The sequence below is a fragment of the Streptomyces sp. NPDC012510 genome, from assembly GCF_042955065.1.
Classification (GTDB): domain Bacteria; phylum Actinomycetota; class Actinomycetes; order Streptomycetales; family Streptomycetaceae; genus Streptomyces.
The window spans coordinates 230,687-288,357 of sequence record NZ_JBIBEN010000013.1 but is presented as its reverse complement, the minus strand read 5'-3'; the positions used below and the strand labels follow the sequence as shown (position 1 = coordinate 288,357).

At 70.6% G+C, this 57,671-nt stretch carries 39 protein-coding genes (1 of these 39 cut by a window edge); 22 read left to right on the top strand and 17 right to left on the bottom strand.

What is annotated here, in order from left to right:
• From ACFY9I_RS25000 to ACFY9I_RS24955, 10 genes are all read left to right on the top strand, one after another.
• Positions 1–3,626, top strand: partial view of a HAMP domain-containing protein gene (locus ACFY9I_RS25000; protein WP_391005184.1) — the 3' portion only. Its footprint begins 1,771 nt before the window's first position; 3,626 of the gene's 5,397 nt are visible here — the last part of the coding sequence; its start codon lies off the left edge, out of view; it ends in the stop codon at positions 3,624–3,626.
• Between the two features lie 297 nt (positions 3,627–3,923).
• Positions 3,924–4,607: a response regulator gene (locus tag ACFY9I_RS24995; RefSeq protein WP_391005182.1), complete on the top strand. Its 684-nt coding sequence runs from the start codon at positions 3,924–3,926 to the stop codon at positions 4,605–4,607.
• 186 nt (positions 4,608–4,793) lie between these two features.
• Positions 4,794–7,526, top strand: a complete 2,733-nt coding sequence (locus ACFY9I_RS24990) for a DNA translocase FtsK (protein WP_391005180.1) — start codon at positions 4,794–4,796, stop codon at positions 7,524–7,526.
• Between the two features lie 324 nt (positions 7,527–7,850).
• Complete coding sequence (locus tag ACFY9I_RS24985; RefSeq protein WP_391005178.1) at positions 7,851–8,717, top strand: RodZ domain-containing protein; 867 nt, start codon at positions 7,851–7,853, stop codon at positions 8,715–8,717.
• Positions 8,718–8,838: 121 nt separating this feature from the next.
• Entirely contained in the window at positions 8,839–10,320 is a 1,482-nt protein-coding gene (rimO, locus tag ACFY9I_RS24980; RefSeq protein ID WP_391005176.1) for a 30S ribosomal protein S12 methylthiotransferase RimO, read from the top strand.
• Complete coding sequence (gene pgsA, locus ACFY9I_RS24975; protein WP_391005174.1) at positions 10,317–11,048, top strand: CDP-diacylglycerol--glycerol-3-phosphate 3-phosphatidyltransferase; 732 nt, start codon at positions 10,317–10,319, stop codon at positions 11,046–11,048. The genes rimO and pgsA overlap by 4 nt, the downstream gene beginning before the upstream one ends.
• The gene (locus ACFY9I_RS24970) at positions 11,045–11,590 is read left to right on the top strand and encodes a nicotinamide-nucleotide amidohydrolase family protein (protein ID WP_391005172.1); all 546 of its coding nucleotides are present in this window, start codon (positions 11,045–11,047) and stop codon (positions 11,588–11,590) included. The genes pgsA and ACFY9I_RS24970 overlap by 4 nt, the downstream gene beginning before the upstream one ends.
• A gap of 109 nt (positions 11,591–11,699) precedes the next feature.
• Positions 11,700–12,077: a helix-turn-helix domain-containing protein gene (locus tag ACFY9I_RS24965; RefSeq protein ID WP_005481441.1), complete on the top strand. Its 378-nt coding sequence runs from the start codon at positions 11,700–11,702 to the stop codon at positions 12,075–12,077.
• A gap of 284 nt (positions 12,078–12,361) precedes the next feature.
• A complete protein-coding gene (locus ACFY9I_RS24960) occupies positions 12,362–12,832 on the top strand; it encodes a ferritin-like domain-containing protein (RefSeq protein WP_391005197.1) in 471 nt (156 codons plus the stop codon).
• 243 nt (positions 12,833–13,075) lie between these two features.
• Positions 13,076–13,369, top strand: a complete 294-nt coding sequence (locus ACFY9I_RS24955) for a hypothetical protein (RefSeq protein WP_391005170.1) — start codon at positions 13,076–13,078, stop codon at positions 13,367–13,369.
• On the opposite strand, the gene ACFY9I_RS24950 is transcribed toward ACFY9I_RS24955, so the two are convergent.
• The 3 genes from ACFY9I_RS24950 to ACFY9I_RS24940 form a co-directional block, all read right to left on the bottom strand.
• A complete protein-coding gene (locus ACFY9I_RS24950) occupies positions 13,317–14,081 on the bottom strand; it encodes an SDR family oxidoreductase (RefSeq protein ID WP_391005168.1) in 765 nt (254 codons plus the stop codon). The genes ACFY9I_RS24955 and ACFY9I_RS24950 overlap by 53 nt on opposite strands.
• Positions 14,082–14,113: 32 nt before the next feature.
• The gene (locus ACFY9I_RS24945) at positions 14,114–14,968 is read right to left on the bottom strand and encodes a DNA-formamidopyrimidine glycosylase family protein (protein ID WP_391005166.1); all 855 of its coding nucleotides are present in this window, start codon (positions 14,966–14,968) and stop codon (positions 14,114–14,116) included.
• 142 nt (positions 14,969–15,110) lie between these two features.
• Positions 15,111–19,862, bottom strand: coding sequence for an ATP-dependent helicase (locus ACFY9I_RS24940; RefSeq protein ID WP_391005164.1), 4,752 nt, complete (start codon positions 19,860–19,862; stop codon positions 15,111–15,113).
• 131 nt (positions 19,863–19,993) lie between these two features.
• Between ACFY9I_RS24940 and ACFY9I_RS24935 the strand changes: the two genes are divergently transcribed.
• The 3 genes from ACFY9I_RS24935 to ACFY9I_RS24925 are packed head-to-tail and all read left to right on the top strand — an operon-like array spanning position 19,994 to position 22,111.
• On the top strand, positions 19,994–20,896 hold the full coding sequence (locus ACFY9I_RS24935) for an AraC family ligand binding domain-containing protein (RefSeq protein WP_391005162.1): 903 nt from the start codon (positions 19,994–19,996) through the stop codon (positions 20,894–20,896).
• Positions 20,886–21,806 carry an AzlC family ABC transporter permease gene (locus tag ACFY9I_RS24930; protein WP_391005160.1) on the top strand — a complete coding sequence of 307 codons (921 nt, stop codon included), beginning with the start codon at positions 20,886–20,888 and terminating at the stop codon, positions 21,804–21,806. The genes ACFY9I_RS24935 and ACFY9I_RS24930 overlap by 11 nt, the downstream gene beginning before the upstream one ends.
• Entirely contained in the window at positions 21,803–22,111 is a 309-nt protein-coding gene (locus ACFY9I_RS24925) for an AzlD domain-containing protein (protein WP_391005158.1), read from the top strand. The genes ACFY9I_RS24930 and ACFY9I_RS24925 overlap by 4 nt, the downstream gene beginning before the upstream one ends.
• A gap of 63 nt (positions 22,112–22,174) precedes the next feature.
• Here ACFY9I_RS24925 and ACFY9I_RS24920 read toward each other — a convergent pair whose 3' ends face one another.
• On the bottom strand, positions 22,175–23,119 hold the full coding sequence (locus ACFY9I_RS24920) for a hypothetical protein (RefSeq protein WP_391005156.1): 945 nt from the start codon (positions 23,117–23,119) through the stop codon (positions 22,175–22,177).
• A gap of 78 nt (positions 23,120–23,197) precedes the next feature.
• Here ACFY9I_RS24920 and ACFY9I_RS24915 point away from each other — a divergent pair, with 78 nt between their 5' ends.
• The 4 genes from ACFY9I_RS24915 to recX all read left to right on the top strand — a co-directional run bounded on the left by ACFY9I_RS24915 (position 23,198) and on the right by recX (position 27,592).
• Positions 23,198–23,392: a DUF3046 domain-containing protein gene (locus ACFY9I_RS24915; RefSeq protein ID WP_391005154.1), complete on the top strand. Its 195-nt coding sequence runs from the start codon at positions 23,198–23,200 to the stop codon at positions 23,390–23,392.
• Between the two features lie 94 nt (positions 23,393–23,486).
• Entirely contained in the window at positions 23,487–24,956 is a 1,470-nt protein-coding gene (locus tag ACFY9I_RS24910) for an AI-2E family transporter (RefSeq protein ID WP_391005152.1), read from the top strand.
• A 458-nt stretch (positions 24,957–25,414) separates the two neighbouring features.
• Positions 25,415–26,545, top strand: coding sequence for a recombinase RecA (recA, locus tag ACFY9I_RS24905; RefSeq protein WP_391005150.1), 1,131 nt, complete (start codon positions 25,415–25,417; stop codon positions 26,543–26,545).
• Positions 26,546–26,548: 3 nt separating this feature from the next.
• Complete coding sequence (gene recX / locus ACFY9I_RS24900) at positions 26,549–27,592, top strand: recombination regulator RecX (RefSeq protein WP_391005148.1); 1,044 nt, start codon at positions 26,549–26,551, stop codon at positions 27,590–27,592.
• A gap of 34 nt (positions 27,593–27,626) precedes the next feature.
• Here the strand turns inward: recX and ACFY9I_RS24895 are convergent, their stop codons facing one another.
• The 7 genes from ACFY9I_RS24895 to ACFY9I_RS24865 all read right to left on the bottom strand — a co-directional run bounded on the left by ACFY9I_RS24895 (position 27,627) and on the right by ACFY9I_RS24865 (position 33,761).
• A complete protein-coding gene (locus ACFY9I_RS24895; RefSeq protein WP_391005146.1) occupies positions 27,627–28,166 on the bottom strand; it encodes a cysteine dioxygenase in 540 nt (179 codons plus the stop codon).
• Positions 28,167–28,247: 81 nt separating this feature from the next.
• On the bottom strand, positions 28,248–28,334 hold the full coding sequence (locus ACFY9I_RS24890; protein WP_316731559.1) for a putative leader peptide: 87 nt from the start codon (positions 28,332–28,334) through the stop codon (positions 28,248–28,250).
• A 93-nt stretch (positions 28,335–28,427) separates the two neighbouring features.
• Entirely contained in the window at positions 28,428–30,119 is a 1,692-nt protein-coding gene (locus ACFY9I_RS24885) for an FAD-dependent monooxygenase (protein ID WP_391005144.1), read from the bottom strand.
• 198 nt (positions 30,120–30,317) lie between these two features.
• Positions 30,318–31,256, bottom strand: a complete 939-nt coding sequence (locus ACFY9I_RS24880) for an ABC transporter permease subunit (RefSeq protein ID WP_391005142.1) — start codon at positions 31,254–31,256, stop codon at positions 30,318–30,320.
• Positions 31,253–31,930 (bottom strand): ABC transporter permease subunit, encoded by a 678-nt coding sequence (locus ACFY9I_RS24875; RefSeq protein WP_391005140.1) that lies wholly within the window; start codon positions 31,928–31,930, stop codon positions 31,253–31,255. Before ACFY9I_RS24875 ends, ACFY9I_RS24880 begins: the two co-directional genes overlap by 4 nt.
• Before the next feature lie 120 nt (positions 31,931–32,050).
• A complete protein-coding gene (locus tag ACFY9I_RS24870) occupies positions 32,051–32,902 on the bottom strand; it encodes a transporter substrate-binding domain-containing protein (protein WP_391005138.1) in 852 nt (283 codons plus the stop codon).
• Between the two features lie 82 nt (positions 32,903–32,984).
• Complete coding sequence (locus tag ACFY9I_RS24865) at positions 32,985–33,761, bottom strand: ATP-binding cassette domain-containing protein (protein WP_391005136.1); 777 nt, start codon at positions 33,759–33,761, stop codon at positions 32,985–32,987.
• A 361-nt stretch (positions 33,762–34,122) separates the two neighbouring features.
• Between ACFY9I_RS24865 and ACFY9I_RS24860 the strand changes: the two genes are divergently transcribed.
• Complete coding sequence (locus ACFY9I_RS24860) at positions 34,123–34,809, top strand: response regulator (RefSeq protein WP_391005134.1); 687 nt, start codon at positions 34,123–34,125, stop codon at positions 34,807–34,809.
• Between the two features lie 9 nt (positions 34,810–34,818).
• Positions 34,819–36,234: an ATP-binding protein gene (locus ACFY9I_RS24855; protein WP_391005132.1), complete on the top strand. Its 1,416-nt coding sequence runs from the start codon at positions 34,819–34,821 to the stop codon at positions 36,232–36,234.
• Between the two features lie 207 nt (positions 36,235–36,441).
• Here the strand turns inward: ACFY9I_RS24855 and ACFY9I_RS24850 are convergent, their stop codons facing one another.
• Positions 36,442–37,440, bottom strand: a complete 999-nt coding sequence (locus ACFY9I_RS24850) for a TAXI family TRAP transporter solute-binding subunit (protein ID WP_391005130.1) — start codon at positions 37,438–37,440, stop codon at positions 36,442–36,444.
• A 192-nt stretch (positions 37,441–37,632) separates the two neighbouring features.
• Complete coding sequence (locus ACFY9I_RS24845) at positions 37,633–38,772, bottom strand: N-acetylmuramoyl-L-alanine amidase (protein ID WP_391005128.1); 1,140 nt, start codon at positions 38,770–38,772, stop codon at positions 37,633–37,635.
• A 222-nt stretch (positions 38,773–38,994) separates the two neighbouring features.
• On the opposite strand from ACFY9I_RS24845, the gene ACFY9I_RS24840 reads away from it, so the two are divergent.
• Complete coding sequence (locus ACFY9I_RS24840; protein WP_391005126.1) at positions 38,995–39,390, top strand: MazG nucleotide pyrophosphohydrolase domain-containing protein; 396 nt, start codon at positions 38,995–38,997, stop codon at positions 39,388–39,390.
• Positions 39,391–39,414: 24 nt separating this feature from the next.
• Here ACFY9I_RS24840 and ACFY9I_RS24835 read toward each other — a convergent pair whose 3' ends face one another.
• The 4 genes from ACFY9I_RS24835 to ACFY9I_RS24820 all read right to left on the bottom strand — a co-directional run bounded on the left by ACFY9I_RS24835 (position 39,415) and on the right by ACFY9I_RS24820 (position 54,401).
• Positions 39,415–40,314 carry a hypothetical protein gene (locus ACFY9I_RS24835; RefSeq protein ID WP_391005124.1) on the bottom strand — a complete coding sequence of 300 codons (900 nt, stop codon included), beginning with the start codon at positions 40,312–40,314 and terminating at the stop codon, positions 39,415–39,417.
• 81 nt (positions 40,315–40,395) lie between these two features.
• Entirely contained in the window at positions 40,396–43,080 is a 2,685-nt protein-coding gene (locus ACFY9I_RS24830) for a right-handed parallel beta-helix repeat-containing protein (protein WP_391005122.1), read from the bottom strand.
• Complete coding sequence (locus ACFY9I_RS24825) at positions 43,077–45,020, bottom strand: hypothetical protein (RefSeq protein WP_391005120.1); 1,944 nt, start codon at positions 45,018–45,020, stop codon at positions 43,077–43,079. The genes ACFY9I_RS24830 and ACFY9I_RS24825 overlap by 4 nt, the downstream gene beginning before the upstream one ends.
• A gap of 36 nt (positions 45,021–45,056) precedes the next feature.
• Positions 45,057–54,401 (bottom strand): actin cross-linking domain-containing toxin, encoded by a 9,345-nt coding sequence (locus ACFY9I_RS24820; protein WP_391005118.1) that lies wholly within the window; start codon positions 54,399–54,401, stop codon positions 45,057–45,059.
• Between the two features lie 253 nt (positions 54,402–54,654).
• Between ACFY9I_RS24820 and ACFY9I_RS24815 the strand changes: the two genes are divergently transcribed.
• Together ACFY9I_RS24815 and ACFY9I_RS24810 are read left to right on the top strand one after the other, a co-directional pair.
• Positions 54,655–56,907 (top strand): hypothetical protein, encoded by a 2,253-nt coding sequence (locus tag ACFY9I_RS24815; protein ID WP_391005116.1) that lies wholly within the window; start codon positions 54,655–54,657, stop codon positions 56,905–56,907.
• A 120-nt stretch (positions 56,908–57,027) separates the two neighbouring features.
• The gene (locus tag ACFY9I_RS24810; RefSeq protein ID WP_391005114.1) at positions 57,028–57,327 is read left to right on the top strand and encodes a hypothetical protein; all 300 of its coding nucleotides are present in this window, start codon (positions 57,028–57,030) and stop codon (positions 57,325–57,327) included.
• Positions 57,328–57,671: the final 344 nt, after the last annotated feature.

Sequence of the window (57,671 nt, the reverse complement as noted above, 5' to 3'; positions counted from 1 at the left end):
CTCGCGGTGAGATCCTGGAGCTGAAGAACACCATCAACACGATGGTCGACCAGCTCTCCTCCTTCGCCGACCAGGTGACCCGGGTCGCCCGGGACGTAGGTACGGAGGGCCGTCTCGGCGGTCAGGCGCAGGTGCCCGGCGTGGCCGGTGTGTGGCGCGACCTCACCGAGTCCGTGAACGGCATGGCCGGCAACCTCACCGGCCAGGTGCGGAACATCGCGCAGGTCGCCACGGCGGTGGCCCGCGGTGACCTTTCCCAGAAGATCACCGTGGACGCTCGGGGTGAGATCCTCGAGCTGAAGAACACGCTGAACACGATGGTGGACCAGCTGTCGTCGTTCGCGGAGGAGGTCACCAGGGTCGCCCGTGAGGTGGGCACGGAGGGCCAGCTCGGTGGTCAGGCCGAGGTGCAGGGCGTCTCCGGCACCTGGAAGGACCTCACCCAGTCGGTGAACTTCATGGCGAACAACCTGACCATCCAGGTGCGCCAGATCGCCGAGGTCACGACCGCCGTCGCCAAGGGCGACCTGTCGAAGAAGATCACCGTCGACGCGAAGGGCGAGATCCTCGAACTCGTCACCACCGTCAACACGATGGTCGACCAACTGTCGTCCTTCGCCGAGCAGGTGACCCGGGTGGCTCGCGAGGTGGGCACCGAGGGCATCCTCGGCGGCCAGGCGCACGTGCCGGGCGTCACCGGCATCTGGAAGGACCTCAGCGGCAATGTGAACCTGATGGCCAAGAACCTGACCATGCAGGTGCGGAACATCTCCCAGGTCGCCGCGGCCGTCGCCAACGGCGACCTGACCCGTACGGTGACCATCGAGGCGGCCGGTGAGGTGGCGCAGCTCGCCGACACCTTCAACAGCATGGTGAAGACGCTGAGTTCGTTCGCCGACCAGGTCACCAAGGTGGCCCGTGAGGTGGGCACGGACGGCATCCTCGGCGGTCAGGCGCACGTCCCGGGTGTGGCGGGTACCTGGAAGGACCTCACCGAGTCGGTGAACTCGATGGCGTCCAACCTCACCGGACAGGTCCGCAACATCGCGATGGTCACGACCGCCATCGCCAAGGGCGATCTGACCAAGAAGATCGACATCGACGCGCGCGGCGAGATCCTGGAGCTGAAGACCACCATCAACACGATGGTCGACCAGCTGTCGTCGTTCGCGGAGGAGGTCACCCGGGTGGCCCGCGAGGTGGGTACCGAGGGGCAGTTGGGTGGTCTGGCACGCGTCCGGGACGTCGACGGCACCTGGCGGGACCTCACCGAGTCGGTGAACGAGATGGCCGGGAACCTGACCCGGCAGGTGCGCGCCATCGCGCGCGTGGCCACCGCGGTGACCCGGGGCGACCTGAACCTCAAGATCGACGTCGACGCGTCCGGCGAGATCAAGGAGCTGCAGGACTACATCAACAAGATGATCGCCAACCTGCGTGACACCACGATCGCCAACCAGGAGCAGGACTGGCTCAAGGGCAACCTCGCCCGGATCTCCGCCCTGATGCAGGGCCGCCGGGACCTCGACGACGTGGCCTCGCTGATCATGAGCGAGCTGACGCCGGTGGTGTCCGCGCAGCACGGCGCGTTCTTCCTCGCGCTGCCGTTCCTCGACGGCAAGGACCTGGCCCCGGACAACGACGATCAGTACGAGCTGCGCATGCTCGGCTCGTACGGCTATTCGATGGGCTCCATGCCGGCGTCGTTCCGGCCCGGGGAGGCGCTGGTCGGGACGGCGGCCAAGGAGAAGCGCACGATCCTGGTGGAGAACGCGCCGAGCGGTTACCTGAAGATCTCCTCCGGGCTCGGCGAGGCGCCGCCGGCGCAGGTCATCGTGTTGCCGGTGCTCTTCGAGGGGACCGTGCTGGGGGTGATCGAGCTGGCGTCGTTCACGCCGTTCACCCAGATCCAGAAGGACTTCCTGAGCCAGATCGCGGAGATGATCGCGACGAGCGTCAACACCATCTCCGTCAACACCAAGACCGAGGTGCTGCTGAAGCAGTCGCAGGAGCTGACCGAGCAACTGCGCGAGCGGTCCGACGAGTTGGAGAACCGGCAGAAGGCCCTCCAGGCGTCCAACGCCGAACTGGAGGAGAAGGCCGAGCTGCTGGCCCGGCAGAACCGCGACATCGAGGTGAAGAACACCGAGATCGAGGAGGCGCGGCAGGTCCTGGAGGAGCGCGCGGAGCAGCTCGCCGTCTCCATGCGCTACAAGAGCGAGTTCCTCGCGAACATGTCGCACGAGCTGCGCACCCCGCTCAACTCGCTGCTGATCCTCGCCAAGCTGCTCGCCGACAACGCCGAGTCGAACCTGACACCCAAGCAGGTCGAGTTCGCGGAGACGATCCACGGGGCGGGCTCCGACCTGCTCCAGCTCATCAACGACATCCTTGACCTGTCGAAGGTCGAGGCGGGCAAGATGGACGTCTCACCGACCCGGATCGCCCTCGTCCAGCTCGTCGACTACGTGGAGGCCACCTTCCGGCCCCTGACCGCGGAGAAGGGCCTCGACTTCTCCGTACGGGTCTCGCCGGAGCTGCCCGCCACGCTGCACACGGACGAACAGCGGCTGTTGCAGGTGCTGCGGAACCTATTGTCCAACGCGGTGAAGTTCACCGACTCGGGGGCCGTGGAGCTGGTCATCCGGCCGGCGGGCGCGGATGTGCCGGTGGCCATCCGGGAGCAGTTGCTGGAGGCGGGCTCGCTGCGGGACGCCGACGCGGACATGATCGCGTTCTCGGTGACGGACACGGGCATCGGCATCGCGGCCAGCAAGATGCGGGTGATCTTCGAGGCGTTCAAGCAGGCGGACGGCACCACCAGCCGCAAGTACGGCGGTACGGGCCTGGGGTTGTCCATCTCGCGGGAGATCGCCCGTCTGCTGGGCGGCGAGATCCACGCCCAGAGCGAGCCCGGACGCGGCTCCACCTTCACCCTGTATTTGCCGCTGCACCCGAGTGAACTGCCGCCGCAGGGCTATGCGCACAACACGCCGCCCGCGCTGGAGGCAGGCGAGCTGCTGGCCTCCGAGGACGAGCTGGCCGGGCCCACCGAGACGCCGGCCGAGGTGAAGTCGTACCGCGAGACCCAGAACGGGGCCGCCGCGCTCTTCAGGCGCCGCCGCAGGAGCGTGTCGTCCGGTGCCCCGTCAGCCCTGCCCGGCCATGGCAACGGGCAGGCGCAGGAGCACTGGGAGCAGCAGGCCGCCGCCCAGGAGGCGGCCTCTCAGCCGCGCCGGACGGTCCGCTTCGACGGCGAGAAGGTGCTCATCGTCGACGACGACATCCGTAACGTCTTCGCCCTCACCAGTGTCCTGGAGCAGCACGGCCTGTCCGTGTTGTACGCCGAGAACGGCCGTGAAGGCATCGAGGTGCTGGAACAGCACGACGATGTGACGGTCGTTCTGATGGACATCATGATGCCGGAGATGGACGGGTACGCCACGACCACGGCGATCCGCCGTATGCCCCAGTTCGCCGGACTGCCGATCATCGCGCTGACGGCGAAGGCGATGAAGGGTGACCGGGAGAAGGCGATCGACTCGGGAGCCTCCGACTATGTGACCAAGCCGGTCGATCCCGATCATTTGTTGTCGGTGATGGAGCAGTGGATGCGGAGTGAGTGACAGGAAGTGCGGCTGGCGGTCACAACGCGTTGGGGGACGCACGGAGTTGTTGACTGAGTGTGGCCGCGGCCGTGTAGAAACGCGGGATTCGGGGAACCTTCTGGTCTCCCGCCGCGTTTCTGCTTCGAGCACAGTGACATCACGGTGACAGGGTGTGGCGACGGGCGGGGTGCGGCTACGATGACCGGCACAAGGACGGGTGGCGCAAGGGAGTCGTCCCCTGGGGTGACGCCGACTGGCGTCACGTCGAGTCCTGCGGACAGGGGAGGCCCCAAGCCGGGGCGAGGAGGGCGGGCCATGGTGCAGAAGGCCAAGATCCTCCTGGTCGATGACCGGCCGGAGAATCTGTTGGCGCTGGAGGCCATCCTCTCCGCGCTCGATCAGACGCTGGTGCGGGCATCGTCCGGGGAGGAAGCGCTCAAGGCGCTGTTGACGGACGACTTCGCGGTCATTCTGCTGGACGTCCAGATGCCGGGAATGGACGGTTTCGAAACGGCCGCGCACATCAAGCGGCGCGAACGGACCCGGGACATCCCGATCATTTTCCTCACCGCCATCAACCACGGCCCGCACCACACGTTCCGTGGGTACGCGGCCGGTGCGGTGGACTACATCTCGAAGCCGTTCGACCCATGGGTGCTGCGGGCCAAGGTCTCCGTCTTCGTCGAGCTGTACATGAAGAACTGCCAGCTCAGGGAGCAGGCAGCGTTGCTGCGGCTCCAGTTGGAGGGCGGCGGCAAGGGTGCGGCGGGTGGTTCCAAGGAGCCCTCCGGCGGCATTCTCGCCGAGCTGTCCGCGCGGCTCGCGGCCGTCGAGGAGCAGGCGGAGGCGCTGTCCAAACAGCTCGACGACGACTCGGCGGACGCCGCCGCGGTGGCCACAGCGGCCCATCTCGAACGCAAACTCACGGGCCTGCGCAGGGCGCTGGACGCCTTGGAACCGGGTACGGGCGGCCCCACTCCGATGCCGTCGCAGAACTGAACGTGGTGCCCTGCGCGGGCCCGGGTCACACCAGTGGCCAGGGTTCGCGCAGTGCTGCGGCCGAGAGCCGTCCATGCTGAAGGCCCGTCAGGAGCAGTCAGTTCCAAGGCCGTGGAAATGCGACACGAACGGGTGAAGCAGTAGGCACACGTGTCGGCTGTGGTCTCCACCGGTAACCTCACACTCATGGCCTCACGTCAGTCCGCAGCGAAGAAGCCGCCCGCGAAGAAGGCGGCCGCTCCGACGAAGGCTCCGGCGAAGAAGGCCCCCGCGAAGAAAGCCGCCGCCAAGAAGGCGCCCGCCAAGAAGGCGGCGGCGAAGAAGACGGCCCCTCCGAAGCCGGCGCCCAGTCCGACCGGGGGCGTGTACAGGCTCGTACGCGCCGTCTGGCTCGGTGCCGCGCACGCCGTCGGCGCCGTATTTCGCGGCATAGGGCAGGGCGCGAAGAATCTCGACCCGGCGCACCGCAAGGACGGCGTCGCGCTGCTGCTGCTCGCTCTTGCCCTGATCGTGGCCGCGGGCACCTGGTCCAATCTGCGTGGCCCGGTCGGCGATCTCGTCGAGATGCTCGTGACCGGTGCCTTCGGCAGGCTCGACCTGCTCGTGCCGATACTGCTCGCGGTCATCGCCGTGCGGTTCATCCGGCACCCCGAGAAGCCCGACGCCAACGGCCGCATCGTCATCGGTCTGTCCGCGCTCGTCATCGGTGTGCTCGGTCAGGTCCACATCGCCTGCGGGTCGCCCGCCCGCAGTGTCGGCATGCAGCCGATAAGGGACGCCGGGGGGCTCATCGGCTGGGGGACGGCCACCCCGCTGACGTACACCATGGGCGAGGCGCTCGCCGTGGCGATGCTCGTGCTCCTCACCGTCTTCGGGCTGCTCGTCGTCACCGCGACGCCGGTCAACGCCATTCCGCAGCGCCTGCGGCTGCTCGGGCGGAAGCTGGGCATCCTCGCGGACGACGAGTACGGCGAGCACGGCGAGGACGACGCACGCTACGAGGAGCAGTGGCGTGACAGCCTGCCCGCGCGCTCCCGGCGACGCGGCTCCGCTCCCGAGCCGTACGATCCCGACGGCGCCGAGCAGGAGGCCCTCACCAGGCGCCGCCCGAGGCGCTCCGCCGTGCGGCAGCCCGACCCGGACCGGCCGATGGACGCCGTGGACGTCGCCGCGGCCGCCGCGGCAGCGCTCGACGGGGCCGTCCTGCACGGAATGCCGCCCTCGCCGGTGGTCGCCGACCTCACCCAGGGCGTCACCGTGGGGGACCGGGAGGAGACCACTCCGGTCCCGGCCGCGCGCAGCAAGCCGGTCCAGCAGGAGCCCCCGGCCGCCAAGCCGCCCAAGGGCGCCCGGCAGGACGCCCTGGTGCCGGACCTGACGAAGAAGGCGCCGGACGAGCCCCGCGAACTGCCGGCGCGTGCCGAACAGCTCCAGCTCTCCGGCGACATCACTTACGCGCTGCCCTCGCTCGACCTCCTGGAGCGGGGTGGCCCGGGCAAGACGCGCAGTGCCGCCAACGATGCCATAGTGGCCTCCCTGTCGAACGTGTTCTCCGAGTTCAAGGTCGACGCCTCCGTCACCGGCTTCACCCGCGGGCCGACGGTCACCCGCTACGAGGTCGAGCTGGGCCCGGCGGTCAAGGTCGAGCGGATCACCGCGCTGACGAAGAACATCGCGTACGCCGTCGCCAGCCCGGACGTGCGGATCATCAGCCCGATCCCCGGCAAGTCGGCGGTCGGCATCGAGATCCCCAACACCGACCGGGAGATGGTCAACCTCGGTGACGTACTGCGCCTCGCCGACGCGGCCGAGGACGACCATCCGATGCTGGTCGCGCTCGGCAAGGACGTCGAGGGCGGTTATGTGATGGCCAACCTGGCGAAGATGCCGCATGTGCTCGTCGCGGGTGCGACCGGCTCGGGTAAATCGTCGTGCATCAACTGCCTGATCACCTCGATCATGGTCCGCGCGACCCCCGAGGACGTCCGCATGGTCCTCGTCGACCCCAAGCGCGTCGAACTGACCGCGTACGAGGGCATCCCGCACCTGATCACGCCGATCATCACCAATCCCAAGCGGGCCGCCGAGGCGCTCCAATGGGTCGTGCGCGAGATGGACCTGCGCTACGACGACCTGGCCGCGTTCGGCTACCGGCACATCGACGACTTCAACGAGGCCATCAGGAACGGCAAGGTCAAGCTCCCCGAGGGCAGTGAGCGCGAGCTCCAGCCGTACCCGTATCTGCTGGTCATCGTGGACGAGCTGGCCGACCTGATGATGGTGGCGCCGAGGGACGTCGAGGACGCCATCGTCCGCATCACCCAGCTCGCGCGCGCGGCCGGCATCCATCTGGTGCTCGCCACCCAGCGGCCGTCCGTGGACGTCGTCACCGGTCTGATCAAGGCGAACGTGCCCTCGCGGCTGGCCTTCGCGACCTCCTCGCTCGCCGACTCGCGTGTCATCCTCGACCAGCCCGGCGCCGAGAAGCTGATCGGCAAGGGTGACGGGCTGTTCCTGCCGATGGGGGCGAACAAGCCGACCCGTATGCAGGGCGCGTTCGTGACCGAGGACGAGGTCGCGGCGATCGTCCAGCACTGCAAGGACCAGATGGCGCCCGTCTTCCGGGACGACGTCACCGTGGGCAGCAAGCAGAAGAAGGAGATCGACGAGGAGATCGGCGACGACCTCGACCTGCTCTGCCAGGCGGCCGAACTGGTCGTCTCCACCCAGTTCGGCTCGACCTCCATGCTCCAGCGCAAGCTGCGCGTCGGTTTCGCCAAGGCGGGGCGGCTGATGGACCTCATGGAGTCCCGGAACATCGTGGGGCCGAGCGAGGGCTCCAAGGCACGTGACGTTCTTGTGAAACCCGACGAGCTGGACGGCGTGCTGGCGGTGATCCGGGGGGAGACTGAGGCGTAGGGGCCGCAGCAGGATCGCGGAGGGGCGCAACAGGGGCGCACGACAGGGGCGAACGGGTGGTCCGGCCGGGCGGAACACGGATGGGATTACGGCATCCGGGTATTCGAACGTGACCTACCCGTAAGGAAAGGGTGAGCAACCGTTTCCCTTCGGCGTACGTCAAGTTGGAGGAGGGGAAAGCTCTGTGCCGCACCCTCACCACCAGCAGGATGTCCGGCCATTCTGATGGCGTACAAAGTCCCACCGCCCGGTTGCCCCACCCTTTCGTACCCCCCCTAGACTGAACTTCCAGCACAGGTGGCTACACGCTCGAAAGGCGCCCCCGTGTCCATCGGCAACTCCCCTGACGGCAACTTCCCCGAAGACGAGCGTCCGTTCGAAGACGACCGTGACGAACGCTCGGCGGAACGCCCCTCGATCGGCCGTGCCCTGCAGCAGGCCCGCATCGCGGCCGGGCTGACCGTCGACGACGTCAGCAACGCCACCCGGGTCCGCATCGCCATCGTGCACGCGATCGAGCAGGACGACTTCGCCCCCTGCGGTGGCGATGTCTACGCGCGCGGTCACATCCGTACCCTCGCGCGCGCGGTGCGCATCGATCCCGCCCCGCTGCTCGAGCAGTACGACGAGGCCCATGGCGGGCGGCCCGCGCCGACCCCGGCGGCACCGCTGTTCGAAGCGGAGCGGATCCGTCCCGAGCGGCGCGGCCCCAACTGGACCGCCGCCATGGTCGCCGCGATCGTCGCGGTGATCGGCTTCGTCGGCTTCACCGCGTTCAACGGTGGCTCCGAGGACGGTGACAGCACCCAGGTCGCCGAGGGCTCCACGCCGACGACCAGCAAGCCCGCCTCTCCAGCGCCCAAGACCGACAAGCCCGATGCCGACCCGAAGCCCGACCCGACCGAGAGTGCCATCGCCGCCGCGCCCCGTGACAAGGTGACCGTGCGGGTCAGCGCCGCGGACGGCCGCAGCTGGATCTCCGCCAAGGACCACAACGGCCGGTTCCTCTGGGACGGCCTCCTCAAGCAGGGCCAGTCCAAGACCTTCCAGGACAGCTCCAAGATCGACCTCGTCCTCGGCGACGCCGGAGCCGTCCAGCTCTATGTCAACGGCAAGAAGATCGAGGACGACTTCCAGCCCGGCCAGGTCGAACGTCTGACGTACACCAAGGGCGACCCCGAGGTCGGCTGAGGCCACGGAAGGCGCCGGGGTACGCACTCACGGCGCACAAGGAAACGCGTGCACGGGGTTGGCCAGGATCGGCCAACCCCGTCGACGTGGGCTGTCAGCGGGACGAAGTAGTCTTGAGCCCATGCCTGAACGCCGTACCGTCGCACTCGTCACTCTTGGCTGCGCCCGTAACGAGGTGGACTCGGAGGAGCTCGCAGGCCGCTTGGAGGCGGACGGCTGGGAGCTCGTCGAGGACGCCGAGGAAGCGGACGTCGCGGTCGTCAACACCTGCGGCTTCGTGGAAGCCGCCAAGAAGGACTCCGTCGACGCGCTCCTGGAGGCCAACGACCTCAAGGGGCACGGCAGAACGCAGGCCGTCGTGGCGGTCGGTTGCATGGCCGAGCGGTACGGCAAGGAGCTCGCCGAGGCACTGCCCGAGGCCGACGGCGTGCTCGGCTTCGACGACTACGCGAACATCTCCGACCGCCTCCAGACCATCCTCAACGGCGGCATCCACGCCTCGCACACCCCGCGCGACCGGCGCAAGCTGCTGCCGATCAGCCCGGCCGAGCGCCAGGAGTCGGCGAACGGGGTCGCGCTGCCCGGGCACGCCCCGGTCGATCTTCCGGAAGGCCTCGCTCCGGCCTCCGGGCCCAGGTCGCCGCTGCGCCGCCGTCTCGACGGCGCGCCCGTCGCCTCGGTGAAGCTGGCCTCCGGTTGCGACCGTCGCTGCTCCTTCTGCGCCATCCCCTCCTTCCGCGGCTCCTTCATCTCCCGCCGCCCCTCGGACGTGCTGAACGAGACGCGCTGGCTGGCCGAACAGGGCGTGAAGGAGGTCATGCTGGTCTCCGAGAACAACACCTCGTACGGCAAGGACCTGGGTGACATCCGTCTGCTGGAGTCCCTGCTGCCCGAACTGGCCGAGGTCGACGGCATCGAGCGGGTGCGCGTGAGCTATCTCCAGCCCGCCGAGATGCGGCCCGGCCTCATCGACGTGCTCACCTCCACGCCCAAGGTCGCGCCCTACTTCGACCTGTCCTTCCAGCACTCCGCGCCCGCCGTGCTGCGCTCCATGCGACGCTTCGGCGACACCGACCGCTTCCTGGAACTGCTCGACACCATCCGCAGCAAGGCCCCCGAGGCCGGCGTGCGGTCCAACTTCATCGTGGGCTTCCCCGGTGAGACCGAAGACGACCTCGCCGAACTGGAGCGGTTCCTGAACGGCGCGAGACTGGACGCCATCGGCGTCTTCGGGTACTCCGACGAGGAGGGCACCGAAGCGGCGACGTACGAGAACAAGCTGGACGAGGACGTGGTCGCCGAGAGACTCGCGCGGGTCTCGCGGCTCGCCGAGGAGCTGGTCTCGCAGCGCGCCGAGGAGCGAGTCGGACAGACGGTGCGCGTGCTCGTCGAGTCGGTGGACGGCGACGAGGGCGCGTACGGTCGTGCCGCGCACCAAGCGCCCGAGACGGACGGTCAGGTGCTGTTCACGAGCGGCGCGGACGTGAGCGTCGGCCTTATGGTCGAGGCGAAGGTGGTCGGCACGGAAGGCGTCGACCTGGTGGCCGAGGTGCTTCCGGGCTCGCTCGGTGCTCCCGCGTGTACTGAGGAGGCGGCCAGATGACGGGAGTCCCGGCATCCGCGGCGGGCGGCACCTCCGGCGCCAAGAGCGCGGCGAACGTCCCCGGCGTTCCCAGCGCCCCGGGCGCTTCCGGAGAAGCCCGGCCCGTGCGTGGTGGGAAGCTGGGAGCTGCCGCCGTCAACCAGGCCAGCCTCTGGAACATCGCGAACATCCTGACCATGGTCCGCCTGGTCCTCGTACCGGGCTTCGTCATGCTGATGCTCATGGACGGCGGGTACGACCCGGTCTGGCGGGCCTGGGCGTGGGCCGCCTTCGCCGTCGCCATGATCACCGACATCTTTGACGGCCATCTGGCCCGGACGTACGACCTGGTCACCGACTTCGGGAAGATCGCCGACCCCATCGCCGACAAGGCGATCATGGGGGCCGCGCTGCTCTGTCTGTCGTCTCTGGGCGATCTGCCGTGGTGGGTGACGGGAATCATCCTCGGACGGGAACTCGGGATCACGCTTCTGCGCTTCGTCGTCATCCGGTACGGAGTCATCCCGGCGAGCCGCGGCGGCAAGCTGAAGACCCTCACCCAGGGCACCGCCGTCGGGATGTACGTCCTGGCGCTGGAGGGTCCCCTTGCCTCTCTGAGGTGGTGGGTGATGGCTGTGGCGGTCATTCTGACCGTCGTGACCGGGCTCGACTATGTGAGACAGGCCATTGTGCTGCGCCGGCGTGGAATCGCCGAGCGCGAGGCGGCCGCGGAGGGAGCGGAACGTTGACTTCCATGGCTGCCGACGTGCTGCGACTACTGATCGTGAGGGGCGAGACGCTCGCCGTCGCGGAGTCGCTGACCGGTGGTCTGGTCGCGGCCGCCCTCACCGCGGCCCCGGGGTCCTCCCAGGCATTCAGGGGCTCGGTCACCGCGTACGCCACCGAGCTCAAACACCAGTTGCTAGGGGTCGACGCCACCCTGCTGGACGAGCGCGGAGCCGTCGATCCGCAGGTCGCGGCCCAGATGGCGCACGGCGTCCGCAAGGCGCTCGGCGCCGACTGGGGGATTTCGACCACCGGCGTGGCAGGCCCGGAACCGCAGGACGGCCAGCCCGTCGGCACGGTCCATGTCGCCGTCGCCGGGCCCTCCTCGACGGTTTCCGGCGCATTCGGTGGCGGAAAAGTGTCGTCGTTGCGGTTGAACGGCGGCCGGGCGGAAATCCGTATGGAGAGTGTACGGAGCGTACTCGCACTACTCCTTCAGGAGCTTGCGGGCGAACAGACCGGGAATGAGCGGGCACAGGATACGGAACAGAACGGGGGGACTTGATGTTTGCAGCCCTGAGTGAACACAACAGCGCTCCCCGCACGGCCGCAGCGCAAGGCGGTACGGTGGGGCGTGAAGGATGCGGCTACGCGGTCCGAGGAGGGAGCCACCGATGATTCTGCTCCGTCGCCTGCTGGGTGACGTGCTGCGTCGGCAGCGCCAGCGCCAGGGCCGTACTCTGCGCGAAGTCTCCTCGTCCGCCCGAGTCTCACTCGGCTATCTCTCCGAGGTGGAGCGGGGGCAGAAGGAGGCTTCCTCCGAGCTGCTCTCCGCCATTTGCGACGCGCTGGACGTACGGATGTCCGAGCTCATGCGGGAAGTGAGCGACGAGCTCGCCCTTGCCGAGCTGGCCCAGTCCGCAGCGGCCACCGAGCCGGTGCCAGCACCAGTGCGTCGACCCATGCTCAACTCCGTCTCGGTGGCGGGTGTGCCGCCGGAGCGGGTCACGATCAAGGCGCCCGCCGAAGCGGTGGACGTCGTCGCGGCGTGACGGCTCGTGTGAGGTTCGGCATGCGCCGATGAAGCAGTGAGCGAAGCGGGAGCCCCGGTCGGGGCCTCCAGGGATACCTGGGGGTGCCGGCCGGGGCTTCTGTGTTACTCGGGAGCTCCCGTTTGCCGGGGTGGTGGTGGGCCGTCATGGTGGAGGGGCGGGCTCGGGGGCGTGCGTGCGACTCGTTCGTACGGCCGTGACAAGGCGCACAGGGTCGTACGGGTGCACAGGGTCGTACGGGTGCACAGGGTCGTACGGTCGTCTCAAGAAATCGGAGCGTGCCGATGTACGTGGTGAAGAGTCCGCTGTCCGAAGCCGATCTCAAGACCGTCTCCGAGGCGCTGCAAGGGGCCCTGGTCGACCTGGTCGATCTCTCGCTCGTGGCCAAGCAGATCCACTGGAACGTGGTCGGGCCGCGCTTCCGCTCCGTCCATCTGCAGCTCGACGAGGTCGTGGACACCGCCCGGCTGCACTCCGACACGGTCGCCGAACGCGCTTCCACCCTCGGCGTCTCGCCGGACGGGCGGGCCGGGACGGTGGCCGCCAGCAGCGGGATCGGCAAGGTTCCCGACGGCTGGGTCAAGGACGCGGACGCGGTGGGGGCTCTGGTGGACGCGCTCGGCGCGGTCATCACCCGGATGCGGGCGAGGGTGGAGAGCACCGCCGAGGCGGACCCCGTGAGCCAGGACATCTTCATCCAGATCACGGCGGACCTGGAGAAGCACCATTGGATGTTCCAGGCCGAGAACGGATGACGGCGGCCGATGCGACCGGCCGGCGCGTGGCGCTTCTCTCGGTATGCGTGGGTGTGCCCTGACCGGTGGACGCGTCGGGGGCGTGAAGAGGGCGGTGTGCGGCTGCGGGGCGCATCAGGAGATCTGTGGGCGCGGTCCTCATGAGGGCGCCGTGCGTCCCTGTGCCGGTGGTGCGCCCTCTCCGGCCGTGACGAGGGCCGCCTAGCGTCGTTCTGGGGGCCCGGAGGCCTGGAGGTGGCGGCCATGCGGATAGTTCGCTGGGGGGCGGCTCTGGGGCTTGGTGCGCTGTGGTGGTGGGGCGTGCTGCGACTCGCGCTGGTGCCGGACGCCGGTGCGGTGGAGGGGGCGGTCGCGGCCGGCGGGTGGGGACTGAGTCTCCTGCCCGTGCACTGCGTGCCGAAGGAGCGGGCGCCGGAGCGGTCGGGGGGCGCGTCAGGGGGCGCGAGGGGTGGCCCGGCCCTGGGGAGTGCGGTGGGGGCCGCGATCACCAGGGCATGGCCACCCCGCCGTTCGGGCGGAGGATCTGACCCGTGGTGAACGAGGCGGCGTCGGAGGCGAGATACAGCACGGCGTGCGCGATGTCCTCGGGTTCGCCGACCCGGCCCAGAGGTGACAGCCGTGCCATCGACGACTCCGTCCGCGCCTGGGCCTCGCTGTCGTCGCGGTCGGTCATGGGCGTGCGGATCCAGCCCGGTGCCACCGCGTTGACACGGATGCCGTGCGGGCCGACCTCGGTCGCCAGGGTCTTGGTCAGCTGGACCACCGCGGCTTTGGTCACGCCGTAGCAGAGCAGCCCCGGACCGCCGGTGTCGACGGCGCCGGAGGCCATGGTGACGATGCTGCCCCGCGTCCTGTCGGCGATCATTCGTCGGGCCGCTTCCTGGCAGGCGTGGAGCACGCCCTTGAAGTTGACGCTCCATATCCGGTCGAGGTCCTCGTCCCGGGTCTCCAGCACAGGGCTGCTGTGCATGATCCCGGCGATCGCCGCCATCACGTGCACCTGCTCGCAGGCTGCCACCGCCCGCGCGAGCTGGGCGCGGTCGGTGACGTCGAGGTGATGGGTGTGCGCGGTGCCGTCGGCGGCCTTGATGAGGGTCACCGTCTCGTGCAGGCCCTGCGCGTCGCGGTCCGCACAGTGCACGCTCGCGCCCGCCTCGGCGAGCAGCACGGCCGACGCGCGACCGATGCCGCTGCCGGCGCCGGTGACGAACGCGGTGCGGCCGGTGAGGTCGTACGCCGGAATGGACATGAGGCGACGGTACGAGGGTTTCTGACGGAGCGTCAATTGATTGGACGAGGGTTTGGGCGTGGGCGTGGGCGTGTCGAGAGGGGAGTACCCGGGGCCGGGGCGGGGCCCGCCTGGCAGGTGGGGCACCAGTACGTGGGACGTTCGCGGGAGCCGTCTCCCTGGTCGGCCGCGCGGACGGAGGTGTGGCAGCGCAGACACGGGCGGGGGGCTCGGCCGTACACGAAGAGGTCGTGGCGGCGATCGCCCGTCGTGCTGCGGATCGGGCGGTCGCGGTTGGCTTCGAGGAGCTTCTTGGCGAGGGCCGGCAGACGGGCGGCGACGTCCTCGGGAAGGGCGCCGACGGGGAGCCAGGGGGTGACCCGGAGCAGGAAGCACAGCTCGCTCTTGTAGACATTGCCGATACCGGCGAGATTGCGCTGGTCCAGGAGGGCCTCGCCGAGGGGGCGGGTGGGGTCGCCCAGGAGGTTGACGAGGGCCTGGTCGGGGTCCCAGTCCGGGCCGAGCAGATCGGGGCCGAGGTGGCCGACGGCACGGTGCTCGTCGGTGGTGCGGATCAGCTCCAGCACGGGGAGGCGGTAGCCGACGGCCGTGCGGTCGCTGGTGCCCAGGATCGCGCGGATCTGGTGCGCGGGGCCGCCGCGCCAGCGCTCGCCGTCGCGGTACACCTTCCAGGAGCCGTCCATCCGTAGGTGGGAGTGGAGGGTCAGGCCGCCTTCGACACGGGTGAGGAGATGCTTGCCGCGGGGGGTCACGTCCAGGACGGTACGGCCGGTGAGGTCGGCCGTGGCGTACCTCGGGACCCTGAGGTCGGAGCGGTACAGGACTTTGCCGGCGAGCGCGGTGTGCAGTCGCCTCGCCGTCTGCCAGACGGTGTCGCCTTCGGGCATGGGTCAAGGGTGGCACGGTTTCGGGGGTCGGGGCCCGGGGCCCGGGGCCGACAGCCCGGCGGCCGTGGTCGGTGGGCCCGAGCGGGCTCCGGGAGGTCGTCCCCGGCTCCCCGCGTCCCCTCTGGGCCGGGAGCGGACGGGTTCACGCCCGGATGCGGAGGCCGCGCGGGGTCGCGATGAAGCCCGCTGCTTCCAGGAGGGGGCCGTGGGGGGAGGTGAGGGCCGAGGTGCCGTTCACGCGCTCCACCGTGACCGTGCCCAGGGAGCCCGCGCGGGCGGCAGCGGACAGGGCTTCGGCGGCCGGGCGGAGGCGGGGGTCGTCCATGGGTCTGGCGTCCGGGTCGGCGGGCCAGGCGAGCAGGGTCTTGCCGCCGCGCTCCATGTAGAGGGTCAGCTCGCCGTCGACCAGCACGACGAGGGAGCCTGCCTTGCGGCCCGGCTTGTGGCCGGCTTCGGTGGGCGGGTCCGGCCACGGGAGGGCCGCGCCGTAGGCGTTCGCGGGGTCGGCGGCGGCCAGGACCGTGGCTCGGGGGGACGGGGCGGTGCGGGTGCGGTTGGGGCGGGTGTCGGGGAAGTCGTCCCAGGGAGCCGAGGTCGGAGCTGAGCCGTGGTGATCGGGGAAATCACTCGGGGCGGGACCCGAGGGCTCGTTCCGGTCGCGGGCGTTGGCCACCGCGCGTAGGCGGTCCACGGCGCCGTCCATCGCGAACTGCGCAGCCCCGAGCCCCTCGACCACATAGCCCCGGCGGGCCTGACCGCTCTCCTCGAAGACGGAGAGGACGCGATAGGTCGCGGAGAAACCGCCCTCGACGCCCTCGGATGCCACGGCGCCTCGGGTCACGACGCCGTGACGGTCCAGGAGGGTGCGGGCCAGGGCGTGGGCGCGGACCGTCGGGTCGGGCTCATGGGCGGGCAGGAGGGACCAGCGGCCGGCGACCGTGGGTGGGCCCGTACGGGACTGGGGGCGTGCGGCGGCGGTCAGGGAGCCGTACCGGCCGCGCGGGACCGTGCGCTTGGCGCGGTGGGCGGTGGAGCCCGCCGTACGGCCCGAACCCAGGAACGAGCGCATGGGGGCGAGGGTGTCGTTGCTGAGCCGGCCCGACCAGGCCAGGTCCCAGATGGCGTCGGCCAGTTGGGGATCGGTGACGTCGGGGTGGGTGGTCGCGCGGACCTGGTCGGAGATCTGGCGGAAGAACAGGCCGTAGCCGCCGGAGAGGGCGCTCAGGACCGACTCGTGGAGCGCGGTCGGCTCCAGGGGGTGCGGGGGCGGCAGGAGGAGCGGGGCGGTGTCCGCCAGGTACAGCGAGACCCAGCCGTCCTTGCCGGGGAGGGCTCCGGCGCCCGCCCAGACGACTTCGCCGGACGTGGTGAGCTCGTCGAGCATCGCGGGCGTGTAGTGCGCGACCCGGGACGGCAGGACCAGCTTCTCCAGGGCGGAGGCGGGGACCGAAGCGCCTTGCAACTGCTCGATCGCACGCACCAGGCCGTCGATGCCGCGCAGCACATGCCCACCTCCCACGTGCTGCCACTGCGGCAGGAACTGGGCGAGCGCGGCGGGCGACACCGGCTCCAGCTCATGGCGCAGGGCTGCCAGGGAGCGGCGGCGCAGACGGCGCAGCACGGCCGCGTCGCACCACTCCTGGCCGATGCCGGCCGGATGGAACTCACCCTGGACGACGCGGCCGTTCGCCGCCAGACGGTGGAGCGCACCGTCCGTGACGGCCACACCGAGGCCGAAGCGGGCGGCGGCCGTGGCCGAGGTGAAGGGGCCGTGGGTGCGCGCGTACCGGGCGAGGAGGTCGCCGAGGGGGTCCTTGACCGGCTCGGTGAAGGCCTCCGGGACACCGACCGGCAGGGCTGTGCCGAGCGCGTCGCGCAGACGGCCCGCGTCCTCGATCGCCGCCCAGTGGTCGGCGCCGGCGATCCGGACGCTGAGGGCGCGGCGGGCTCTGGCCAGCTCGCGCGCCCACTGCGGCTCGGCGCCCCGCTCGGCCAACTCGGCGTCCGTGAGCGGTCCGAGGACCCGGAGCAGGTCGGCGACGCCCTCGGCGTCCTTGACATGGCGGTCCTCGGTGAGCCACTGGAGCTCCTGCTCCAGCTCGACCAGCACCTCGGCGTCGAGCAGCTCCCGCAGCTCCGCCTGGCCCAGCAGTTCGGCGAGCAGCCGGGAGTCCAGGGACAGGGCGGCGGCGCGACGCTCGGCGAGCGGGGAGTCCCCCTCGTACAGGAACTGGGCGACGTATCCGAAGAGGAGGGAGCGGGCGAAGGGGGACGGCTCCGGGGTGGTGACCTCGACGAGGCGGACCTTTCGGGACTCGATGTCGCCCATCAGCTCGGTGAGGCCGGGAACGTCGAAGACGTCCTGGAGGCATTCGCGGACCGCTTCCAGGACGATCGGGAACGAACCGAACTCGCTGGCGACCTGGAGCAGTTGGGCCGCGCGCTGACGTTGCTGCCACAGGGGGGTGCGCTTGCCGGGGTTGCGGCGGGGCAGCAGGAGCGCGCGGGCGGCGCACTCGCGGAAGCGGGACGCGAACAGCGCCGAACCGCCCACCTGGTCGGTGACAATCTGGTCGACCTCGCCCTTGTCGAAGGCGACGTCCGCCGCGCCGATGGGGGCCTGCTCGGCGTCGTACTCGGTGCCGGCCTTCATGGGTTCCTGGTCGAGCAGGTCCAGGCCCATCAGATCGGCGTCGGGCAGGCGGAGCACGATGCCGTCGTCGGCGTGCATGACCTGGGCGTCCATGCCGTACCGCTCGGAGAGCTTCGCGCCGAGGGCGAGAGCCCAGGGGGCGTGGACCTGGGCGCCGAAGGGGGAGTGGACGACGACCCGCCAGTCGCCCAGCTCGTCGCGGAAGCGTTCGACGACGATCGTGCGGTCGTCGGGGACGTGGCCGCAGGCCTCGCGCTGTTCGGCCAGGTAGGAGAGGACGTTGTCCGCGGCCCAGGCGTCGAGCCCGGCGGCCACCAGGCGCAGACGGGCGTCCTCCTGGGGGAGGGAGCCCACCTCGCGCAGGAACGCGCCGACCGCCCTGCCCAGTTCGAGCGGGCGGCCGAGCTGGTCGCCCTTCCAGAACGGCAGGCGGCCGGGGACACCCGGCGCCGGAGAGACCAGCACCCGGTCGCGGGTGATGTCCTCGATGCGCCAGGAACTGGTGCCCAGGGTGAAGACGTCCCCGACGCGGGACTCGTACACCATCTCCTCGTCGAGCTCGCCGACCCGGCCGCCGCCCTTCTTGGGGTCGGCGCCCGCGAGAAAGACACCGAAGAGGCCGCGGTCGGGGATCGTGCCCCCGGAAGTGACCGCGAGACGCTGGGCGCCCGGCCGTCCCGTGATCGTGCCGGCGACCCGGTCCCACACCACGCGTGGGCGCAGTTCCGCGAAGGCGTCGGACGGATAGCGGCCCGCCAGCATGTCGAGGACGGCGGTGAACGCGGACTCGGGGAGCGAGGCGAAGGACGCGGCGCGGCGGACGGTGGCGAGGAGGTCGTCGAACTGCCAGGTGTCCATCGAGGTCATGGCGACGAGCTGCTGTGCCAGCACGTCCAGGGGATTTCCGGGGACCCTCAGGGATTCGATGGCGCCGCTGCGCATCCGCTCGGTGACCACGGCCGACTGGACCAGATCGCCCCGGTACTTGGGGAAGACCACGCCCGTGGAGACGGCACCCACCTGGTGCCCCGCGCGGCCCACACGCTGCAGGCCGGAGGCGACCGAGGGCGGTGACTCCACCTGGACGACGAGGTCCACCGCGCCCATGTCGATGCCCAGTTCGAGGCTGGAGGTGGCGACCACGGCCGGCAGCCGGCCCGCCTTCAGATCCTCCTCGACCAGGGCCCGCTGCTCCTTGGAGACCGAGCCGTGGTGCGCCCGGGCCAGCACGGGGGGCGCCCCCTGGGCCGCGCCCGAGCCTCCCATCAACTCGGCCGGGGCGTGATGCTCGTCCAGGGGCTCGCCGGTGGCCCGCTCGTACGCGATCTCGTTGAGCCGGTTGCACAGGCGCTCCGCCAGGCGGCGGGAGTTGGCGAACACGATCGTGGAGCGGTGGGCCTGGACGAGGTCGGCGATCCGCTCCTCGACGTGCGGCCAGATCGACGGCCGCTCCGCCCCCTCGTTGCCGTCGGCCACCGGGGAGCCGCCGAGCTCGCCCAGATCCTCGACCGGCACGACGACGGAGAGGTCGAACTCCTTGCCGGACGGGGGCTGGACGATCTCCACCCGACGGCGCGGGGAGAGATAGCGCGCGACCTCGTCCACGGGACGCACGGTGGCGGACAGACCGATACGGCGCGCCGGCCTCGGCAGCAGCTCGTCGAGCCGCTCCAGGGACAGCGCGAGATGGGCGCCGCGCTTGGTGCCCGCGACCGCGTGCACCTCGTCCAGGATCACCGTCTCCACGCCCGTGAGCGCGTCACGCGTGGCCGAGGTCAGCATCAGGAACAGCGACTCGGGGGTGGTGATCAGGATGTCGGGGGGACGGGTGGACAGGGCGCGGCGCTCCGCGGCCGGGGTGTCGCCGGAGCGGATGCCCACCTTCACCTCGGGCTCGGGCATCCCGAGGCGCACCGATTCCTGCCGGATACCGGTCAGCGGACTGCGCAGGTTCCGCTCCACGTCCACCGCGAGGGCTTTCAAAGGGGACACGTACAACACCCGGCAGCGCTTCCTCGGGTCGGCCGGGGGCGGGCTCGACGTCAACTGGTCCAGTGCGGCGAGGAAGGCGGCCAGGGTCTTGCCGGAGCCGGTCGGGGCGACCACCAGCACGTCCGAGCCCTCGCCGATCGCCTGCCACGCCCCTGCCTGCGCCGCGGTGGGCGCGGAGAAGGCCCCCGTGAACCAGCCGCGGGTCGCGGGGGAGAAGCCGTCGAGGGCCCGATCTGCGGAGCTGACCATGCCCCCATCCTGCACCCGCCCACTGACAACGGCCCGGACCTGCGGAAACGGCGCGGGCCGAGGGCGGAGGAGGGAGGGGTGCTCGGGACCGCTGGGCCCCTCCGGAGAGAGGACGGCGCAGAATGGGGAGCATGGCGGGTTCGGCGGAGCGGGCGAGGCACTGGCAGTACGCGGAGTTGCCCGGCGTCGACCTGCTGCGGGCGAGGTACGTCGAGAAGAAGTTCGTGCGGCACACCCACGAGCACTTCGTGATCGCGGCCATCGCCGACGGCGTCGAGGTCTTCCACCACGGCGGCGCCGACCAGTACGCGGGCCCGGGCGCGCTGGCCCTGGTCAATCCCGACACGCCGCACACCGGCCGGGCGGGTGTGCCCGAGGGCTGGCGGTACGGGGCGGTCTACCCGTCACCGGCCGTGGTGGCCGGGATCGCCGCTGAGACCACCACGATCCGAGGGACCCCCGGCTTCACGAGCCCCGTGCTCGACGATCCGTACGCCGCCGGCCTCGTCCACCGGGTTCTGCGGGCCGTGGACGAAGGCAACGCACTCGCCGCGGACACGTTTCTGCGGGTGGCCGTGACCCGGTTGCTGCGCCTGAACGGCGGGCCGCTGCCCCAGCGTGCCGTGCGCACGGCCGGAGCCCCCGTCGCGGCACGCGCGCGTGCATTGCTCGAGGAGCGGATGGCCGACCCACCGACCCTGGAGCGGCTCGCCGCCGACCTGGGCACCAGTCCCTTCGCCCTGCTGCGGGCCTTCCGCGCGGCGTACGGAATGCCGCCGCACACCTGGCTGACCGACGCCCGAGTCCGCCGGGCCCGGGCCCTGCTCGACGCGGGCACGGCTCCCGCCGAGGCCGCCGTCGCCGTCGGCTTCACCGACCAACCGCACCTCAACCGCCACTTCAGCCGCATCGTGGGTGTGCCTCCCGGCGCGTACCAGCGGGAACGCGCGGGCGGTGGCGCCGACGGGCGCGAGCGCAAGAACGTACAAGACCCACCAGGGCGGTTGTTCGTAGCGTCCGAGCGTGGCGACTGAACAGACAGCTCAAGCAGAGACCTATGACGGCGTAGGCGTCGGCGTGGGCGGGAAACCCGACAGAGCGGTGGTCCGGGACGCCCTGGGCGTCGGGGTCGCGGTGGGACTGTCCGGGTTCGCCTTCGGGGTGACCTCGGCAGGCAGTGGGCTCAGCCTGCTGCAGACCTGCGCGCTGAGTTTGCTGGTGTTTACCGGGGCGTCCCAGTTCGCCCTGGTGGGGGCGCTCGCGGCCGGCGGCAACCCGTTCACGGCGGCCGCCGGGGCCTTTTTCCTGGGTGTGCGCAACGCGTTCTACGGGCTGCGTCTCTCCCAGCTACTGGCCCTCCCGCGCACGGTGCGGCCGTTCGCCGCCCAGTGGGTCATCGACGAGACCGCGGCCGTCGCCCTCGCCCAGCCCGCGAGGCGCGCCGCCCGCGTCGGCTTCACCGTCACCGGGCTCACCCTCTACGTGTTGTGGAACCTCACCACGCTGTTGGGCGCGCTCGGCGCCGAGGCCATCGGCGACACCGACGCCTGGGGCCTGGACGCCGCCGGGCCCGCCGTCTTCCTGGCCCTTCTCGCGCCGATGCTGAGGACCACCGCCGAGCGGGCCGTCGCGGGCATCGCCGTAGTCCTGGGGCTCGGTCTGCTGCCCGTACTCCCCGCGGGGGTGCCGGTCCTGGTGGCCGCGGCGGCCGCGCCCCTCGTCCTCTGGGCGGAGGGACGTCGCGTGGCCGGAGGCCGACCGGCAGGCCGACCGGAGGATGGGCCGGAAAACCGGCCGGAGGACCGGAACGGTGGCGGCATTGACAGCGAACGGGAACGGGGGCAGCCCACGGGGCGGGCGGATAGGCAGGACGGCCGACGACGGGACCGACGGATCGAGCGACAGGACGACCGACAGGACGACCGAGGGGGAGAGGGCCGATGAACGTGTGGATCGCCATCGTCGTCACCGCCGTCGGCTGCTACGCCGTCAAGCTCGTCGGCCTACTGGTTCCCGAGGGCGTCCTGGAACGGCCGCTCGTCCGGCGTCTCGCCGCCCTGCTGCCCGTGGCACTCCTCGCCGCGCTCACCGCCCAGCAGACGTTCGCCGACGGGCGGGTCCTGGTGCTGGACGCGAGAGCCGCGGGGCTCGCCGCAGCCGCCGTCGCGCTGCTCCTGCGCGCTCCCTTCCTGATCGTGGTGGCCGCTGCGGTGCTCGTGACGGCGGGGGTGCGGGCGATGACCGGCTGACACGGCCATCGTGCGGCACGCGCGCGTGGACTCTTTCGCACGGCAACGCGCGTGTGCGCGCCCTCAGCCGATCGGCCGCCCGTAGGCCCGCAGCGTCCGCAGCGCCTCGATCGTCACGATCGGGCGGCTCTCCATGGCCGTGCTCGGGGCCCACTGGCGCCAGCGGATCGGCCAGCCGCCGTCCTCCGTCTGCTCGCTCTCCAGGAAGTCCAGGGAGCGGGCGATCTCCTCGTCGGTGAACCACGCGCGCGCGAGCGATTCCGGGGTGCGGGCGAAGTCGTGGGGGTAGTGGTGCTCGCCCGGCGCGTATCCGGCGGCCACGGGGTAGTCGTTCGGCCGCCCCGGGTCCAGCGTGGCGAGCCGGTGATCGCGCACCAGGCGGCCGAGCCGGTCGGCGGCCGCCTGGGCGCGCGGGCGGTCGGGTACGGACTCCAGGAACGCCACGGCGGCGTGGACCTCGTAGGGGTGTGACTTCTTCAGGGACTCGACCGCCTGCCAGCAGAAGTCGGTGGCCCGGAACAGCCACGCGTGCCACACCTGATTGCGGTGCAGGAGGCCCACCACCGGCCCGGTGGCCAGCAGGTCGCCGGGTGGGTCGTCGACGATCGGCACGAACGGGGCCGCCGGATAGCCGTGCTGGCTGGGGTGCACCGCCGGAAGAGCGCCGTCCGGGGTGGACACCGAGGTCAGATAGCGGCACACGCGCTCCACACGCTGCCCGCCGCAGCGTCCGATCGAGTCCAGGACACGCAGCGCGTGCCCGGTGTGCAGCGGCTGGCTCACCGGTCCGCGCAGGTCCGGTTCGAGTCCGTGGCCATAGCCCTCGTCGGCGTTGCGGTAGGCGGCCAGCGCGGTCTCGACCGCATCGGCCTCGCCGTCCAGAAAGTAGTACGCGAAGCGACGCTGCTCCAGCACGCGCGCGGTCAGCCAGAGGAACTGCTCCGCGCGGGCGAGCGGGGTGTGCGCGGGGGACGACGAGGGGAGTGGGGATGCTCCGGTTTCGGCCATGGGTCCGACCGTAGGGCGGAAAGCGGTATCGGAAGGCCCTCCCGGCCAGGCCCACCCCCTGGGGCGGATACTGGACTCATGCGGTTGACGGTCTTCTGGCAGCGGATGGCGGATCACTTCGGTGAGGGGTACGCCGACACCTTCGCGCGCGATCATGTGATGTCCGGCCTCGGCGGGCGCACCGTGCACGAGGCGCTGGACGCCGGCTGGGAGGCCAAGGACGTGTGGCGGGTGGTGTGCACGACGATGGGCGTTCCGTTCGAAAACCGCTGAAACCGCCCGCTTTCCACCAAGTGGTCGCCGGTCGTCGCCCCGGAGGATCCGGGGGCGGGGACAGATTGTCGGTGGCGTGGGCGAGACTTGCTCCGTGGCACCCACAGACGAGACCGCGCAGTTCGAGCACGAGGCGTCCCTACTCGGCACGACACCGCCCACCCGGCCCCCGGCCGGTCCGGGACCCGGTGCGGTGACGAGCGCCCGCATGCCCCGCTGGCTGCCGCGCGCCATGGTGCTGGCGCTCTCCCTCATCGCGGTCTTCCAACTGGGTAGCTGGGCGTTCCACCAGCTCATCGGGTTGCTGATCAACATTCTCATCGCGTTCTTCCTCGCGCTCGCGATCGAGCCCGCGGTGAGCTGGATGGCCTCGAAGGGCCTGCGCAGGGGCTTCGCCACCTTCCTGGTCTTCCTGATCACGCTGGTCGGCGCCGCCGGGTTCGTCACCCTGCTCGGCTCCATGCTCGCCGGTCAGATCATCAAGATGGTCGAGGACTTCCCGGCGTACCTCGACTCCGTCATCAGCTGGATCAACACCACCTTCCACACCGAACTCAAGCGCGTCGACATCCAGGAGGGGCTGCTGCGCTCCGACTGGCTGCAGAAGTACGTGCAGAACAGCGCCACGGGCGTCCTCGACGTCTCCGCGCAGGTTCTGGGCGGCCTGTTTCAGCTACTGACGATCGCGCTGTTCTCCTTCTACTTCGCCGCCGACGGCCCACGACTGCGGCGCGCGCTGTGCTCCGTGCTGCCGCCCGCCAAGCAGGCCGAGGTGCTGCGCGCGTGGGAGATCGCCGTGGACAAGACCGGCGGCTATCTCTACTCGCGCGGTCTGATGGCGCTGATCTCCGGCACGGCGCACTACGTCCTGTTGCAGTACCTGGACGTGCCCTACGCGCCCGCGCTCGCCGTCTGGGTAGGTCTGGTCTCGCAGTTCATCCCCACCATCGGCACGTATCTCGCGGGTGCCCTGCCGATGCTGATCGCCTTCACGGTCAACCCCTGGTACGCGCTGTGGGTCCTCGTCTTCGTGGTCATATACCAGCAGTTCGAGAACTACGTGCTGCAGCCCAAGCTGACCGCCAAGACCGTCGACATCCACCCGGCCGTCGCCTTCGGATCGGTCATCGCGGGCACCGCCCTCCTCGGTGCCGTCGGCGCGCTCATCGCCATCCCAGCCATCGCGACCCTCCAGGCCTTCCTAGGCGCGTACGTGAAGCGGTACGACGTCACCGACGATCCCCGGGTGCACGGGCACCGCGGACGCGGATCGGGCAATCTCCTCGCCCGCCTGAGAAGGCGCCCGCGTCGGACGGAGGGCGAGACGGCCGACGGCGACGTCCTCATACGCGTGCGCAGGCGACTGGAGGAGAAGCTCGACCACAAGCGGGGCGCGAGACGCACGACGGACGATCCGGCGAACGCCCCGCAGGGCGACGGCTCCCCGCGTCGTGACGCCGAGTGTCCGGACGGGCAGGAGGACGTCAAGCGTCAGGACGGGCAGTCCGGGAGCGAGGGACCCGGGCCAGAGGAAAGCGTCGGCCCCGAGAACGGTGCCTCCTAGCGCCACCATCGGTCGCCCAGGAGGGTGTGCCGCAGCCCTTCCACCGGAGCCGCAGCCCTTCCACCGGAGCCGCAGCCCTTCCACCGGAGCCGCAGCCCTTCCACCGGAGCCGCAGCCCTTCCACCGGAGCCGCAGCCCCTCCACCGGAGCCGCAGCCCTTCCACCGGAGCCGCAGCCCCTCCACCGGTGCTGCGGCACCGCGCCGGGGCTGCGCACCCCTTGCGTGAATCCCCGCTTCCGGAAGTCCTCCCGGACGCCGAGTGGTGCGCTTGACACCAAATTCGAACATCCGTTCTTATGGGGGCTCCGGCGAGACCTGCGGCGGGAGTCCGGCAGGGTTTTCGTGGAGAAGTGCCCGAGTTATCCACAGGTCGGGCGGGCGTCGGGGCCCATTGTCAGTGGCAGGCGTTAGCGTCTTTCACGTGAAGCGATCGACACAAGCAAATCGGGTGGAACCCATGGCAGGAACCGACCGCGAGAAGGCGCTCGACGCCGCGCTCGCACAGATTGAACGACAATTCGGCAAGGGCGCTGTCATGCGCATGGGCGAGCGGTCGAGGGAGCCCATCGAGGTCATCCCGACCGGGTCGACCGCGCTCGACGTCGCCCTCGGCGTCGGCGGCCTGCCGCGTGGCCGTGTGGTGGAGATCTACGGCCCCGAGTCCTCGGGTAAGACGACCCTGACCCTGCACGCGGTGGCGAACGCCCAGAAGGCCGGTGGCCAGGTCGCGTTCGTGGACGCGGAGCACGCACTCGACCCCGAGTACGCGAAGAAGCTCGGCGTCGACATCGACAACCTGATCCTGTCCCAGCCGGACAACGGCGAGCAGGCCCTGGAGATCGTGGACATGCTGGTCCGCTCCGGCGCCCTCGACCTCATCGTCATCGACTCCGTCGCCGCGCTCGTCCCGCGCGCGGAGATCGAGGGCGAGATGGGTGACAGCCACGTCGGTCTGCAGGCCCGCCTGATGAGCCAGGCCCTGCGGAAGATCACCAGCGCGCTCAACCAGTCCAAGACCACCGCCATCTTCATCAACCAGCTCCGCGAGAAGATCGGCGTGATGTTCGGTTCCCCGGAGACCACGACCGGTGGCCGCGCACTGAAGTTCTACGCCTCCGTGCGCATCGACATCCGCCGCATCGAGACCTTGAAGGACGGCACGGAGGCGGTCGGCAACCGCACCCGCTGCAAGGTCGTGAAGAACAAGGTCGCGCCGCCCTTCAAGCAGGCCGAGTTCGACATCCTGTACGGCCAGGGCATCAGCCGCGAGGGCGGCCTGATCGACATGGGCGTGGAGCACGGCTTCGTCCGCAAGGCCGGCGCCTGGTACACGTACGAGGGCGACCAGCTCGGCCAGGGCAAGGAGAACGCCCGCAACTTCCTCAAGGACAACCCCGACCTCGCCAACGAGATCGAGAAGAAGATCAAGGAGAAGCTGGGCGTCGGTGTCCGGCCCGAGGAGCCCAGCACCGAGCCGGGCGCCGACGCGGCGGCTCCCGCCGCACCTGCCTCGGACGACGCCGCCAAGTCGGTACCGGTCCCCGCTGCCAAAACCCCCAAGACCAAGGCCGCGGCGGCGAAGAGCTAGTCCGTGACACGCAGAACGGACTGGACGGACTGGGACGAGTACGCATACCCCAGTGCCGCCGAGAGCCGGGGGCGCGGGGGTACCGGAGGGGGCGGGCGAGCCGCCGAGGACGGGTACGGGTTCGTGCCGCACGACGAGACGCCGTCGTACGGCACGGAGGGGCCGCACGGCGGCGCGCCTCACGGCGGTGAGCCTTCCGAGAACGGGCCTTACGTGGACCGGCCTTATCCGGGCGAACCTTACGCGGACGGTCCCTACGCGGACGGCCCAGACACGGACGGGCCGCACGGGGACGGGCCCTACACGGGTGACGGTGGCTCCGGTCGGTGGGAGGGCGGCTCGCGTTCCCGTGCCGGCTCGGCCGTCGGTGCCCGTCGGTCGGGTGGCGGTGCCGCACGTGGTGCGGACGGTGGGTCTCGTAGGAGGCGTGGCGGCCGCGGCGGTCGACGGCGTGGGTTCGGGGAGACGGGGGTCGGCCCGGACGGCGGGGGGCCGCAGGACGGGGGTTCGTCTTTCTCGTCGAGGGCCGAGAAGGAGGAGTCCTCAGGGGACCCGGCTGAGCGGGCGCGGGCGATCTGTCTGCGCCTGCTCACCGGGACCCCGCGTACCCGCAAGCAACTCGCGGACGCCCTGCACAAGCGCGAGATCCCCGAGGACGTGGCGGACGAGGTGCTGTCACGGTTCGAGGAGGTCGGGCTGATCAACGACAGCGCGTTCGCGGACGCCTGGGTGGAGTCCAGGCACCACGGCCGGGGCCTGGCCCGGCGAGCCCTGGCGCGGGAGCTGCGCACCAAGGGAGTCGACTCGGCGCTGATCGACGAGGCCGTTGCCCAGCTCGACACCGAGCAGGAGGAGGCAACCGCGCGCGAACTCGTCGCCCGCAAGCTGCGCTCCACGCGAGGCCTCGACCGGGATAAACGCCTCCGCCGTCTCGCCGGCATGCTCGCCCGCAAGGGCTACCCGGAGGGCATGGCCCTCCGGGTGGTCCGACAGGCGCTGGAGGAAGAGGGGGAGGACACGGACGGGCTGGAGGATGAGGGGTACTGAGCGGGCAACCTGACGGGACCGTCAGGCCCCGTCCTCACTGCCAGTCGGCGGGGCGCTCCACGTGCTCCAGGCGCAGGACCTGTCCCGTGCGGCTGTAGCGGCGGATGCGGGGCAGGGGCGGGTAGTAGGCGTGGACGGAGATGGCGTGCTCCTCGGTGGATTCGTTGAGCACCTCGTGGACGTGGTGGCGTCCGAAGGAGCGGCCTTCGCCGGCGGACAACGGCCGCTCGCGGTCGACGCCTTCGGTGAGTTCCAGGGTCTTCCAGCCGTCGGTGGGCAGGCGGGCGGCGAGCGAGTACTCCCTGAGCTCGCCCGCCGCGGTGACGAAGGCGCCCACCGAGTCGGCGTGGTCGTGCCAGCCGGTTCCGGTGCCGGGCGGCCAGCCGATGAGCCAGGCCTCGCTGCCACCCGGACCGTCGAGTCGCACCCAGGTGCGCCCGCCGTGATCGAGCGGAAGCGAGGCGATCAGCTCGGCGTCGGCGGCCGTCCGACGTGCGAAGTCGAGCAGTTCCGCCTGTGTGGGGGCGGAGACGGTCGGTACGGAGGCGGGAGGAACAACGGGGGACACAGACACGGGTACCGTCCTGAGATGCGTTCGCGTAGGAGCGCGCGGAGGCACAGAAGCGGCGCGCGCGGGATGACGAGCAAGGCGAATTCAGCAGGAGGGGCGACACACGCAGCCCGCGTAGCGGACAAGGTCCATGTGGACCCTTCGCCACAGGCGCGTAGAGGTGTCGGTCACGGTCCGGAGTACACCATGACAGTGTGGAGTGGTCAACTGACCGTCACTATGTGGACACACAGTGACGGTCAGCCGGAGGGAGCACGGGCGAGTTCAGCGTGAACCGGCAGCCGCCCCGGTGGTCTCGGTCTGCGGCCGCGCCCCGCCCAGCGCCACCTCCGCCGCCGTGTACAGGTCGGCCGGGCGGACGCCGTTCAGGGCGGTGACGAGGTGGCCGTCGGGACGGATGAGCAGGATGGTGTGGGCGGCCGCGCCCGGGTAGGTCTCGGCGACCAGTAGCTCGGCGGGGTGGGGCAGGGCGGCGACCGCGGCGGCGAGGCGGGGCATGATCCCGGCGCTCATCCAGTGCTTGCGCTCCCAGACCCCGGTCCCGGGTGCGACCAGTAGGACCAGCAGCGCCCCGCGTCCGAGCCGGTCCCGCAGAGGGACGAACGAACCGTCCTCGGCGGTCACCTCCACGTCGACCACCTGGTCGCCCGGCACCGTGTCGACGGGAGCCTCCGAGGCGGCGGGCGGAGGCATCAGCGGCGAGTCGGCGTACGCCCCCGGCGCACCCAGCGCCCCGCGCCCCAAGTGGCCGTCCGCGAGCAGCGCGTCATGGCCCCGGGCCGAGCCGGGGACGTACGACCGCAGGCCCTTGCCGCCGCGCAGCAGGGGCAGCACCTGGTCGGCGGCGCGCAGTCGGGCGGCGACGACCGCGCGCCGCTCCGTCTGGTAGCTGTCGAGCAGTGCCTCGTGGGGTCCGTGGTGCCAGGCCAGGGCCAGCTTCCACGCGAGGTTGTCGGCGTCCCGCAGCCCCTCGTCGAGACCCTGGGTGCCGAGTGCCCCCAGCAGGTGCGCGGCGTCCCCGGCGAGAAAGACCCGGCCGACCCGCCACCGCCGGGCGAGCCGGTGGTGCACGGTGTGGACGCCGGTGTCCAGCAGGTCGTACGGCGGTGTGGAACCACCCGTCCAGCCCGCGAGGGTCTCGCGGACGCGGGCCACGAGGAGTTCGGGCGTCACCAGGTCCTTGCCCGGCGGCAGCAGCCAGTCCAGACGCCAGACGCCCTCGTCGAGCGGCCGTGCGGTCACCTCGCCACCGGAGGGGCCCGAGGTCCGCCACGGCGGCATCCGGTGCAGCAATGCTTCGCCGGGCCAGGGGAGTTCCGCGCGCAGGGCCGCGACGGCGTGCCGTTCCACCGCCGTACGGCCGGGGAAGCGGATGTCCTGGAGTTTGCGGACGGTCGAGCGCGGACCGTCGCAGCCGACCAGGTAACTGCCCCGCCACCAGGTGCTCTTGGGGCCGCGGGTGTGGGCGGTGACGCCGGACTTCTCCTGCTCGATGGCGTCGAGGCGACTCTCCACGGCGACCTTGACGAGCCGTTCGCCTGCGATGGCGTCGCGCAGCGCGGAGGTCAGGACGTGCTGGGCGATGTGGAGAGGGGGGAGGTCGGCAGAGGCCTCGACGACGTCCTCCGGAACGCCCCGCCGCCCCTTCGCGCCCTCCCGGTCCGAGACCTCCGTCTCGTCGGAGTCGGCCTGCCCGAACCTGACCTGACGCATCACCTGCTTGCGCCGCATCGACCGCCATCCGGCCCAGCGGAACCCGGCCCGTGAGAGCGGGACGCCGGACAACCGTTCCAGCAGCCCGGCGGTGTCGTCATGCAGCACGACCGTCCGCGCGAGCCGCTGCTCGTCCTTCCCTGGCCCCTCGTCCAGGACCACGGACGGCACGTCCTGGCGCGCCAGCGCAAGGGCGAGCGTGAGCCCCACGGGCCCCGCTCCGACGATGATCACCGGGTCCACGGCGCGGCGCTCCCTGCCCGACGTGACGTCCCGGCGGACGTGGGTGAACAGAAAGTTGGAGCAGGGTGCACGATCACAGAACGTATGCAACCCATTGCCGGTGCTTGCGTCAAGTGACGGAGGGCAGTGGCGATCATGCCACTGCCCTCCGGGGACTGAATCGGGGGACATCCTGGGCGGATGTCCCCCGATCATCTGTCAGTTGCCGCCGCCCCCGCCGCCTCCGCCGCCTGCATCCCCCATGCCGACGCCGCCGAAGGCGCCTCCCGCGCCGGTCGCTGCCGTGCCCTCGACCGCAGCCGGGCCCAGCACCGCTCCGGTCGACTTCTTGCCCCGCCGCAGCCGCTGCTCCAGCCAGCTCGCGAAGCTGGTGATGATGAAGTTCAGGACGATGTAGATGATCGCGACGACGACGAAGCTGGGTACGACGTTGGCGTACACCGCGGCCAACGTCGCGCGTCCGCTGAGCAGTTCGGTGAAGCCGATCATCACGCCGCCGAGCGCGGTGTCCTTCACGATGACCACGAGCTGGCTGACGATGGCCGGCAGCATCACAGTGACGGCCTGCGGCAGCAGGATGGTGGACATCGTCTGGCCCTTGCGCAGGCCGATCGCCTGGGCGGCCTCCGTCTGGCCCTTGGGGAGGGCGAGGATGCCGGCGCGCACGACCTCGGCGAGCACCGAGGCGTTGTACAGCACCAGGCCGGTGACGACCGCGTAGAGCTGCCGTTGCTCGGTGGTGACGTCCATCGAGCGAGCGATGATCTCGTTGGCGAACAGCATCAGCAGCAGGACGGGGATGGCCCGGAAGAACTCGACCACCGTACCGGCCGGGATGCGGACCCACCGGTGGTCGGAGAGACGCGCGATGCCGAAGAGCGCACCGAGAGGAAGCGCGATCACCATGGAGAGCGCCATGGCCTTGAGCGTGTTGGCGAGACCGGGCAGCAGATACGTCGTCCAGGCCTCGGAGGTGACGAACGGCTTCCAGAGCTTCCAGTCCAGCTGGTTCTTGCTGTCCAGCGCCCGCCAGAGCCACCACGTGAGGAGGGCCAGCAGGACGACGAAGACCACCGTGAGGAGCACATTGCGCCGTTTGGCCCGGGGGCCGGGGGCGTCGTAGAGAACGGAACTCATCGCTTCACCGCCAGTCGCTTGCTCAGCCAGCCGAGGAGCAGGCCGGTGGGCAGGGTCAGAACCACGAACCCGAAGGCGAAGATCCCGCCGATGAGCAGTGTCTGAGCCTCCTTCTCGATCATGCCCTTCATCAGGTAGGCGGCCTCCGCCACACCGATCGCGGCGGCCACGGTCGTGTTCTTCGTGAGCGCGATCAGTACGTTGGCCAGCGGGCCGATGACCGAGCGGAACGCCTGCGGCAGCACGATGAGGCCGAGGACCTGGTTGAAGCTCAGTCCGATGGCGCGTGCCGCCTCGGCCTGGCCTACGGGCACGGTGTTGATTCCGGAGCGCAGCGCTTCGCAGACGAATGCCGCGGTGTAGGCCACGAAACCGAGAATGGCGAGCCGGAAGGCCTGGAGCTTGACGTCGCCCTCCGCGCCCATCGTCACTCGGAAGATGTCGGCGAGGCCGAGCGAGGTGAAGACGATGATGACGGTCAGCGGGATGTTTCGCACGACGTTCACGTAGATGGTGCCGAAGCCGCGCATCAGGGGGACGGGGCTGACGCGCATGGCCGCCAGCAGGGTTCCCCAGATCAGGGAGCCGATGGCTGAGAGGACGGTGAGCTTGACCGTCATCCAGAACGCACCCAAGAAGGTTGGGTCGTCATAAGTTGAAAGGAAGTCGAACACTGTCTCCCGCGCTTCCGGGTGTGTGGCATACGTGGCAGGCACAGCGCGCCGCCGCCCTCACCGCGCCTTGCGGCGGGCGGCGGCGCGACTGCGAGAACCGCGCTGGTGGCGGTTACCCGCTTACTTGATGTCGCCGATCTTCGGGGCGGGCTCGTTCTTGTAGTTGGCCGGGCCGAAGTTCTCCTTGACCGCGGTCTCCCAGGCGCCGTCGCTGACCATCTTCTCCAGGGCGGCGTTGATCTTGTCCACGGTCGCGGTGTCGCCCTTCTTGACGCCGATGCCGTAGTTCTCGTTGCTGAGCTTCAGGCCCGCGAGCTTGAACTGACCCTTGTAGTTCTCCTGCGAGGCGAAGCCCGCGAGGATCGAGTCATCGGTCGTGACAGCGTCCACGGCACCGCTCTGCAGGCCGGCGATGCACTCCGAGTAGCCGCCGTACTCCTTGAGCTGGGCCTTCGGAGCGATGTCCTTCTTGACGTTCTCCGCCGAGGTGGAGCCGGTCACCGAGCAGAGGGTCTTGCCGTTGAGGTCCGTGCCCTTGGCGATGTCCGAGTCCGCCTTGACCAGCAGGTCCTGGTGGGCCAGCAGGTACGGGCCGGCGAAGTCGACCTTCTTCGCGCGCTCGTCGTTGATCGAGTAGGTCGCCGCGATGAACTTGACGTCGCCGCGGGCCAGCGCGTTCTCGCGGTCGGCGCTCTTGGTCTCGACGAACTCGATCTGGTTGGGCTCGTAGCCGAGTTCCTTGGCCACGTACGTGGCCACATCCACGTCGAAGCCGGAGAACGAGCCGTCGGGCTCCTTCAGGCCGAGGCCCGGCTGGTCGTACTTGATACCGATCTTGATCTTGCCGCCGCCGCCGGAACCGGAGCCGGTGTCCGACCCGTTGTCGTTGCCGTTGTCGCCGCCGCAAGCCGTGGCCGTGAGGGTGAGGACGAGGGCGGTGGCCGCTGCGGCGGAGGCCTTGCGAAGGTTCATGGTGAACATCCTTTGCGTGGTGAAGAGATGCGGACCGTGATGGTGCGGGTGTCGTGGGCCGGCCTGCGGCCCCGGCAGGCCGTCAGTGGTGCAGGATCTTCGAGAGGAAGTCCTTGGCCCGGTCGCTGCGGGGGTTGCTGAAGAACTGGTCCGGCACAGCCTCTTCGACGATGCGGCCGTCCGCCATGAAAACCACCCGGTTGGCGGCCGAACGGGCGAAGCCCATCTCGTGGGTGACCACGACCATGGTCATGCCGTCCCGGGCGAGTTGCTGCATGACTTCCAGCACCTCGTTGATCATCTCGGGGTCGAGCGCCGAGGTCGGCTCGTCGAAGAGCATGACCTTGGGGTCCATGGCCAGCGCACGTGCGATCGCGACACGCTGCTGCTGGCCGCCCGAGAGCTGCGCGGGGTACTTGTCCGCCTGGGTGCCCACACCGACCCGGTCGAGCAGGCTCCGGGCCTTCTCCTCGGCCTTCTTCTTGTCGGTCTTGCGGACCTTGAGCTGTCCCAGCATCACGTTCTCCAGCACGGTCTTGTGTGCGAAGAGATTGAAAGACTGGAACACCATGCCGACGTCGGCCCGCAGCCGGGCGAGGGCCTTGCCCTCGGCGGGCAGCGGCTTGCCGTCGATCTGGATGTCTCCGGAGTCGATCGACTCCAGGCGGTTGATGGTGCGGCACAGGGTGGACTTGCCGGACCCTGAGGGTCCGATCACCACGACGACCTCGCCCCTGGTGATCGTCAGATCGATGTCCTGGAGTACGTGCAACGCGCCGAAGTGCTTGTTGACGCTCTTCAGGACGACCAGGTCGTCGGCCGCGGGCACCGCGTCCTTGACCACCGAAACTTCGGTCATCGCTTTCTGGCTCCGTCCCTTTCGGTTTCGGAGGACAGTAGTGACCGCCGACGACCAGCGTCATTACATCTGAGCGAGAATTGAGCATAACGATCTGGTAGCCGAACGGACACGGCATGTGACCGGTCCGTGCGCGGTGTTTCGGCTGGATAACGGAACCCGCGCGGAACCCGCACGGCCTTGACGGCGTCCTCCCTCATCAGTGTGACTTCCCATGGCCGCGTGCGCGCGCCCCGAGATGCGCTTCCGCGTAATGTGTGCCAGCCAAGGCGAACGAACGGGCGAATCGTCACCGCTGTTGTGGACCGTCAGAGCCGTGGACCGACAGGGCCGTGGACCGACAGAACCGGAAGGGCCGGACATGAGGCTGCTCCTCGTAGAGGACGACAACCACGTCGCCGCCGCCCTGTCCGCGGTCCTGGCCAGGCACGGCTTCGACGTCACCCACGCCCGCAGCGGCGAGGAGGCGCTCCAGGCGCTGGTCCCGGAGGGCAACGGCTTCGGGGTCGTGCTCCTCGACCTCGGCCTGCCCGACCAGGACGGATACGAGGTCTGCGGCAAGATCCGCAAGCGCACCAGCACCCCGGTGATCATGGTGACGGCCCGCTCCGACGTGCGGTCCCGGATCCATGGCCTGAACCTCGGCGCCGACGACTACGTGGTCAAGCCCTACGACACCGGCGAGCTGCTCGCCCGTATCCACGCCGTCGCCCGCCGCCGGGCCCCCGACGAGGCCGCGGTCCCCGGTGACACCGGGCTGCGCCTCGGGAACGTGCTCATCGAGCTGCCCACCCGCCAGGTCAGCGTGGACGGCTCGGTCGTCCAGCTCACCCGCAAGGAGTTCGATCTGCTCGCGCTGCTGGCCCAGCGGCCCGGGGTGGTCTTCCGCCGGGAACAGATCATCAGCGAGGTGTGGCGAACCAGTTGGGAAGGGACCGGGCGCACCCTGGAAGTGCATGTCGCCTCCCTGCGGTCGAAGCTGCGGATGCCCACCCTGATCGAGACGGTGCGCGGGGTCGGCTATCGGCTGGTCGCCCCGACGCCGTAGCGTGCCCGCGTGCGCACTCGTCTTCTTCCGCTGCTCATCGTCCTGATGGCCGCCGTGCTGCTGGCACTCGGCATCCCGCTGGCGGTGAGCCTCGCGGCGGCGCGCCAACAGGAGGTGGTCGTCGACCGCATCGACGACACGGCGCGGTTCGCCGCACTGGCCCAGTTCGTCACGGAGTCGCCCAGCGGTTCCCGGACCAGCGGCACGACCGACGGCCGCCGGCAGACCCTGCAGCGTGAACTCGATCAGTACTTCCGCGTGTACGGCATCAGGGCCGGTGTCTTCTACCGAGCCGGAAACGGGCGGGCCATGGCCAACGCCCCGTACAACTGGGAGGTGCCCACCGAGGGCGAGGGGCTCGCCGCGTTCGAGGAGGCGCTCCTGGGGCGCCGCCCGCACAACCCCGAGCAGGTGTGGCCCTGGCAGCGCGGCCGGCTTGTCGTCGCCTCCCCGGTCATCCACGACGGCGACGTGGTCGCTGTCGTCGTCACCGACTCGCCCACCGATCACATGCGCTCCAAGATCCTGCGTGGCTGGCTGGTCATCGGAGTCGGCGAGTTCGCCGCGATGCTCCTCGCCGTCGGCGCCGCGCTGCGGCTGACGGGCTGGGTCCTCAAGCCCGTACGCGTCCTCGACGCCACCACCCACTCCATCGCCTCCGGACGTCTGAAGTCGCGGGTCGCCGTGGCCAGCGGGCCGCCCGAACTCCGGCGCCTGGCACGGTCGTTCAACGAGATGGCCGACAACGTCGAGGACGTCCTTGAGCAGCAGCGCGCCTTCGTCGCCGACGCTTCTCACCAACTGCGCAACCCGCTCGCCGCGTTGCTGCTGCGCATCGACCTGCTGGCCCTCGAACTGCCCGAGGGTAACGAGGAGATCGCCTCCGTGCGCACCGAGGGCAAGCGCCTCGCCCAGGTCCTCGACGACCTGCTCGACCTGGCCCTCGCCGAGCACGCCGAGGCCGATCTGCGGCTCACCGACATCGGCGAGCTGGCCGCCGAGCGGGTCGCGTCCTGGTCGCCGGTCGCCGACGACAGGGGTGTGACGCTGGTCGGCGACTGCCCCGCCACCACCGCCTGGGCCGACTCGGTCGCCCTGTCCAGCGCCCTGGACGCGGTGATCGACAACGCGTTGAAGTTCACGCCCGCCGGGGGCCGCGTCGAGGTCCGGGTCGCCTCGAACGGCGTCTCCTCTACGGTCGTCGTCACCGACGGGGGCCCCGGACTCAGCGACGAGGAGCTGGAGCGGGTCGGCGACCGCTTCTGGCGCAGCACCGCGCACCAGAACATCAAGGGCTCGGGCCTCGGGCTCTCCATCTCCCGGTCACTGATCGCGGCGGGCGGCGGGGCCATCGCTTACGCCCACCACGAACCCCACGGGCTGAAGGTGACGGTGACGGTGCCCAGGGCGCGCCCGACGGAGTGAGAGGGCCCAGGGCGCGCCCTACGGAGTAGGGGGCCGCCTCGGGCGGTGAGAGGCCCTCGCGGGTCTCGGACCGCCTGCCCGCGCCTCCCTGCGCCTCCCCACGCCTTCCATGCTTCCCAGGCCTGGCGAAGGTGCATCGGGTCTCCTGGCACTGGCGCGGGCGCGGGCGCGGGCGAGGGCGCCTCGAGCCCGGGCGTCTTTCGGCCCCTACGGCTTGACCGACTGGTAGTACTGCTTGGCGCCCTTCTGGAGGAGCAGCGGGTCCGTGTAGATCGCGGTGCGCAGGTCCACAAGCTGGGCCGCGTGCACGTCCTTGCCGATCCGGTCCCGGTTCTTGATGACCATGCGGGTCAGCCACTGGGTCAGCCGGGGATTCATGTCCTCGCGGGTGATGAGCAGGTTCGCCACGGTGATGGTGGGCACGGTGGAGCCCCGCAGGATGGTCGGGTAGGCGTCGGCGGGCATCACGGAGGCCCGGTAGTGGAGGAAGGAGTCGTCCTCGCCGTGCAGCTTCGCCACGAGCTCGCTGCCGATCGGGACGAACCGGTACTCGTACCCCGTGGCCGCGAGGTCGGACAGGCCCTTCGTGGGCAGTCCGCCCGACCAGAAGAAGGCGTCGATCGTTCCGTCGCGCAGTGCGTCGGGGCTCGTACGGATGGTGTCGGGCCGCGACCGGATGTCCTTGTCGATGTCCAGCCCCTCCGCCGCCAGCACCCGATCCGCTATGAGCCGTACGCCGGAGCCCTCGGGACCGACGGCCACGCGCTTGCCCCGCAGGTCAGCGACGGAGTGGATCGGCGAGGTGACGGGGACGACCACCTGCACGTAGTCGTCGTACAGCCGTGCCAGGCCGCGCAGCTTCCCGGCGCCGGGCCTGTTCTCCTCCAGGTACGTCTGCACGGCGTCGGCCGCGGCGATGGCGAAGTCGGACTCACCGGTGGCCACGCGGCTGACGTTCGTCTCGGAGCCGTTGCTGGACTGCAGTTCGATCTTCAGGCGTGGCATGTCCCCGGCGATCGCGGTCTTCATCTCCCGGCCGTACTGCTGGTAGACACCCCGGTCGGCTCCCGTACTGAGGGTGATCGTCCCGCTCGGGGGCTCCTCGTTCGGCCACAGCCACCACGCCAGCAGTCCCAGGACCACCAACGAAGCCACCGAGCCCAGCATCGCGTGCCGCGTGTCGATGCGGGGGATTACCTGGACCATGCGACGAGATCCTGCCAGGTCACGATGCCGGGAGCCAGGGTCGGCCGTATCCGGTGCGAGGCTGTGACCTCGCATCGGGTACGCGTGCGGGTGTGGAAACGGCTGCGGGCGCGTCGGTGGGTGCGGGCGGTGTGCCGATGAGAAGGCAGGGTGCCGGCCCTGCCTTCTCATCGGCCCGCCGGGAGGGCGTGGTCAGCGGCCGGTGGCCACCGCCGTGCGGAGGCGGTCCAGCTCCTGGTACATGACCTCGCCGGGGCACTCTGTCGCCATCCAGTCCCGGTGACCGCTGATCTCCGCGACCTCCTTCTGCGTGCCGTTGACCGGGTTGGTGTACGTCACGCGGGCCTGCGGGTCGACGCCGTGCAGCCGCACCAGCACCTTCACCAGCCGGGTGAGCGACTGGCGGGCCGCCTCCTTCGGGCCCTGCTCGGTGAAGGTGCCCAGCAGGGCGATGCCGAGGTTGCCGGAGTTGAAGCCGCCGACGTGGAAGGCGGTCACCACCTTGCCGTCCTTGTCGTGCGCGGGCAGGCCGTCGTCGCCGGAGTAGCGGCCCTCGTAGACGCGGCCATCCTCGTCGATGAGGAAGTGGTAGCCGATGTCCCCCCAGTCGTTGGTGACGGCGTGCATCTGGTAGATGGCGCGGACGGTGGCGGCCGGGTCCGGGTCGTCGTTGGTCATGGCCGTGTGGTGCACCGTGATGGTCTGGAACGGGTAGAACGCGGTCGGCGAGTTCTCCGTGCCGTCCGCCTTGAAGCGCAGCGACTCGTCGGCGCCCCAGGCGGCCCGGGTCAGGTACTGGACACCTCTGACACGCGTGGGGTCGCTCGGGACCTTCACCCTCCGGTCCGGTCCGTGCTGGCAGTCGAGCGCCAGCGAACGCAGGCCGGTGGCGCCGTCGGGAGCCTTCAGCTCGTAGCCGGCGGCCTGTCCGGCCGAGATCAGCACACCGCCGCCGTTGGCCACCGAGCAGCCGCCGTCGCCGAGCGAGCGCCAGCCGCCCTCGCCGCCGTCGGTGTCCCGCAGCCGGATGCCGCCGCCGACGGTCGCGTCGGTGCCGCTCCAGCGGACAGCCAGGTGACTGATGGGGAAGGCGGCCTCGACGGGTGCCTCGCCGGTGGCGGCCTCGCTGCGGGTCTTCGGGAAGGTCTCGGTGGTGGTGCCGGCCTTGGTGTCCTCGGCCTCGGTGTCCGCGCTGCCGGAGTCGCCGGTCGTGGCCATCACGGTGGGGGTGATCACAGCGCCGGCCGCGACCGCGCCGACGGCACCGATCACGGTACGACGGGTCACCCGCGACTTGGCGCGGTGGGTGGGGGAGGTGGGGGGAACGCTCACGATGGGTCCTCAATCGCTCGGGGTGTTACTTGAAGACACAAGGAGGGTACGGAGGCCGGTCACCGGTCTGACAGGCACCCCCGGTTACCGATGAGTCGTCAATGTTTCGTGAAAATAAGGTATTTGATGCCGTTCGGAGGTGTAGAGGTCATACGGAGCGTCAGGGCCGTTCGTGGTGGACGCGACTGTCGGGGCGGGCGAGCGGGTCGCTAGGGTCGCCGGATGAGTTCTTCTCCCGCTCGTCTGGTCCGTGAGTTCCACCGTGCCTTCGGCCTCGACGCCCGTACCGCGCCCACCGAGGTCTCGCCCGAACTCGCCGCCCACCGCGGCGAACTGCTGGCCGAGGAGGCCGCCGAGGTCGCCGAGGTGGCGGTCGACGGCCCGCTGGACCGGCTGGCTCACGAACTGGCCGACGTGGTGTACGTGGCGTACGGCACCGCCCTTGTCCACGGCATCGACCTCGACGCGGTGATCGCCGAGATCCACCGCTCCAACATGACGAAGCTGGGCCCCGACGGCAGCGTCGCCCGCCGGGCCGACGGCAAGGTGCTCAAGGGGGACCACTACCGGGCCCCCGATGTGTCCGCGGTGCTGCGGAAGCAGGGGTGGGCCGGGTGAGGACCCCGACCGGGCGGTGGCTGCTCAGAACCGGCCGGAGAGGGACTCGTCGTCCGAGTCGGCGGCCACGGCGGTGACGGAGTAGAGGTCACGCCCCGCGTCCCGCCTGCCCTGGGCGTGGTTGTACTGGACCTTGAAGACATAGGTGCCGGGGCCGAGCGTGACACCCGACTTCAGCGTGATGACGTACCCCAGTTGGTCGCTGGTGGAGTTCTGGCCCACCGCCGCCTTGTCGCCCAGGGAGGTCCAGACGCCGGTGCTCGACACACCGCCGGTCTGGATGACGCGGACGACGACCTTGAGCGAGCTGAGCGGCTTGGTGGACTTGACGGTGACGACGCTCTGGTCCCAGTAGTCGTTGGAGTCGGCCTCCACGCTTCCGTCCGCCCAGAGATAGCCGGATGTCTCCTGCGACTCGGTGTTCTGGGTGGTGCTGCTCTTCTTCGTCTGGGTGTCCGTGGAGCCGGAGGTGCCTCCGCTGTTGCCGTCCGAGCCGGAGTCCGAGCCGGAGCCGGAGTCCGTGCCGGGGGTCGGCTGCGCCGCCCCACCCGCCGCCGTCCCGGCGCCCGCTCCGCCGGAGACGGGGACATAGACGACCTCGGGGCCGTCCTTGCCCTTGCCCTTGTCCTGTTCCTTCGGCGACGGGACGACCACCGCCTTCTTGGTGTCGGCGGCGGAGGACTTCTCCTTGGCGGGCTCCCCGGCCGCCGTGGTCACCTTCTCGGCGGAGCCGCTGTCCCAGTCGATGGCGGCCACGGCCATGGCGGAGCCGACGATCACCAGGACCGCTGCGGCGGAGCCGCCGACCGCTTTCCACACCCGGCGGCCGGGCAGGAACCCGCGGAGCGGGGTACGGGTCTTCCGGGCGAACAGGTCGGCGAACTCGCCTGCGCTGCGTTCGCTGGGGGTGGGCGTGTGCGGCATGGAAGCTGTCCTTAGAAAGTCGTCCGTGGGAGGTTGTGCGCGGGGGCGTGCGCGGGGGGTGCGGCGGGCGGTGCGGGGTGGTCAGAGGCTCTGCGGGATGTCCTCGGGTTCGAGCGTCATCACGTCGGACTCCGTGGCCTCGGGCAGTTCGGCGATGCGGTAGGCCTGGCGCTCCGTCATGGCCTGGAAGAGCTGACGGGCCGTACGGCCGTTGCCGAAGCCCCGTTCGCGGGGCATCGCGTCGAAGCGGGCGGTCAGCGCCTCACGGGCGTCCGGGGTGAGTTCGTACTGGTGCTGGGCGGCCTGGTGTTCGACGATGCTGACCAGTTCGGCGCTGCCGTAGTCCTCGAAGAGGAGGGTGCGGTTGAAGCGGGAGGCGAGGCCGGGGTTGGAGCGGACGAACACCTCCATCTCCTTGAGGTAGCCGGCGACGATCACCACCACGTCGTCGCGGTGGTCCTCCATCAGCTTCAGCAGGGTGGCGATGGCTTCCTGGCCGAAGTCGTTCGAGCCGGCGTACTGGGCGAGGGAGTACGCCTCGTCGATGAACAGCACGCCACCGTGGGCCTGTTGGAAGACACGCGTGGTCTTGGGGCCGGTGTGGCCGACGTACTCGCCGACCAGGGCCGAGCGGTCGGCCTCGACGAGGTGCCCGCGTTCCAGGAGGCCGACGGCGGCCAGGATGCGGCCGTAGAGCCGGGCGACGGTGGTCTTGCCTGTGCCCGGATTGCCGGTGAAGACGAGGTGGCGGCTGAGCGGGGGCGGGGCCAGACCCATCTCCTCGCGGCGGCGGACCATCCGCATCAGCTTCACCAGCGAGGAGACATCCTGCTTGACGCGGTCCAGGCCGGCGAGGCCGTCGAGTTCGGCGAGCAGGTCCTCGATGGTGTCCTCGGGGGGCGCCTCCGTCTCCCGCGCGGTGGTCCGGGGGTCCGCGCCGGGGCCGGCGGCCGACAGGGACTGTTCGGCCCCGGTCGGCAGGGACGGGTTCTTCACGTCGCGGGACACGCAGTCGTCGAACACCGGGCGGGCGCCCTTCTCCAGGGCCACGTCCTCCTCGGTGTCCCGGACCACACAGCCGCGCAGGACGGGGGCGCCGCCGGACGACACGTGCAGCGCCGGGAAGGCCGTGCCGTCACTGCCCGCACCGGCGAAGACACAGTCCTCGAAGGTGCCGCGGGCCCTCTCACCGACGAACAGGCTGTTCTTGCCGGTCCGCGCCACCGTGACGGACCGGACCCGGGGCTCGGCCTGCGGGCCCACCACCAGACCGGAGCCGGCCGCGTCCCGGACCGTGCAGCCCTCGACGCTGGGCGTGGCGCGTTCGCCGATCACCAGTCCCGCCGTTCCGGTGCCGCTGATCCGGCAGTCCCGCAGCACCGGGGTCGTCCCCGTGCCGCAGGAGATCCCGGCGCGTTCGGTGTCCGTGACGTCGCACTCCTCCAGGACCACCGATCCGGTCGACTCGGTGGTGATCCCGGACCGGCCGCGCACCACGGAGAGGCCGCGCATGCGGGCCTCGGCCGCGCTGTCGATCCGTACCCCCGACAGTCCGCAGTCCATGACACGGCCGCCCTCGACGGTGAGCCCGGCGCGGTCGGTGGCCCGGATCCCGTGCTCCGCCGTCGACGCGATACGGCACGCCGTGAGCGTCACCCGGGAGTCGTCACGGGCGTGCACCGCGCTGAACGAGCAGTCCGTCAGGTCGCCGGCGGCCATGCGGACCTCGGAACGGTCGCCCGCCAGCAGCCCGTTCGCCCGGCTGCCGGTGACCGACGTGCCCTCGGCGGTCAGCCGGGCTGAGCCCCGGGCCACCAGACCCGAGCCGTGCGCCCGGACGACCTGGCAGTCCACCAGCTCCGCGCGGCTCTCTCCGTCGGCGCTGACACCGGGGCCCGAGCCGTCCCGCAGTCGGCAGTCGAGCAGCGTCACATCGCCGTTACCGGACACGGCGACGCCGTCCGTACCGGTGCGCAGGATCTCGCAGCGGACGAGCAGGACGCCGCCGCCGTCCACGCTCTCCCGGTCCCGACGGTCCTCCGGCCGGGCCGAGCTGCCCAGCACCCGGACACCCTCGGCGGCCGTATCCACCACCCGGCAGTCCAGCGCGGTGACCGTCGCCTCGTCCTCCACCAGCAGGCCGCTGCGGTCCGGCCCGGAGATCCGGCACTCGCGCAGCACCGCGCGCGCGGCGCCCCGTACGCGGACACCGGACCCGCCGACCCCCCGTACGGTCAGTTCGGTGGCCTCGGCGACGCACCGCGTGCCGATGACGACTCCGGTGCCCTGGACGTCCTCGACCACGACCCGGGTCAGCCGCGCCGCGCCGGTGGTGTTGAGGTGCACGGCGGCCAGTTCGGTCCGCGACACCCGGCAGTCCGTCAGTGTGAGCGACGCGTCGCCGCTCGCCTCGACGCGGCCGCCGGAGAGCTCGCAGCCCTCCAGCTCCAGCTCGCCCGCGCGGGTCAGCACGGCGGGCAGCGCCGGATCCTGGCCGGTCAGGGCGAGACCCTCGACCCGTACGCCGGGAGCGGTGACCTCCAGCACGGGTCGGCCGGGGGACGCGGCGAGCAGCCGTACGGCGTGTGCCGGGCCGCCGTCGGGCAGAAGACGCACCGCTCGGTCGATGAGCACCTGCTCGACGTACTCGCCCGGGGCGATACGGATCTCGTCGCCGTCGCGGGCGGCACGTACGGCGGAGGCGATGCTGCGGTGCGCGCCCCGGCCTCTGAGGGCGACCCGGTGCACAGTCGCGGTGGGGGTCACGGGAACTCCAATCCGTCGGCGAGCAGGGCGGCCGGATCCGAGGCCGGTTGCTGCGGTGCCGGTGCCGGCGCTTGTGGTGGCGTGGTGGGTGTGGTCGTGGGGGTGGTGGTCTTCGGCGCGGCCGGGAACGCTCGGCCGGGGGAGGGCAGATCGCCGCCGTTCTTCTTGTCCCACTCGGCGATCAGCCAGTTGATGTACCTGGTCAGCGCGGCCTCGCCCCAGTTCAGGCCCAGTTCGGGCAGGCCGCCCTTGTGGAAGACCCGGGCGCCGGTGGTCAGGTGGAAGGCGTTCTTCGCCAGACCGGTGGTGACACCGCTGAAGGCGGAGGCCCCCGCGCCCCACAGACCGGCCAGCAGGGCGTCCGCGCCCTTCACCTCGTGGCCGTTGACGCCGAAGACCGACGCGCTGATGGCGTTGCTGACGAAACCGCTGAGCGCGCCGGTGGCGATGCCCACGGTGTTCGCGTAGGTGGCGTTGCGCCAGCGGGTCGGCTTCTCCTGGGCGGCCCAGTCGGTGGACCAGTCGTCGGTGTTCGAATTCATCGACTGCTTCGGGTGCCCGCCCCAGTCGCGGGCGCCCATGCTGGTCTTGAGGTAGCCGAGTGGGGTGCGGTTGTAGAGGACGTTGAGGCCGCCGCTGAAGGTACCGCCGACCGCGCCGTTGAGCAGCGCCTTGTAGACATCGACCGGGGTGAGGCTGCCGTTGCCGGTGGTGGCGGCGGTGATGGCGAGACTGGCGGTGAAGTCGGTGACGAAGCCCATGGTGAACGAGGTGAGCGCGCTGCGCAGTTCGCGCTGCCACACCGGCATCTCGGCCGAGACCCCGTCCCTGACCCCGGTGAGGACACCGTGCCACGGGTCCTGGACCTCGCGCAGCAGACCCAGCGCCTCGATCTCCGGGCCCCGGAAGTCGGTCTCCCGGCCGATGAGCCGCCAGCCGGTGTCACCCGCCATCCCGACCCCGTCGCCCATGCGGGGCAGCGCCCCCGCCAGACGCTCGGGGACGAACGCCGGGCCGGAGGTGCTCAGCCGGCCGAAGGCGTCGGTCTTCCAGACCCGTCCGGTGAAGGTGCGCTGCTCCACCAGCAGGCCGTCCTGGAACTCACGCCACTGCCCCCACTGCTTGTCGACCTCGCGGAACCGGCCGGGCACGCCGTCCACGGCGACCCGCTCGCGGAACACCTTGCCGAGGTCGTACTCCTTCCAGACCTGCGTGTTCACCTGGACCGTGCTCGGCGGCTCGAACCGGTGGGCCGCCTGCGCGAGCAGATCGCGCAGCGAGCCGGTGGTCGGCAGGGCTGTCGGGGGCGCCGTGGGCTCCGGGGACAGGATCTTGTAGTCGAATTCGCGGACCCGGCCCCCGGCCTCCCGCTGTCTGACCACCTGGCCGTCGACGAGGTCCCGCCAGCGGCCGCCGCCCGCGACACCCTCGTACACCCGTGTGCCCTCGGAGTGGACCGTGCCGTCGGCGGCGGTCTTGGTCCACTTCCATGAACCGTCGGGCTGCTTCACGGCGTCGACCCAGGAACTTCCGATGTCGGTGGCGTTGCGCTCGCGCACGACGTTGCCGAACCCGTCCAGGTCGACGAACGAGTCGTCCCAGGTCTTCGAGTAGAGCGAACCACGGTTCTGCTTGCGGACGCCTTCGGCGATCACGGTGGCCGGATCGTCGGCGGAGGACGCCTTCCAGGTCCACGAGGTGCGGTACGGGCTGCCGGACGCCTCGACGATCACGCCGTCGATCAGGTCCCGGCGGCCGGTGATGTGCAGCAGGGAGTTCCTGTCGACCCAGGTGCCCGCGTTGTCGTTCAGCGAGAGGTCACGGGTGGACGGCGCCTCGAACAGGTACTCGCGGCTGTCTGGGCCCTCGCTGCGCATGCGGACCCGCTCGACGCCGTTGTCGTCGGTGAAGAGGTCCCGCCAGCGGCCGGTGCCGTCCACGTGCCGGGTGCCGGTGGTGCCGCTCGTGGTGTCGCGTCACGACAGTTCGTACGAGCCGCCCGAGCGGTACTCGGGGAGAGGCGCCCAGCGGGTGGGGTCGTCCGCGCTGCGGCCGATCTCGACGATGTTGCCGTTGTCGAGCTTGCGGGTCTCGCGCACGACACGGCCGTACTGGTCGATGTCGATCCAGTTGGCTCCGGTCGGGTTGAGGCGGACACCGGTGATCTGCGTACCGTCGGCGGCGGTCTGGGTCCAGTGGCTGACGCGGTGCAGCGAGTCGCCCGCGAACAGGTCGCGGAAGAAGCCGTCGAACGGGCTGCGGCCGGCCGCGCTCTTCCACAGGAACGCGGGCGGACGCATCTCGGAGAACCGTCGCACCATCAGGCTGCCGCCGTCCGACAGCGTCTCCAGGCTCTTGACCTGGGCGTTCGCCAGTCCGTGGCCGGTGTACGCGCCCATGTCGATCCGGCCGCCGGCGGGCGCGTACCCCGGCACCACCGCGAACTCCTGGTACATGCGGGAGCCGTGCACACCGCCGAACGGCCAGGTCGAGCCCCGGCGGTGGGCGACCGACTCCAGACCGGTCGCCGGGTCGAGGAAGGTGTCCCGGAAGCCGACGTGGTCCCAGTTCCAGTGCCGGGTGCCGGACAGCGACTCGGTGCCGTCCTTGGCGAAGCGCTGCCAGGTCCATTCGCCGCCTGGGCCCTTCTCCGCCCGGACGAGGCCGCCGTCGCCGGCCTTGGTGTACGTCCGCACGTCACCGGCGTTGTCCAGCAGCCGGCGCCAGGAACCGGAGGGCACGTCGTGGAAGGTGCGCATGTCGGCGTCCCCGATGCGCCGGCCGTGCCTGAACACGTCACCGGAGGCGTCGAACTCGGTCCAGCGGGCCTGGCCGAAGCGGTCCCGGGACAGGTGCAGGACGTTGCCGTTCCTCAGCGTCTCGCGTTCGAACAGCGTGACCTTGCCCGGGTCGGCACCGGTCAGCCTGAACTGCCCGGTGCCGGACCGCTCCACGGTCGCGGTGTCGAAGCGGCCGGTGAACGGGGTGCCCGAGGCGTCAGTGCGGACGGCCGTGCCGGAGACATGGTCGATCCTCCAGAGATCCCCGGTGGGGACGCCGCCCTTGCCGCGCACCGCGACCGTCTCCTCCAGCAGGGTGCCCGCCGGGTCGAACACCGCCCGTTCCAGCGGGTGGGCGCCGTTACCGGTGGGAATCAGCGCGATCCGACCCTCGTCCAGCAGGTCGACTCGGGTTCCGCTGAGTTGACGGCCGGTCGGGTCCAGCACCTGGGGCACGCCACCGGGGGTGTCGACGTCGAAGCGGAGGATGCCACGGTCGGCGGGCAGCCGCACGTCCCGCAGGACGGCGACGCCGTCGGGGCCGTAATGCCAGGTGGTCCTCCCGGCGGCGTCGGTGAGGCTGAGTCCGCCGGGTACGTCGGTGCTGGGGGCGAGGGTGAAGCCGTCCGCCGTGCGGGCACCCACGAAGTCGAACGAGTCGGGTGTCCAGGGACCGCCGTCCGTCGCCCGGCCGGTGACACCGACCCTCAGTCCGTCCAGGTTGCTCGGCCCACCCCTGAGGAACACCTCCTGGTAGCGGAGTTCACGGTCCGGGCCGAAGCCCAGCGCCACGTCCGACGGGGCGTGGTGGACGGTGTGGTGGCTGCCGCCGGGCCCGCCGTGCGGGGTCGGGGTGACGGTGAAGTCGCCGATGACACGGCCGCCGGCGCCCTGGGCGACGGACTGGAGGTCGTCGACGAGGGTCGCCGGTGGGAGGCCGAGATAGTCGTCGAGGGCGGTGGCGGCGTGCCGGTGCAGTGTCTGGTGAGCCTGGACGGTCAGCAGCCGCTGGTCGTCGAGCAGTTCGGGACGGAGCGCGAAGCGGTCGGGTGAGGCGGTCGCGTCGTCGGCGAGCCCTGGGAGTCGGGGCAGGTCCGGTGAGGGGGCGGCGTGCGAGTCGAGCGCCCTGTGCGGGAAGTCGATGGCTCCCGCGGTGTCGGACAGGTGGGTGAGGGAGCCCCCGGGGGCCGCCCGAAGGCTGGAGGCCTCGCCGAGGGTGAGGTCGAAGATCCGCGCCATGTCGATGTCGCCCAGCACGTCGCTCTCGGAGGCGAGCGGAAGCTGACCGCCGCTTCCGATGCCGTCGCCGAGGTCGTCGAGTCTGGTCGGTGGCGTGTCGGGGGCCGCCTCGGTGAAGCGCAGGAAACCGGAGCCGTCCTGGTCGGGGAGGTCGCGGTAGGCGAGGCGACCGCTGTGGTCGAAGTGGAAGCGGGAGCCGGTGACCGAGTCGGTCACCGTGAAGCCTTGCGGCAGCCGTCCGGAGAGCGTGCCGCCCACGGGGTCGAGCCGGAAGGAACCGGTGAGGTTCTGCGGACCGGTCAGTTCCAGGACCCGCGTGGTGGCGCCGCCCGTTCCGGGGGCGGTCGTCACCTTGACCCCCAGGCGGGACGGACCGTCCAGGCCCGGCAGTGTGAGCGGCAGCTCCCGCGAGTGCGTCAGGCCACCGGGTTCGAAGCGCCACACCGCGGCGGGGCCGTCGGGGCCCGGCATGGGCACGCGCACGGTCAGCTCGGTCAGCGTGCCGGAGGCGTCCCGGACCGGCGTGACGGTGGCGCCCGGGACGGGGGCTCCGTCCTGGCCGGTCACCCGGATCGGACGGAGCGCGTCGTCGGTGAAGCGCAGCGAGAAGTCGGTGCCGGTCAGCGGCAGTTCCCGGTGCTCCAGACGCCCTGCGGCGTCGAACTGCCAGCGCACGCCATCCTGCGGGCCGGTGGTGGTGAAGCCACCGCCCTCCCGCACGGTGACCAAGGCATCCGGCAGCCGCGCCGGCCCACCCTGGGCGGTGAAGTCCAGCACCTCGACGCGTACCGACGCCGGGGCGGCGTCGGTCGCCGGGATCTCCGTGACGCGCAGCCGCAGCCCGGCCACCTCGTCCAGCCCGGACAGGGGAACCTCGCGCACCGAGGGCACGAGTGGGAGCGGGGAGTCGAGCGACCGCACCCCCAAGGGGATGGAGGTGCCCGGTTCAGGGGTGGGTGTGTGGGGGAGGGTGACGTCCGTTGCGGGGGTGGTCCGGGGGAGGGCGACGTCCGGGCCCTCGGTGCTCCTCGGCAGGTCGATCCCCGGTGTCTGTGGGGTCCGGGGCAGGTCGGCCGGGGGCACGTCCGGGCTCGTACGGGGCAGGTCGGCCGTGGGCATGCCCGGGCTCGTACGGGGCAGGTCGGCCGCGGGCATGTCCGGGCCCGTACGGGGCAGTTCGACCGCGGGCATGTCCGGCCTGCCGAGGTCGGCCATCGGCCGGGTCGCCCCGTCCGGCAGCGACCCGGCACCGACACGCGGGGGCACCGGTGGGACGGGGGCAGACGGAACAGAGGGGGCGGACGGGATGGAAGATGCGGAGGGTGCAGAGGGGGCCGGCGGGACAGAGGAGGCGGATCGTGCAGAGGGGACGGCCGGAGCCGCAGGGACGGCCGAAGCCGACGGCACGGCGGGGGCCACCCGTCCGGCGGTGATGTCCTGCCAGGTCTGCGGATGTCGCAGGCTGATCCACTCGGCCTTGTGACGGGCCGCCGCCATCCTCAGGATCGCGTCGGTGCCCTTGCTCTGATGGATTCGCCCGGCGTCGGGATCCCTGGGGAACTCCGTGCGGTACCAGTCCGCGAAGGCGTCTCTGTTCTCCGGCCCGGAGACGAACTCGTTGATCCTCCGAACGCCGGCCACCCGGTTCCCACCCAGTTCCGCCAAGGGGTCGGTCACCACGGAAACAGGGACCTTCTCCTGCGGTACGGCGCCCTTCAGCTCGTCCGGGAGGGAGCGGAACTCGAACAGCAGGGCGCGTTCTCCACCGACGGTGGCGTTGTTGATGCCTCGTCCGGCCACCTCGTTGCCGTTGAGGATGTACTGCCTCGCCGCGTTCCAGACCGACTCGTCACCGAGGGCGGGGGCCTCGCGCAGGAGTTTCAGCGTCACGGCGCGGTCACCGGGCGACAAGGAGTCGAGGACCAGGCTCGGCCTGGTCCTGGGCAGTACCGACCACTCGTTCTTCACCACCGGGTCGGTCAGACCGCGATAGGGCGGTGCTCCGGCCCAGTTCTCCATGGGAATGCCGTGCCTGTGCACCAGGTCGGAGGTGAAGTCGATGACGGACTTCACATAGGTGTACGCGTTCTCCACCTGCTCGGGCGCGTCGAGCGCCTCCCGGGCCAGCACCGTCCGCAGAGCGTCGTCGTCGCGGAAGGCGGGCTTGTACCAGTGGGCATGGTCAGCGAGCAGTCTCAGCTCCTGCGTGGCACGGGAGCCGAAGTCCACGGCTCTGATACCGATCGTGGCCTGCTGCTGGGTGGTCGGCATGGAAACGGAGGGAAGGCCTTCGAGTTCCAGGCCGGTCCCCGCCGCGATGACGTGCCGGTCGCTCGTCACCTGCAGCCGGTAGAGCCCGTCGGGGCTGGTCATCGACTCCAGCGGCCGGTGGTTGTGCACGCCGAGCCGGTCCTTGAAGACATCGAGCAGCCACTGGGTGGCGTCGTTGCGGGCGCCGATCGCCACCTCGTCGCCCAGGCGGGAGGGATAGGTGATCAGCTCCACGGTGTGCGTCTGCCAGTTGCCGCGCTGCGCCATCGTGAGGTCCGCGGGGTTGGCGTACGCGCCCCTGCTCATGTCCTTGGTGACCATGAGCAGGGGTTCGTCGGTGTCGACCTTCGACACGAAGGCGAAGGTCCGGTCCGCGCTCTCCGGGAGTGCGACGACGAATCCGCCGAGTTCGCTCTCGGTGCCGATGGAGGGGGCGGGGAAGGACGTGTCGAATCCCGGTGCCACCGCCCGCGAGGGCCGGGTGGCCACCGGCACTCCGGGCGCGTGCGCAGGGGGAGCGGCGGCGGGAACCGGTGGCGGAGCGACGTGGGGCGGGACGGGCGGAGGCGGCGCGACCTGGGGCGCGACGGGCGGAGGCGGCTCGACGCGAAGCTGGGCCGGAACGGCCAGATCCTCCAGGGACACACGCTCGCCGGTCGGGAGTGGTCCTGTGACATCGCTCGCCGCATCGTCCAGGACTCCGGCCCCGGGGGTGGACGCCAGAGGCAGCCGCTCCGACGGGGCGCCGCCGAGAGAGTCGAGGGCCGTCACCGGGCGCACTGTCGTTTCCGGCACCGTCGTCCCGAACGTGTCCAGCCGGGGCCTCGGCGCCCCGTCCACGGGAAGATCGACGAATCGGCCGCCCCGGTCGAACAGGAACCGGCCGCCGGTGGCCGTGTCGGTCACCGCGAAACCGCCGGGCAGCCGCCCGGCGAGATCTCCTTCCAGCCGTACGACTGAGAAGGCGCCCTCGCCGGCCCCGGCCACGGTGAGCCGGACCGACGGGACCACCCCGCCGCCCGGCAGTTGCGTGAACGTCGTGGTCAGCCGGGACCCGGTCAGCGGGCCGCCTACGGGGCCGGACAGGGTCAGCTGCTCGGACAGCCGCGTACCGTCCAGGTCGAAGCGGGCCACCCAGGCCCCGTCCGGGGACTGCACCCGTACGCCGGTCACCACCCCCAGCGCGCCCCTGACCGGTTCGATCGTCGCACCGCCGGGCAGCGGCACTCCGTCCGTGCCGACGATCCGCGGCAGGGACCCGGGGCCCGCGTCGGCGTCGAAGCGGAGGAAGCCGTCGCCGACCGGGAGCCGGACGTCGGTGAACTGCCGGACCCCGTCGGTGTCGATCACCATCCGGATGTCCCCGGCCTGGTCGGTGAACGTGAAGCCGCCGTCCTCCAGCGGGGTGCGCTGCCACTCCGTCCGGAAGCCGGTCACCCCGGCGAATTCCTGCGGGTCCACCACCACGGTGTCGGTCCGGGGCGCGGGCGCGTCAAAGCGGTCGAAGTGGAAGTCGTCGGAGAGGTAGCCGAGATCGTCGACCTGGCTGCCTACCTCGTCCAGGCGGGAGACCCCGCTCAGGGAGTCGAAGCCGTTCAGGGAGTCGAAGCCGTTCGGTGAGCCGAGGTCGTTGAGGGAGCCGAGGTCGTCGAAGGTCCGGGTCTCGCCGAGATCGAGCTGGTCCAGCAACCGAAGTTGGTCGTCGAGGGAGAGGCCTTGGAAGTCCAGCGCGCTGAGGCCCGGGGTGCCTTCCCCGGCACCTCTCAGACCGGCCGCCAGCTCGGGCAGGGGGTCGCTGCCCCGGAAGTTGGGATTCGGAATCCACTCCAGGAGGTTGTGCTGGGCGTCCATCCGGTACGCGCCCCGGATGAACTCCGGGGCGATGCCGCCGGGGAAGGCGATCTCGTTCTCCGACGCCCAGCCCGACGTCCGCCAGGCGTCCGGGCCCATGGAGCGTTCGAAGGTCTTGCCGACGTCGATGCCGCCGGAGGCCTCGATCTCGAACTTGAAGATGCCGTCCCAGACGAGGTTGCTGTCGGTGGTGGTGCTGACGAACGCCGACGGCTGACCGGTCCTGACCATGACGTCGAGATTGGTCTCCAGGGGGTCGCGGACGGTGAACCCCTCGCTGAAGATCTGGTCGAGGGGGCGCTTGCCGCCGATGCGCCACAGCGTCTCGTCGCTCTCGCGCCAGACCGGTGCCGGGTTGATGGCCTGGACGTCGATCGACCGGTCGGCGGCGAAGGTCAGTCGGTCCATGTCACGCGGGGCGGGCAGGACCGGGTTGTCCATGCCCATGTCCGACAACCGGGGGAGCGTGACCGACCCCGGTTCGACGGGGACAGCCGGCCGGCCGTCGGCCCCGAACCGGGTGACGACACTCTCGGGGGCGGTGACCGTGAACACCCCGTCGACGAGCTGCACCTTGACGTCCGGAACGATCCCGGCGTCCGTCCTGAGCACCCAGGTGATGTCCGGCCCGGGCCGCATGGTGATCCACTGCCCGGTGGGCCGCCCGAGGTCGTCCAGCAGACGCAGTTCACCGGTGGGCAGGCCGGCCGCCGGGCCGTCCACGCGGGTCATCATCACGGTGATGTCCCGGCGGACGGTGTCCAGGTTCATGCCGAGCCGGTCGAACGCGGTCTTCGCCCGGTTGAAGCCGACCTGGGCGGCGCTCAGGTCCAGCTCGGCCTGCGCGCGCGTCAGCGGCGGGATGTCGACCTGTCCGGTGAGGTCGTCGAGCCTGCGCCCGGCGGTGTCCAGCTGGAGCTTGGTGGACTGGGTGCGGATCCAGGCCTGGAAGCGTTCGGTGGCGAGCTTGCCGGTGGCTCCGCCGGTGACGATGTCCCGCAGGGTCAGCGGGGTGAAGGTCGGGCTCTTGGTGACCGGGGTGGTGAGGTCCGTCCGGACCGGTCCGAGGCCCAGCAGCTCGCGGGCGGTGCGGGAGCCGTCGCCGGTGTCGGGGAGCAGCCGGGTGAGATCGTCGAGCTTGATGCCGAGCTCGTCCAGGCGGTCGGTGCCGGCGGCCGAGTTCAAGGTGGGGACCCGTGGGTCGGCCGGGCCGAGGACCTCGATCTTCACCCCGTCCTGCAACCGCACGCGGACGTCCACCGGGTCGGTCTTCCCGATCCGCAGGACGACCCCGTCCGAGGTGACGTTCACCAGGTCGATCTCGCCGTCCAGGACCTGCCGCACCTGGGACTCGGTCAGCCCGCCGAGCCTGCCGTCGAGGCTCAGCTGCGCCAGATCGTCGAGGGGTTTGAGCAGGCCGGTCGGGGTGCGCTCCACGCCGGTCAGCGTGTCGAGGTCCCGTAGTTCGTCGAGCGCGGTGCGCGGCGGCGCCAGGTCGTCGCCGAGGCGGCTGTTCCCGGGGTCGAGGAGGCCGAGGCGGCCGTTCATCGGGTCGAGGAGGCCGAGGCGCTGGTTCACCGGGGTGAACAGGCCGAGTCTCTGCCCGCCGGGCACCGTGCCGACCGGCAGGCCCACCGTGTCGAGGGGGGTGATGTCGTCCAGTCGGACGCCCATGTCGTCGAGGCGGCCCGGCATACGGGGGGTGCCCGTGCCGGGGAGGGAGCTGAAGCCCGGCGTACGGGGCGCCGTCACCGGTGCCACCGAGATCTCGGCCAGGTCGTCGAGGGTCTCGTTGAACTCCGGGGTGCCGGGCACGGCGAGCTTGTCGGTGTTCGTGCCGGTCACCGGGCGCAGGGTGCCGCCCTGGTCGAGGTTGCGGCCCGTCAGGTTGGTGAGGTCCGCGGCCAGGGAGCCCGTCCTGCCGAGGGGGCGGAGCGCCCGCGGGGCCCAGTGCATACCCCGGTCGATGAAGCCCATGCGGAAGGCGCCCCGGTAGCCGAACCGCGCGATCTCCGAGTACCTCATCGGCAGCAGCGCCGTGGTGACGAGCCGGCCCAGGCCCATGATCGCGAAGACACCCAGCCGTGCGGCCGTGTTGCCGCCGACGAACGCGGTGGTCTGGACGAAGTCGCGGCTCAGCGCGGACCAGCCCTGCCGGAAGGTGCTCCGGGCGAAGCCGCCCATGAACCGCAAGGCCGACCCCAGCATCGCGGGCGTCCTGGACAGCACCCGGGGCAGCGCCATGAACCCGCTGCCGGCCCGGCCGACGAGCCCTCCACCGAACTTGACCAGCCCCTGTCCGGCGAGGGACAGCACGCGGCCGGGGGAGCTGAGCAGTGCCCTGCCGCCCCGGAACAGCATGCGCCCGCTCGCGGAGAGGACGCCGCTCAGGGCCTTCGCTCCCGACGCGCCCAGCCGGAACAACCCGCCGATGGAGGTGATGCCCTTCGTCGACGGGAACAGGATGCCGAGGAAGGCGAGGCCGAGGCTGAGGGCGTTGCCGTTGCCCGTGGCGTAGTCGACGAGGGCCTTGGCGAAGAGCACGGCGCCGAGTCCGAAGGCCACGATGCCCAGGGGGCCGCCGATGATGGCCGCGATGAGGGTGACGACCAGTGCGACGATCTCCAGGACCTTGAAGAACGTCGACACGAACCGTTTCCAGAAGCTCTTCTTGGGCTTCTTCACGGGCCGGGACACCAGCCGGGCCGCCTCGTGGAGGGCGTCCTCCAGGATCTTCGCCTCGGCCTGGATGATGTCCGTCTCGGCGTCCACCTCGTTGCGGGCGCGGCTCAGCTCCGGATCGTTCTCGGGCAGGGGCTGGCCGCCGACCCGCTCCAGGGCGGCGACGGTGTCGGCGGCGTTCTCGGCCCGGTCCTGGGAGTCGCCGAGAGCACGGGCATACCGTGCCGTGGCGTTGGCGGCCATGTCGAACGAGCGGTTGATGTTCTCCATGAACACCTTGAGCTCGTCCTTGACGTACTTGCGCAGCGCGTCCGCCGTCCGCCCCTCGAAGCCGCCGTCCTCGGCCTTGGTCAGCAGGGTGTCGAGGCCGCCGCTGACCCGGCCGGCCAGATCGCCGAGATCGCGTAGCTCCTTGGCGATGTTCTCGACGACACCCGGATTCCCGGTCACCGGATTGCCGGTGAATCCGACTCTGCTCCACTCGTCGGAGGTGGCCAACGAATCCTCCACGCGGTCCGGGTCTGGGGGTACCGGGACTTGGGGTACCGACAGCAGACGTTCCCGGGCGCCCCGAGAGTTCAAGAGAGTGGCGCACGCCACAGTTTCAGTCGGTCGGCGGGGGACCGGCGAAATCTCTTTGAACCATCCGGGCCCGCCTCCTCGTCTACAGGGCGGCTCGGCACCCACGCCGACCACCACCGCGGCACGGACCGCCGCGGACTCGCCCGCTTCGAGGGAAAGGACGGCGGACATGGTGCGCGTCTCCTACGACTACGACCTGATGACCGTCCTTGCACGCCACCTCTGGCACCTCCGAGACGAGCTGGACGTCACCTCCCAGTCGGACAAGACGTTCGCCTCCGGGGACATCGGACCCCGTCGGGAGACCGCCGAGGCGCTGGAGGACTTCTACGGCGCCTGGCAGAAGTCGTTCAAGGAGGGGTGGCAGGTCATGACCGACCTGGGCAACCTCCTCGACCGGGCGGGCAAGGCCTTCTACGACCAGGACGCCTCCCACGCCGCCGGCGCCGCCCAGCAGGTCACCTCCCAGGTCCGGGACGAGGCCACCCGGCACAACGAGATCCGCAAGCAGACGCTGGACGGCAAGCGCCGCCAGGCGATGGCCAGAAACCTGGAGGCCCGCTACAAGACCCAGCAGGCCCGTCTGAAGAAGGAACAGGACGCGCTGGTCGAGAAGCGGAAGAAACTCGACGAACAGGCCGCGGCGCAGCAGAAGCGGCAGGAAGAGCTGAACAAGGAGCAGGAGGAGCTGGCCAGGAAGCGCGAGCCCCTCCTGAAGCAGCAGGACGAGCTCCAGGCCAGGCAACAGCAGCTCTGGCAGGAGGAGAAGAAACTCCTTGCCCAGCGGGAGGAACAGCTCCAGGCCAAGCGGGACGAACTGGCGAAGGAGTACGAGGCCCTCCGCGAGAAGCAGGAGCCCCTGATCAAACGGCAGGAGGAACTCCAGCGCGAGCAGGAGCGGCTCTGGGAGGACGAGAAGGCCCTGCGTGCCGAGCAGGATGCGGCGATCGAGAAGAAGGCCACCGCCCTCGAACAGGAGCAGAAGGCCTACGACGCCAGACAGGACGCCCTCCAGGAGCGCCAGGAAGCCTTGTGGCGGGAGCGGGAGACCCTGCTGAGCAGCGGGAAGGCCACCCAGGCGGACCTCGACGCCTGGCAGCGCAGGCAGGACGCCCTGGACAAGGAACGGGACGCCCTGTGGGAGAACGAGGGCAGGGGGCTCTCGGAGCGCTGGGACGCCCTGGAGCAGGAACAGCGGGACGGTGAGGCGGCCTTCGCCCCGCTGAACCAGCGGCAGAAGGACATCGACGACGCGCGCGAGCAGCTGAGCCGCGAACAGGAACCCCTCTCCGAGCGGCAGGACGAACTGCAGCGGAAGCAGCGGGACCTCTGGGCCCTGGAGAAGTCCACGCAGGACGACGTCGAGAACGCCGTGAAGGAGAAGCAGGACGGTCTCGACGCGGAGCGCACCGAACTCCAGACGAAGCTGGATCCCCTGGACAAGGAGTCGCAGGACCTCCAGGACCGCCAGAAGGAGCTGTGGGACGACCAGTCGAAGACCGAGGACGCGCAGGCCGAGCTGACCGAGGAGGAGAAGCCTGTCCAACAACGGCAGCAGGACCTCCAGGACGCCTTCGCCGAGGAGCAGGACAAGATCCGCGACCGGGACTTCGACAAGGACCCGGACCCCGGCCAGCTCAGGGGAATGCGTGGTCAGCTGGACGATCTGCCCGCTGAGGCCTTCGTGCCCAAGGGCTACACCATGGAGGACGAGAACAGCACCACCACGGTGTCGTTCCAACTGGACGAGAACGGTGAGATCAAGGTCGACAAGAACGGCGACCCCGTCGAGACGACGACCACCGTCACCAACAGGAACACCGGGCTGTCGTACTCCGAGACGTACCACCCGCTGTCCCGCGAGGGCGACTCCGTGACGACGATCCGCGGCTCCGACGGCTCGGTCACCAAGGTCTACATGGACTCCGACCCAGAGGGCTCGCCCGACGGCTGGATGAAGCGCTACATCACCGACGAGACGGGCAGGGACACCCTCCAGATCTGGACCAAGCGCCCGGACGGCGACTGGGAGCTGACCTTGGACAAGGAGGAGTACCTCAACTCCGAGGCGGGCAAGGAGGACCCCCAGCAGCGGCTGGACCGGCCCCCGGCCTACCTCACCGTGGAGAATCCCAGGGTCGACGCGGACGGCCGCCCCGCCGGCACCACCGCTCCGGGGCAGACGACCACGGTGCAGGAAGGTGTCACCCGGACCGACTACACGGGCTCCGACGGCTCGGTCACCAAGGTCGTCACCAACGAGAACACCGGCACCCGCTTCGTCGCCGACGCGAGCAACGAGATCCAGGAGATCTGGCAGCGTGCCGAGGACGGCAGCTGGTACCTGCGGGAATCGATCACCCAGCACGAACGCAGCAGCGCCGAACCGCCTCTCGGATCCCTCGGAGAGAACTGGCGCTGACCCCGATGGGCTCCGCCCCAGGTGAGGGCACCCGCCCCTCACACACCCCAAGCTCCCGGCTCGCGCCCGCGCGGTGCCGCCGGGCCCCTCGCACACCGAACACAAGAGAACGAGGTCCACATGCCCAAGAACGTCATCGACGACGAGGAAATCGAGAGCACCGCGAAGAAGCTCGACTCCGCGGTCAGCGACACCCTCGTCCCCCAGCTCTCCTCGCTCCAGGCCGACGTCGAGAACCTGCTGCAGGGTGGCCTGCTGCTGACGGCCACCAGCCCGAAGATGCAGACCTCCTACGCGAACTTCAACAAGTCGTTGACGGAGGCCGTGAACAACATCACTCAGTTCTCCAAGCAGTTCCGTGACATCTGCAACGCGGTGAACAACCTCGACGCGCAGATCGCCGGCGGCATCCCCACCTGATCCCGCCCGCCTCCCGAACGGGGTGCCGACCCCTGACTCCCCCTCCGTCGGCACCCCTGCGGGCAGGGGCGCCGGTCTTTCCCCCGACCGGCGCCCCTGTCGTTTTCCCGGCCGCTCCCCGGACGTGTCCGATGGCTCGGACCTGTCGGCCGGCTGTCGTTTCTCCAGCGGTCCTACCAGGAACATTTCGTTCTCGTCAGTAACCTCAGGTTCTTCTCAAGAAGTCTTGAATCGTTATCAGCCGCTCATAGAATCCCTCCGGAACCTCACGTTCCACCCATGAACCGTGAGTCCACCCGGGTACCCGCTTTCAGCCCTGCCCAGTGAACGCCGTCGCGGCGCCC

Bases quoted from the DNA above. Each gene is read 5' to 3' on its own strand.
- ACFY9I_RS24995 (WP_391005182.1), top strand. From the start codon at position 3,924: ATGGTGCAGAAGGCCAAGATCCTCCTGGTCGATGACCGGCCGGAGAAT.
- ACFY9I_RS24990 (WP_391005180.1), top strand. From the start codon at position 4,794: ATGGCCTCACGTCAGTCCGCAGCGAAGAAGCCGCCCGCGAAGAAGGCG.
- rimO (WP_391005176.1), top strand. From the start codon at position 8,839: ATGCCTGAACGCCGTACCGTCGCACTCGTCACTCTTGGCTGCGCCCGT.
- pgsA (WP_391005174.1), top strand. From the start codon at position 10,317: ATGACGGGAGTCCCGGCATCCGCGGCGGGCGGCACCTCCGGCGCCAAG.
- ACFY9I_RS24965 (WP_005481441.1), top strand. From the start codon at position 11,700: ATGATTCTGCTCCGTCGCCTGCTGGGTGACGTGCTGCGTCGGCAGCGC.
- ACFY9I_RS24960 (WP_391005197.1), top strand. From the start codon at position 12,362: ATGTACGTGGTGAAGAGTCCGCTGTCCGAAGCCGATCTCAAGACCGTC.
- ACFY9I_RS24955 (WP_391005170.1), top strand. From the start codon at position 13,076: ATGCGGATAGTTCGCTGGGGGGCGGCTCTGGGGCTTGGTGCGCTGTGG.
- ACFY9I_RS24950 (WP_391005168.1), bottom strand. From the start codon at position 14,081: ATGTCCATTCCGGCGTACGACCTCACCGGCCGCACCGCGTTCGTCACC.
- ACFY9I_RS24945 (WP_391005166.1), bottom strand. From the start codon at position 14,968: ATGCCCGAAGGCGACACCGTCTGGCAGACGGCGAGGCGACTGCACACC.
- ACFY9I_RS24940 (WP_391005164.1), bottom strand. From the start codon at position 19,862: ATGGTCAGCTCCGCAGATCGGGCCCTCGACGGCTTCTCCCCCGCGACC.
- ACFY9I_RS24935 (WP_391005162.1), top strand. From the start codon at position 19,994: ATGGCGGGTTCGGCGGAGCGGGCGAGGCACTGGCAGTACGCGGAGTTG.
- ACFY9I_RS24925 (WP_391005158.1), top strand. From the start codon at position 21,803: ATGAACGTGTGGATCGCCATCGTCGTCACCGCCGTCGGCTGCTACGCC.
- ACFY9I_RS24920 (WP_391005156.1), bottom strand. From the start codon at position 23,119: ATGGCCGAAACCGGAGCATCCCCACTCCCCTCGTCGTCCCCCGCGCAC.
- ACFY9I_RS24915 (WP_391005154.1), top strand. From the start codon at position 23,198: ATGCGGTTGACGGTCTTCTGGCAGCGGATGGCGGATCACTTCGGTGAG.
- recA (WP_391005150.1), top strand. From the start codon at position 25,415: ATGGCAGGAACCGACCGCGAGAAGGCGCTCGACGCCGCGCTCGCACAG.
- ACFY9I_RS24880 (WP_391005142.1), bottom strand. From the start codon at position 31,256: ATGAGTTCCGTTCTCTACGACGCCCCCGGCCCCCGGGCCAAACGGCGC.
- ACFY9I_RS24870 (WP_391005138.1), bottom strand. From the start codon at position 32,902: ATGAACCTTCGCAAGGCCTCCGCCGCAGCGGCCACCGCCCTCGTCCTC.
- ACFY9I_RS24865 (WP_391005136.1), bottom strand. From the start codon at position 33,761: ATGACCGAAGTTTCGGTGGTCAAGGACGCGGTGCCCGCGGCCGACGAC.
- ACFY9I_RS24860 (WP_391005134.1), top strand. From the start codon at position 34,123: ATGAGGCTGCTCCTCGTAGAGGACGACAACCACGTCGCCGCCGCCCTG.
- ACFY9I_RS24850 (WP_391005130.1), bottom strand. From the start codon at position 37,440: ATGGTCCAGGTAATCCCCCGCATCGACACGCGGCACGCGATGCTGGGC.
- ACFY9I_RS24840 (WP_391005126.1), top strand. From the start codon at position 38,995: ATGAGTTCTTCTCCCGCTCGTCTGGTCCGTGAGTTCCACCGTGCCTTC.
- ACFY9I_RS24835 (WP_391005124.1), bottom strand. From the start codon at position 40,314: ATGCCGCACACGCCCACCCCCAGCGAACGCAGCGCAGGCGAGTTCGCC.
- ACFY9I_RS24815 (WP_391005116.1), top strand. From the start codon at position 54,655: ATGGTGCGCGTCTCCTACGACTACGACCTGATGACCGTCCTTGCACGC.
- ACFY9I_RS24810 (WP_391005114.1), top strand. From the start codon at position 57,028: ATGCCCAAGAACGTCATCGACGACGAGGAAATCGAGAGCACCGCGAAG.